General features: G+C 67.2%; 54 protein-coding genes, 2 tRNA genes and 2 riboswitches. Of the genes, 23 read left to right on the top strand and 33 right to left on the bottom strand.

Annotation, left to right across the window (positions count from 1 at the left end):
• Positions 1-117: 117 nt before the first annotated feature.
• Positions 118-549, top strand: a complete 432-nt coding sequence (locus AC0WR5_RS16925; RefSeq protein ID WP_475864888.1) for a thermonuclease family protein — start codon at positions 118-120, stop codon at positions 547-549.
• A 10-nt stretch (positions 550-559) separates the two neighbouring features.
• Here the strand turns inward: AC0WR5_RS16925 and AC0WR5_RS16920 are convergent, their stop codons facing one another.
• A complete protein-coding gene (locus AC0WR5_RS16920; protein ID WP_475864887.1) occupies positions 560-1,372 on the bottom strand; it encodes a DUF1295 domain-containing protein in 813 nt (270 codons plus the stop codon).
• A gap of 195 nt (positions 1,373-1,567) precedes the next feature.
• Here AC0WR5_RS16920 and AC0WR5_RS16915 point away from each other — a divergent pair, with 195 nt between their 5' ends.
• Together AC0WR5_RS16915 and AC0WR5_RS16910 are read left to right on the top strand one after the other, a co-directional pair.
• Complete coding sequence (locus tag AC0WR5_RS16915) at positions 1,568-2,146, top strand: nitroreductase family protein (protein ID WP_475864885.1); 579 nt, start codon at positions 1,568-1,570, stop codon at positions 2,144-2,146.
• Positions 2,131-2,844, top strand: coding sequence for an EI24 domain-containing protein (locus tag AC0WR5_RS16910; RefSeq protein WP_475864883.1), 714 nt, complete (start codon positions 2,131-2,133; stop codon positions 2,842-2,844). Before AC0WR5_RS16915 ends, AC0WR5_RS16910 begins: the two co-directional genes overlap by 16 nt.
• A gap of 57 nt (positions 2,845-2,901) precedes the next feature.
• On the opposite strand, the gene AC0WR5_RS16905 is transcribed toward AC0WR5_RS16910, so the two are convergent.
• Together AC0WR5_RS16905 and mce are read right to left on the bottom strand one after the other, a co-directional pair.
• Positions 2,902-3,180, bottom strand: a complete 279-nt coding sequence (locus AC0WR5_RS16905; protein WP_475864881.1) for a DUF1467 family protein — start codon at positions 3,178-3,180, stop codon at positions 2,902-2,904.
• Position 3,181: 1 nt separating this feature from the next.
• Positions 3,182-3,586: a methylmalonyl-CoA epimerase gene (mce, locus tag AC0WR5_RS16900; RefSeq protein ID WP_475864879.1), complete on the bottom strand. Its 405-nt coding sequence runs from the start codon at positions 3,584-3,586 to the stop codon at positions 3,182-3,184.
• Positions 3,587-3,775: 189 nt separating this feature from the next.
• Here mce and AC0WR5_RS16895 point away from each other — a divergent pair, with 189 nt between their 5' ends.
• On the top strand, positions 3,776-4,483 hold the full coding sequence (locus tag AC0WR5_RS16895) for a response regulator (RefSeq protein WP_475864877.1): 708 nt from the start codon (positions 3,776-3,778) through the stop codon (positions 4,481-4,483).
• Positions 4,484-4,858: 375 nt separating this feature from the next.
• Here the strand turns inward: AC0WR5_RS16895 and wrbA are convergent, their stop codons facing one another.
• From wrbA to AC0WR5_RS16875, 4 genes are all read right to left on the bottom strand, one after another.
• Positions 4,859-5,470 (bottom strand): NAD(P)H:quinone oxidoreductase, encoded by a 612-nt coding sequence (gene wrbA / locus AC0WR5_RS16890; RefSeq protein WP_475864876.1) that lies wholly within the window; start codon positions 5,468-5,470, stop codon positions 4,859-4,861.
• A 124-nt stretch (positions 5,471-5,594) separates the two neighbouring features.
• Complete coding sequence (locus AC0WR5_RS16885; protein ID WP_475864874.1) at positions 5,595-6,146, bottom strand: 2OG-Fe(II) oxygenase; 552 nt, start codon at positions 6,144-6,146, stop codon at positions 5,595-5,597.
• A 107-nt stretch (positions 6,147-6,253) separates the two neighbouring features.
• Positions 6,254-6,571 carry a ScoMcrA-related endonuclease gene (locus AC0WR5_RS16880; RefSeq protein ID WP_475864873.1) on the bottom strand — a complete coding sequence of 106 codons (318 nt, stop codon included), beginning with the start codon at positions 6,569-6,571 and terminating at the stop codon, positions 6,254-6,256.
• Between the two features lie 288 nt (positions 6,572-6,859).
• Positions 6,860-8,518 (bottom strand): NAD+ synthase, encoded by a 1,659-nt coding sequence (locus AC0WR5_RS16875; RefSeq protein ID WP_475864871.1) that lies wholly within the window; start codon positions 8,516-8,518, stop codon positions 6,860-6,862.
• A gap of 200 nt (positions 8,519-8,718) precedes the next feature.
• On the opposite strand from AC0WR5_RS16875, the gene AC0WR5_RS16870 reads away from it, so the two are divergent.
• Complete coding sequence (locus AC0WR5_RS16870) at positions 8,719-10,221, top strand: MORN repeat-containing protein (protein ID WP_475864869.1); 1,503 nt, start codon at positions 8,719-8,721, stop codon at positions 10,219-10,221.
• Between the two features lie 73 nt (positions 10,222-10,294).
• A complete protein-coding gene (locus AC0WR5_RS16865; protein WP_475864868.1) occupies positions 10,295-11,008 on the top strand; it encodes a dienelactone hydrolase family protein in 714 nt (237 codons plus the stop codon).
• 106 nt (positions 11,009-11,114) lie between these two features.
• On the opposite strand, the gene AC0WR5_RS16860 is transcribed toward AC0WR5_RS16865, so the two are convergent.
• Entirely contained in the window at positions 11,115-11,855 is a 741-nt protein-coding gene (locus AC0WR5_RS16860) for a YebC/PmpR family DNA-binding transcriptional regulator (protein WP_475869050.1), read from the bottom strand.
• A 229-nt stretch (positions 11,856-12,084) separates the two neighbouring features.
• Between AC0WR5_RS16860 and AC0WR5_RS16855 the strand changes: the two genes are divergently transcribed.
• The 3 genes from AC0WR5_RS16855 (at position 12,085) to AC0WR5_RS16845 (ending at position 14,567) form a co-directional block, all read left to right on the top strand.
• Positions 12,085-13,857 carry an SLC13 family permease gene (locus tag AC0WR5_RS16855; protein ID WP_475864866.1) on the top strand — a complete coding sequence of 591 codons (1,773 nt, stop codon included), beginning with the start codon at positions 12,085-12,087 and terminating at the stop codon, positions 13,855-13,857.
• Positions 13,858-13,982: 125 nt separating this feature from the next.
• Positions 13,983-14,240, top strand: a complete 258-nt coding sequence (locus AC0WR5_RS16850; RefSeq protein WP_475864864.1) for a DUF6455 family protein — start codon at positions 13,983-13,985, stop codon at positions 14,238-14,240.
• 72 nt (positions 14,241-14,312) lie between these two features.
• Entirely contained in the window at positions 14,313-14,567 is a 255-nt protein-coding gene (locus AC0WR5_RS16845) for a DUF6455 family protein (protein ID WP_475864862.1), read from the top strand.
• 214 nt (positions 14,568-14,781) lie between these two features.
• On the opposite strand, the gene rimO is transcribed toward AC0WR5_RS16845, so the two are convergent.
• The 7 genes from rimO to AC0WR5_RS16810 form a co-directional block, all read right to left on the bottom strand.
• Entirely contained in the window at positions 14,782-16,164 is a 1,383-nt protein-coding gene (gene rimO, locus AC0WR5_RS16840; RefSeq protein WP_475864860.1) for a 30S ribosomal protein S12 methylthiotransferase RimO, read from the bottom strand.
• A gap of 247 nt (positions 16,165-16,411) precedes the next feature.
• Positions 16,412-17,005 (bottom strand): GcrA family cell cycle regulator, encoded by a 594-nt coding sequence (locus tag AC0WR5_RS16835; protein ID WP_475864859.1) that lies wholly within the window; start codon positions 17,003-17,005, stop codon positions 16,412-16,414.
• A 174-nt stretch (positions 17,006-17,179) separates the two neighbouring features.
• Positions 17,180-17,836: an adenosylcobinamide amidohydrolase gene (locus tag AC0WR5_RS16830; protein WP_475869049.1), complete on the bottom strand. Its 657-nt coding sequence runs from the start codon at positions 17,834-17,836 to the stop codon at positions 17,180-17,182.
• A complete protein-coding gene (locus tag AC0WR5_RS16825; RefSeq protein ID WP_475864857.1) occupies positions 17,833-18,573 on the bottom strand; it encodes an ABC transporter ATP-binding protein in 741 nt (246 codons plus the stop codon). Before AC0WR5_RS16825 ends, AC0WR5_RS16830 begins: the two co-directional genes overlap by 4 nt.
• Positions 18,573-19,571 carry a FecCD family ABC transporter permease gene (locus AC0WR5_RS16820; RefSeq protein ID WP_475869048.1) on the bottom strand — a complete coding sequence of 333 codons (999 nt, stop codon included), beginning with the start codon at positions 19,569-19,571 and terminating at the stop codon, positions 18,573-18,575. Before AC0WR5_RS16820 ends, AC0WR5_RS16825 begins: the two co-directional genes overlap by 1 nt.
• A 32-nt stretch (positions 19,572-19,603) precedes the next feature.
• Positions 19,604-20,470 carry an ABC transporter substrate-binding protein gene (locus tag AC0WR5_RS16815; protein WP_475864855.1) on the bottom strand — a complete coding sequence of 289 codons (867 nt, stop codon included), beginning with the start codon at positions 20,468-20,470 and terminating at the stop codon, positions 19,604-19,606.
• Complete coding sequence (locus tag AC0WR5_RS16810) at positions 20,464-22,356, bottom strand: TonB-dependent receptor plug domain-containing protein (RefSeq protein WP_475864853.1); 1,893 nt, start codon at positions 22,354-22,356, stop codon at positions 20,464-20,466. Before AC0WR5_RS16810 ends, AC0WR5_RS16815 begins: the two co-directional genes overlap by 7 nt.
• A 141-nt stretch (positions 22,357-22,497) precedes the next feature.
• A riboswitch (cobalamin riboswitch) is annotated at positions 22,498-22,700 on the bottom strand.
• 90 nt (positions 22,701-22,790) lie between these two features.
• Positions 22,791-22,977, top strand: a riboswitch (cobalamin riboswitch).
• Positions 22,978-23,019: 42 nt separating this feature from the next.
• On the opposite strand from AC0WR5_RS16810, the gene bluB reads away from it, so the two are divergent.
• Positions 23,020-23,757, top strand: a complete 738-nt coding sequence (gene bluB, locus AC0WR5_RS16805) for a 5,6-dimethylbenzimidazole synthase (protein WP_475864852.1) — start codon at positions 23,020-23,022, stop codon at positions 23,755-23,757.
• A 63-nt stretch (positions 23,758-23,820) separates the two neighbouring features.
• Here the strand turns inward: bluB and AC0WR5_RS16800 are convergent, their stop codons facing one another.
• The 9 genes from AC0WR5_RS16800 to add all read right to left on the bottom strand — a co-directional run bounded on the left by AC0WR5_RS16800 (position 23,821) and on the right by add (position 33,476).
• Positions 23,821-25,284, bottom strand: coding sequence for an MDR family MFS transporter (locus tag AC0WR5_RS16800; protein ID WP_475864851.1), 1,464 nt, complete (start codon positions 25,282-25,284; stop codon positions 23,821-23,823).
• 351 nt (positions 25,285-25,635) lie between these two features.
• The gene (locus AC0WR5_RS16795; protein ID WP_475864849.1) at positions 25,636-26,685 is read right to left on the bottom strand and encodes an extracellular solute-binding protein; all 1,050 of its coding nucleotides are present in this window, start codon (positions 26,683-26,685) and stop codon (positions 25,636-25,638) included.
• Between the two features lie 41 nt (positions 26,686-26,726).
• Complete coding sequence (locus AC0WR5_RS16790) at positions 26,727-27,518, bottom strand: ABC transporter permease (protein ID WP_475864847.1); 792 nt, start codon at positions 27,516-27,518, stop codon at positions 26,727-26,729.
• A complete protein-coding gene (locus tag AC0WR5_RS16785; RefSeq protein WP_475864845.1) occupies positions 27,515-28,387 on the bottom strand; it encodes an ABC transporter permease in 873 nt (290 codons plus the stop codon). Before AC0WR5_RS16785 ends, AC0WR5_RS16790 begins: the two co-directional genes overlap by 4 nt.
• A gap of 1 nt (position 28,388) precedes the next feature.
• Positions 28,389-29,375 carry an ABC transporter ATP-binding protein gene (locus tag AC0WR5_RS16780; protein ID WP_475864844.1) on the bottom strand — a complete coding sequence of 329 codons (987 nt, stop codon included), beginning with the start codon at positions 29,373-29,375 and terminating at the stop codon, positions 28,389-28,391.
• 97 nt (positions 29,376-29,472) lie between these two features.
• The gene (gene mgrA / locus AC0WR5_RS16775; RefSeq protein ID WP_475864841.1) at positions 29,473-30,504 is read right to left on the bottom strand and encodes an L-glyceraldehyde 3-phosphate reductase; all 1,032 of its coding nucleotides are present in this window, start codon (positions 30,502-30,504) and stop codon (positions 29,473-29,475) included.
• Positions 30,505-30,582: 78 nt separating this feature from the next.
• A complete protein-coding gene (locus AC0WR5_RS16770) occupies positions 30,583-31,098 on the bottom strand; it encodes a flavin reductase family protein (protein ID WP_475864839.1) in 516 nt (171 codons plus the stop codon).
• Positions 31,089-32,462, bottom strand: a complete 1,374-nt coding sequence (locus AC0WR5_RS16765) for an NtaA/DmoA family FMN-dependent monooxygenase (RefSeq protein WP_475864837.1) — start codon at positions 32,460-32,462, stop codon at positions 31,089-31,091. The genes AC0WR5_RS16770 and AC0WR5_RS16765 overlap by 10 nt, the downstream gene beginning before the upstream one ends.
• 12 nt (positions 32,463-32,474) lie before the next feature.
• Positions 32,475-33,476 (bottom strand): adenosine deaminase, encoded by a 1,002-nt coding sequence (gene add, locus AC0WR5_RS16760; protein WP_475864834.1) that lies wholly within the window; start codon positions 33,474-33,476, stop codon positions 32,475-32,477.
• Between the two features lie 148 nt (positions 33,477-33,624).
• Here add and AC0WR5_RS16755 point away from each other — a divergent pair, with 148 nt between their 5' ends.
• Positions 33,625-34,572, top strand: coding sequence for a LysR family transcriptional regulator (locus AC0WR5_RS16755; protein WP_475864832.1), 948 nt, complete (start codon positions 33,625-33,627; stop codon positions 34,570-34,572).
• On the opposite strand, the gene grxB is transcribed toward AC0WR5_RS16755, so the two are convergent.
• Together grxB and AC0WR5_RS16745 are read right to left on the bottom strand one after the other, a co-directional pair.
• The gene (gene grxB / locus AC0WR5_RS16750; RefSeq protein WP_475864830.1) at positions 34,569-35,207 is read right to left on the bottom strand and encodes a glutaredoxin 2; all 639 of its coding nucleotides are present in this window, start codon (positions 35,205-35,207) and stop codon (positions 34,569-34,571) included. The genes AC0WR5_RS16755 and grxB overlap by 4 nt on opposite strands.
• A gap of 263 nt (positions 35,208-35,470) precedes the next feature.
• Positions 35,471-36,562, bottom strand: a complete 1,092-nt coding sequence (locus AC0WR5_RS16745; RefSeq protein ID WP_475864828.1) for a hypothetical protein — start codon at positions 36,560-36,562, stop codon at positions 35,471-35,473.
• Positions 36,563-37,160: 598 nt separating this feature from the next.
• On the opposite strand from AC0WR5_RS16745, the gene AC0WR5_RS16740 reads away from it, so the two are divergent.
• The gene (locus AC0WR5_RS16740) at positions 37,161-38,606 is read left to right on the top strand and encodes an aldehyde dehydrogenase (RefSeq protein WP_475864826.1); all 1,446 of its coding nucleotides are present in this window, start codon (positions 37,161-37,163) and stop codon (positions 38,604-38,606) included.
• 234 nt (positions 38,607-38,840) lie between these two features.
• Here the strand turns inward: AC0WR5_RS16740 and AC0WR5_RS16735 are convergent.
• Together AC0WR5_RS16735 and AC0WR5_RS16730 are read right to left on the bottom strand one after the other, a co-directional pair.
• Positions 38,841-38,915, bottom strand: a tRNA-Gln gene (locus AC0WR5_RS16735).
• 222 nt (positions 38,916-39,137) lie between these two features.
• Entirely contained in the window at positions 39,138-39,686 is a 549-nt protein-coding gene (locus tag AC0WR5_RS16730) for an SH3 domain-containing protein (protein WP_475869047.1), read from the bottom strand.
• A 188-nt stretch (positions 39,687-39,874) separates the two neighbouring features.
• Between AC0WR5_RS16730 and AC0WR5_RS16725 the strand changes: the two genes are divergently transcribed.
• Together AC0WR5_RS16725 and AC0WR5_RS16720 are read left to right on the top strand one after the other, a co-directional pair.
• A complete protein-coding gene (locus AC0WR5_RS16725; protein ID WP_475864824.1) occupies positions 39,875-40,864 on the top strand; it encodes a 2-hydroxyacid dehydrogenase in 990 nt (329 codons plus the stop codon).
• Between the two features lie 24 nt (positions 40,865-40,888).
• Positions 40,889-41,683: a hypothetical protein gene (locus tag AC0WR5_RS16720; protein ID WP_475864822.1), complete on the top strand. Its 795-nt coding sequence runs from the start codon at positions 40,889-40,891 to the stop codon at positions 41,681-41,683.
• 9 nt (positions 41,684-41,692) lie between these two features.
• Here AC0WR5_RS16720 and AC0WR5_RS16715 read toward each other — a convergent pair whose 3' ends face one another.
• The 4 genes from AC0WR5_RS16715 to AC0WR5_RS16700 all read right to left on the bottom strand — a co-directional run bounded on the left by AC0WR5_RS16715 (position 41,693) and on the right by AC0WR5_RS16700 (position 44,130).
• Positions 41,693-42,265, bottom strand: a complete 573-nt coding sequence (locus tag AC0WR5_RS16715; RefSeq protein WP_475864820.1) for a cob(I)yrinic acid a,c-diamide adenosyltransferase — start codon at positions 42,263-42,265, stop codon at positions 41,693-41,695.
• A gap of 4 nt (positions 42,266-42,269) precedes the next feature.
• A complete protein-coding gene (locus AC0WR5_RS16710; protein WP_475864818.1) occupies positions 42,270-42,467 on the bottom strand; it encodes a twin transmembrane helix small protein in 198 nt (65 codons plus the stop codon).
• 88 nt (positions 42,468-42,555) lie between these two features.
• On the bottom strand, positions 42,556-43,395 hold the full coding sequence (locus tag AC0WR5_RS16705) for an SDR family NAD(P)-dependent oxidoreductase (RefSeq protein WP_475864816.1): 840 nt from the start codon (positions 43,393-43,395) through the stop codon (positions 42,556-42,558).
• A 57-nt stretch (positions 43,396-43,452) separates the two neighbouring features.
• Positions 43,453-44,130, bottom strand: a complete 678-nt coding sequence (locus tag AC0WR5_RS16700) for an SH3 domain-containing protein (protein WP_475864814.1) — start codon at positions 44,128-44,130, stop codon at positions 43,453-43,455.
• A gap of 205 nt (positions 44,131-44,335) precedes the next feature.
• Between AC0WR5_RS16700 and AC0WR5_RS16695 the strand changes: the two genes are divergently transcribed.
• Positions 44,336-46,663, top strand: a complete 2,328-nt coding sequence (locus AC0WR5_RS16695) for a DNA topoisomerase IV subunit A (RefSeq protein WP_475869046.1) — start codon at positions 44,336-44,338, stop codon at positions 46,661-46,663.
• 129 nt (positions 46,664-46,792) lie between these two features.
• Here AC0WR5_RS16695 and AC0WR5_RS16690 read toward each other — a convergent pair whose 3' ends face one another.
• Positions 46,793-48,178, bottom strand: a complete 1,386-nt coding sequence (locus AC0WR5_RS16690) for a cytochrome P450 (protein ID WP_475864812.1) — start codon at positions 48,176-48,178, stop codon at positions 46,793-46,795.
• A 112-nt stretch (positions 48,179-48,290) separates the two neighbouring features.
• Here AC0WR5_RS16690 and AC0WR5_RS16685 point away from each other — a divergent pair, with 112 nt between their 5' ends.
• The 8 genes from AC0WR5_RS16685 to rplA all read left to right on the top strand — a co-directional run bounded on the left by AC0WR5_RS16685 (position 48,291) and on the right by rplA (position 54,248).
• Positions 48,291-48,965, top strand: a complete 675-nt coding sequence (locus AC0WR5_RS16685; protein ID WP_475864810.1) for a hypothetical protein — start codon at positions 48,291-48,293, stop codon at positions 48,963-48,965.
• Positions 48,966-49,130: 165 nt separating this feature from the next.
• Positions 49,131-50,306, top strand: a complete 1,176-nt coding sequence (gene tuf / locus AC0WR5_RS16680; RefSeq protein WP_475864789.1) for an elongation factor Tu — start codon at positions 49,131-49,133, stop codon at positions 50,304-50,306.
• A 158-nt stretch (positions 50,307-50,464) separates the two neighbouring features.
• Positions 50,465-51,466, top strand: coding sequence for a zinc transporter ZntB (locus tag AC0WR5_RS16675; protein WP_475864809.1), 1,002 nt, complete (start codon positions 50,465-50,467; stop codon positions 51,464-51,466).
• A 117-nt stretch (positions 51,467-51,583) separates the two neighbouring features.
• A tRNA-Trp gene (locus AC0WR5_RS16670) sits at positions 51,584-51,659 on the top strand.
• Between the two features lie 385 nt (positions 51,660-52,044).
• Complete coding sequence (gene secE / locus AC0WR5_RS16665) at positions 52,045-52,236, top strand: preprotein translocase subunit SecE (RefSeq protein ID WP_475864807.1); 192 nt, start codon at positions 52,045-52,047, stop codon at positions 52,234-52,236.
• Between the two features lie 183 nt (positions 52,237-52,419).
• Positions 52,420-52,953 (top strand): transcription termination/antitermination protein NusG, encoded by a 534-nt coding sequence (gene nusG, locus AC0WR5_RS16660; RefSeq protein WP_475864805.1) that lies wholly within the window; start codon positions 52,420-52,422, stop codon positions 52,951-52,953.
• A gap of 171 nt (positions 52,954-53,124) precedes the next feature.
• Complete coding sequence (gene rplK / locus AC0WR5_RS16655; protein WP_475864803.1) at positions 53,125-53,550, top strand: 50S ribosomal protein L11; 426 nt, start codon at positions 53,125-53,127, stop codon at positions 53,548-53,550.
• Positions 53,550-54,248 carry a 50S ribosomal protein L1 gene (gene rplA / locus AC0WR5_RS16650; protein ID WP_475864801.1) on the top strand — a complete coding sequence of 233 codons (699 nt, stop codon included), beginning with the start codon at positions 53,550-53,552 and terminating at the stop codon, positions 54,246-54,248. Before rplK ends, rplA begins: the two co-directional genes overlap by 1 nt.
• Positions 54,249-54,313: the final 65 nt, after the last annotated feature.

The following is a 54,313-nucleotide window of genomic DNA, read 5'->3' as shown; positions in this document are numbered from 1 at the left end:
TGTTTTCCAATCGACGAACGGCCAATGCTACGGAAATTCCTGAAGAAACTCTTTAGCTGGGATCCACCGCCCCCGCGCAAGAGGCCCGTTCACGGGAGGCCCGTCCCGGTTCACCCGGTGCCGAAGAAGCAGGTCACCGAACCCGAAAAGCCGATCCGGCATCCGGCCCCGAAAGTTCTGAAGGGGAAGTGCTTTGTCATTGATGGCGATACGATCGTCATCAGCGGCACCCACATCCGGATCGCCGGGATCGATGCACCGGAGCTCGATCACCCCTGGGGCAAGAAATCGAAATACGCGATGATCGCCATGTGCAAGGGCAAGGTGGTGACCGCCGTCTGCAAGGACGAGGTGTCCTATGACCGGATCGTGGCGCAGTGCTATCTGCCGGACGGCACCGATCTGGCGGCAGCGCTGGTGGAGCAGGGGCTTGCGCTGGACTGGCCGAAGTATTCCGGCGGGGCCTACAGCCACCTCGAGCCCGCCGGGATCCGCAAGAAACTGTGGCGGGCCGCAGCCCGCCAGCAGGGGCGAATGAAGGTGGGTTAGGGCGCCCCCCTCACCCCAGGTACACCTTCAGCCGTTTCAGCGAATAGAGCGGCACCCAGGGGAAGAGCACGGGCACCTCGGTGATGTAGATGTGGTAGTCGGGGATGTTGCCGTAGCGCTCTTCCTGCTTCAGCTCCAGGCGACGGGCAGAGCCCAGCATGATCAGCCAGATGCAGACCAGGCCCACCAGAGCCAGCAGGAACGACAGCCAGCTGCCGTGCAGCAGCAGGGCGGCGAGGAAATTGCCGAACCAGAAGAGCATCTCGCCGAAGTAGTTCGGATAGCGGACGCGGGAATAGAGACCTTCGTGCACGAAATCGCCGGGGGCGGCGGATTTGGCGAGGGTCTTCTGCTGATCGGCCGTCATCTCGATGAAGAGGCCGAGGGCCATGACCACCAGGCCGAAGACCCCGAAGAGGCCCATGTCGCCCGAGGCGGCCGAGACCGCGCCGGGCCAGGCCATGGCGACGTAGAGCGCCGAGACGGAGAGCCAGATGGCGAATTTCACGCCCCCCTTGATGCGGGCGCTGCGGGCGCGCGAGGCCTGAAGCTCTGCCTGGTAGGAGGGGCGGCCCTCGCGCAGGATCAGGTGCGCCGAGAGGCGGATGCCATAGGCGCAGAGCAGGGCGAGCTGTATCCCCGCACCCCAGTGGAAACTGTCGTGGAACCAGAGTGCCGAGAGCAGGGCCAGCCCCGAGATCGAGAGGCCGTAGCCGATGGAGATGAACCAGTCGCTGCGCAGGAAGCCCAGGGCCGAGATCAGCAGGGCGAGGCCCCAGGCGACAAGAAGGAAGCTGAGGGGCAGGCCGAAGAGATGGGACATTGGGGGCTCCGTACGAGTGCGGAGCAAGCGTAGCAGGGCCGCGGGGCCGAGGGAAAGGGGCGCTTTTCGGCGTTTCGTCGCGGTGATGCCGCAGTGCGGCGGGAAAGCGCCTTGAAACCCGCGCGCCCATTGCCGACATGTGAAGCCGACAGGACCGGCCCGACGATACGGGCCCGAAAAGACCAGGGAGACACCATGCCCGAGAGAAACCAGGCGGCGCTCGATTTTCTGCAGGGCCGCCGGAGCCGCCCGGCCAAGACGCTGACCGCGCCGGGGCCGGACCACGAGGCGCTGATGCCGCTGCTGCAGGCCGCCGCGCGGACCCCCGATCACGGCAAGCTGGAACCCTGGCGGTTCATCGTGCTGGAAGGCGCGGCCTTTGCCCGGCTGGCCGGGATGGTGCAGGCCCGCGGCGAGGCGCTGGGCCTGGACGAGGGCGAGATCGCCAAGGGCCGGCAGCAATACGACCAGGGCGTGCTGGCCGTGGTGGTGGTGGAGAGCCCGGTGGAGAGCGCCAAGATCCCGGCCCTGGAACAGACCTATTCCGCCGGTGCGGTCTGCCTGGCGCTGCTGAATGCGGCGCTGGCGGCGGGCTGGGGGGCGAACTGGCTCTCTGGCTGGCCGGCCCATGACGCGGTCTTCCGGCAGGAGGCCCTGGGCCTGGCCCCGCAGGAGCGGGTGGCCGGCATCGTGCATATCGCCACCGAAACCCATGCGCCGTCCGAGCGGCCGCGCCCGGACCTGGAGGTAAAGACCACATGGATATCGGACTGATCGTCAGCTCCTTCCTCAAGGCGCTGGGGCAGTTTCACGACGCGCGGTTCCGCCGCGTGGTGATCATCGGCGTCAGCTGGGCCCTGGCGGCGCTGATCGCGCTGACCGCGCTGGTGGTCTGGGGCGCCGGGCACCTATGGGCCGACGGGGTGACGCTGCCCTGGATCGGCACGATCACCTGGGTCAACGACCTGCTGGGCGTCGGCGGTTTCCTGGGAATGATGGTGCTCTCGGTCTTCCTGATGGTGCCGATCGCCTCGGCGATCTCGGGGCTGTTCCTGGAAGACGTGGCCGAGGCGGTGGAGGACGAATATTACCCCGAGCTGGGACGGGCGCCGCGCATTCCCTTCCTGGAGGGGATCCTGGATGCCATCGGCTTCCTCGGCGTGATCATCATCGGCAACCTGATCGGGCTGATCTTCTACATCTTCCTGGCGCCGGTGGCGGCCTTCATCTTCTGGGCGCTGAACGGCTACCTGCTCGGCCGGGAATATTTCACCCTGGCGGCGATGCGCCGCGAGGGGCGCGAGGGCGCGACGCAGCTGCGCAAGAAACACGGGCTGACGGTCTTCGTGGGCGGTGTGCTGATGGCGGTGCCGCTGACGATCCCGATCGTCAACCTGCTGGTGCCGGTGCTCGGGGCGGCGACCTTCACCCATATCTACAACGGGCTGATGATGAAGCCGCAGGCGCGGTGACGAAAGAGGGCGGCCCCGGTGGCCGCCCTTTTCATGGGGACGCCGGTCTGCCTGCCGCTACTGCGGCTGCGGCCGCAGGCGGTGGAACATGTCGATGTCCTCGAGCGTGATCCAGCCGGACAGGATGACCGCGGCGATCACCACGAAGAGCAGGGTGCCGATCCCGGTGGTGATCAGCACCTTGGCCTTCAGGTGATGCACCTCGGGCGAGCCGGACTGGGTGCCCGGCGTGACCTCGCCCAGGTCCTGCTGGGTCTTCAGGCGCAGCGGCAGCACGATGAAGAAGGTCAGCCACCAGATCACCGCATAGAGGACGATGGCCGAGGTGATGCCCATCTCAGACCTGCTCCAGCTCGATCAGCGTGCCATTGAAATCCTTGGGGTGCAGGAAGAGCACCGGCTTGCCATGGGCGCCGATCTTCGGCTCTCCGGTGCCGAGCACCCGGGCGCCGGTGGATTGCAGGTGATCGCGGGCGGCCAGGATGTCGTCGACCTCGTAGCAGACATGGTGGATGCCGCCGGAGGGGTTCTTGTCGAGGAAGCCCTGGATCGGGCTGTTTTCGCCCAGCGGATAGAGCAGCTCGATCTTGGTATTGGGCAGCTCGATGAAGACGACCGTGACGCCGTGGTCGGGCTCGTCCTGCGGCGCGCCGACCTTGGCACCCAGGGCGGTCTCGTATTGCGCCGAGGCCGCGGCCAGGTCCGGCACGGCGATGGCAACGTGATTCAGGCGTCCGATCATTGGGTCCTCCGATTCCCTTCCTCTTCCCTCGGTTATCGCGCCCGGTTCCCCCCCGCGCAAGCCGCGCGAACGCCCGCAACGAGACGTAAACGCACCGATGGCCGCTTAACGTCTCGTTAGCCAAGGGGCCCTAGCTTCGATCCTGCAGACACCACCGAATCCCCCCTTGGACAGTCAGAAGGACATCCGATGGACCCGCTTGAAGCCATGATGGCCCCCACCGCCAGCCGCCCCATGCTGGGCATGACCGTTCTGGTCGTCGAAGATTCCCTCTTTGCCTCCGAGGCGTTGCGCCTGCTGTGCCTGCGCTCGGGCGCACGGATCCGCCGCGCGGATTGCCTGAAGTCGGCGCGACGCCACCTTCAGGTCTATCGTCCGACGGCCATCATCATCGACATGGGGCTGCCGGACGGATCCGGGCTGGAGCTGATCGAGCAGCTGTCGCGGGGCGTGCCCAAGGTGGGCGTGATCGTCGGCATGTCCGGCGACATCGGCATGGAGGAGGAGGCGCTGAGCGCCGGTGCGGATTGCTTCCTGTCGAAACCCCTCACCAGCTTGGGGGTGTTCCAGTCGACGATCCTGTCGCACATGCCGCCGGAATACCGCATTCCCGGCCCGCGGCCCGTCACTTCGGAGGATGTGGAACCGGACCAGGTGGCCTATCGCGACGACATGGCCCATGCGGCCGAGATGCTGCGCGAGATGCCCGATGATGCGGTGCTGAGCTATCTGACGCAATTCCTGCGCGGCGCGGCGAAATGCGCCGGCGACCGACCGATGCAGAAGGCCGTGGAACGGCTTGCCGCGGCCCGCGACGACGGCGCGGTGCCGGGGCCCGAGGTCTCGGCCCTGGCCGGACTGCTGCAGGAACGTATCGGCCAGCGCATGGCGATCTGAGCCGGCAGGGGCGCCTGCCAGGGCCCTGGGAAAGGCCCGGCGCGCTCTTTCATTTTCCCGAAATGCACGATGGCGCCTCGCGCGGAAGTCATCCCTCAGCACGCCGATGGGGCCTGCCCGCGGCAAGCGGCGGCTGGTCGCGGTGGGCGGCGGGACTGGCATCCCCGGGAAGACTGTCCTTCCCGGAAAAGGACGGAATGCTGGAAATGAAAAAGGTGCGCGCTCCGCGAGGAGACGCGCACCTTTTCGTAGGGGAGGCCGCGAGAGCGCGGGCCGCTTGCGGCCGCCGCCGCAGGGGAGCGCAGCAGCCGGGCCGTACCGTCGCGGGCCTGCCCCGGTGTCCGCCCGCCGGAAGCCGGCGGACCTGGGTCCGGATTAGGCGTTTTCGCTGACCGGGGCCGCGATCTTTGCGGTCACTTCGACCAGGCGCTTGGCCTGGTGGGCCACGGCGGCCTTGGAGGCGTCGCTGTATTCACCCTGGATGATGGAGGCACCGTAGGGGTTGCCGCCGGCCTCTGCGATCGAGGCGTCGGTGAAGCCCGGCGTCACCAGGATTGCACCCCAGTGCATGATCGAGGTGTAGAAGCTGAGCAGGGTGGATTCCATGCCGCCGTGACGGTTGCCGGCCGAGGTGGAGGCGGTCACGGTCTTGTTGGCCAGGCCGCCCTGGGCCCAGACACCGCCGAGGGTGTCGATGAAGGCGCGCATCTGCGAGGGGGCACCGCCGAAACGGGTGGGGAAGGAGAAGAAGTAGCCGTCTGCCCATGCCATGTCCTCGGGGGTGGCGACGGGGGTGTCGGCGGTCTTGTCCTGAACGGCCTTCCAGGGCGCCTGGGTGTCGATCACCTCTTGCGGGGCGGTCTCTGCCACTTTCAGCAGGCGCACTTCGGCGCCGGCTTCGCGGGCGGCCTTCGCGGCATCTTCGGCAACGGCCAGGTTGGTGCCGTAGGTGGAATAGTAGATGATTGCGATCTTGGGCGCGGTCATTCGATGATCTCCGTGCATGGGAATGGGTTGCAGTCAGGTTTGCTTGGCCCGAAAGCTATGCCTCTACGGGCCCTCTGGCGACTGGCGCAAACGCAAACCTTCTGTGCATTGCTGCACGGCAGCGTCAGCGGAAGGGCACGCCGTGCGCCCAAACGGTGAGCGAAATTCTCTCTCCGGTTGTAACCGGTGTGACCCGGTGCAGCGCAAAGGAGGGAAACAGCACCGCGGTGCCCTGTTTCAATGGTGCGCTGCGGGGAAAGGAATCGTACCAGACCTCGAGCGCGCCGCCCTGATAGGCCGCTTCGTCGGAGAGCTGGGCCACCAGGGTCAGCTTGCGCCGGGCAGCCAGGCGCCCCTCGCCGATGTCGGAATGCCAGCCGAAATGGCCCTCGCGCTCTGCGCCGTAGCGGGCGATCTGCGGGCTCTCGGAAAAATCCTGGAGGTCGAAGTCGAAGACCTCGCGGTTGGCGACCCGCACCAGGTCGATCAGGCGGTCCATCACCCAGTCGGTGCCCTCGACATCGTCGACCCAGACCAGGTCGGCGCGGCGCAGGTTGTGGTCGCGGGCCTGCCGGACAAGGCCGGCATCCTGCTTGGGCGCCTCGGCGGCGATCCGGCAGAGGGTCGCGCATTCGGCGGGGGTGAAGGCATCGGGAATGGTGTGGAAGGTGATCATCGGTGCAGTCGCAAGAGGAAAGACGGACGACCATATGCCCCGCGGCCCGGCGGCGCTGCGCGGTTTGCGACGCGGATGCGTCGTTTTCGGTGGGCGGTGGCCTGCCGTCAGGTCACGTCGAATCCGCAGCGGCAGAGCGCGCGCACCACCCGGTCGACCTTGACCGGGTTGCCGTCGATCCGGGGCAGGCCCGCCGCGACCTGGGCCGCGAGATAGCCGGTGGCCTTGAGCGGATAGCGGCGCTCGCCGAAGGTCAGGTAGCGGCTGCCGGGCATGCGGCGGCCGGTGCGCTCGCGCAGCCACTCCTCGCCATGGCGGTCGATCAGCCGGATGGCGGTGATCACCTGCGCCCGGGTCAGGTGGTCGAAGGCCTTTTGCAGCAGGTCCGGATGAAGCCGTTCGGGAGGGGTGTCTAGATCGCGCATGGGTAAAGGGGTGCCTAGCGTGGTTAATTTTGCGTTAATGCGCGCAGGTGCGGCAAAGCCCCTTCTGCGGTGCAGCGATGCGATTTATTATGTTTTTCATATATTTCTTTTGCCATATGCGATTTCGGCACAGGCGCCATTTCGCAGCCGCAAATGCCTCATTCCGGGGCGAAATGGCCATTGCGACATGCAGCGGGCAGAGAATGCGCGCGGTCACGGGGCCGCCGCGCCGCAAGGCGGGGCCTCGGGGCGCGGCAGGGATGCCGCGAAAGGACCGGGACCGGTGGCCTAGCCGTCGTCGCGCCAGCGGTTGGCGATGGGATAGCGCCGGTCGAGCCAGAAGGCGCGTTTCGTCAGCCGGGCGCCGGGCGCGGACTGGAAGCGCTTGTATTCGCTGATGTAGAGCAGCCGCTCGACCTGTTTCGCATCGGCGCGGGAATAGCCCGCGGCGACGCAATCGGCGATCGAGGCCTCCTGATCCACCAGCAGGTCGAGCAGGGCATCCAGCACCGGGTAATCGGGCAGCGAGTCGCTGTCCTTCTGGTCCGGGCGCAGCTCGGCCGAGGGCGGCTTGCTGATGATGCGCTCGGGCACCACCTCGGCCTCCGGCCCCATCATCCAGGGACGGTGGTTGGCATTGCGCCAGCGGCAGGTTTCGAACACCCGGGTCTTGTAGAGATCCTTGATCGGGTTGTAGCCGCCGGCCATGTCGCCGTAGATCGTGGCATAGCCCACGGCCACCTCGGACTTGTTGCCGGTGGTCAGCAGCATCTCTCCGAACTTGTTCGACATCGCCATGAGGAGCAGGCCGCGCAGGCGCGACTGGATGTTCTCCTCGGTCAGGTCGGCATCGCGGCCTGCAAAGAGCGGCGCGAGGGTGCGGGTGATGGCGTCGCGGCCCTCGGTGATGGGCACGTAATCATAGTGCACACCGAGCGCCTTTGCGGCGGCCTCGGCATCCTCCAGCGAGTGCTGCGAGGTGTACTCCGAAGGCAGCATGACGCAGCGCACGTTTTCGGGCCCCAGCGCATCGGTGGCGATGGCGGCGACGAGCGCGGAATCGATGCCGCCGGACATGCCCAGCAGCACCTTGCCGAAGCCGGTCTTGCGGCAATAGTCGCGCAGCGCCTCGACCATGACGCGGTAATCCTGTTCCCAGTCGTCGGGGATACGGGCCTTGGGCCCCTCGCTGATGCGCCAGCCTTCTGGCGTGCGGGTCAGGTCGACATGGGCGATCTCCTCGTCGAAGACCGGCATGTGGAAGGCCAGCGCCCCGCCGGGGTTCAGCCCGAAGGAACCGCCGTCGAAGACCTGGTCGTCCTGGCCGCCCACCATGTTCAGGTAGATCAGCGGCAGGTCGGTCTCGACCACGCGGGCGACCATGTGGTTGAAACGCACGTCCATCTTGCCGCGGTGATAGGGCGAGCCGTTGGGCACCAGCAGGAATTCCGCGCCGGTCTCGGCCAGGGTCTCGGCCACCTCGGGGTGCCAGGCATCCTCGCAGATCGGCATGCCGACGCGGGTATTGCCCACGGCGATCGGCCCGCCGAGGGGGCCGGTATCGTAGAGGCGCACCTCGTCGAAGACGTCGTTGTTGGGCAGGTTGTGCTTGAGCACCCGCGAGACGACGCGACCGCCGGTGCAGATGTGATAGGCGTTGTAGAGGCCGGTGCCCTCGACCCAGGGGCCACCGATGGCGAGCGTCGGGCCATCGGCACATTCCGTGGCCAGGGCCTCGATCGCGGCAATGGCGGCCTGGTGAAAGGCGGGCTTCTCGATCAGGTCCTGGGTCTGGTAGCCGGTGATGAACATCTCGGGCAGGGCCACCAGGTCGGCGCCGGCGTCGCGCCCGGCCTGCCAGGCGGCGCGCGCCTTGGCGGCATTGCCGGCGATGTCGCCGACGGTCGGGTTGTACTGGGCCAGCGTGATGCGGAAGCTGTCGGCCATGGGAGCCCTCATTTTCGCGTGATCTGTCACGGTATCCGTCTTGCCCCCGGGGGGCTTTCCGCCTGATTACCGGCATGGCGGCGCAGAGGAAAGGCGATTTGCCGAAAGGCGTTGTATCACCCAGCGCCGTCGCTTAGGTTTTTGCCAATCCGCGAGCTAGGACCGATCCCAGCCAGGGATGGCGGGTTCAGGGAGAGACGATGGCATACAGGCTGAAGACCCTCATCGCCGCCGGCGCCGCCGGCCTTGTGATGGCCGCTGCGCCCGGTTTCGCGCAGGACAGCAATGTTCAGACAAAGCAGTACGACGACGGTGGCGTCTACGAGGGCACGTTCAAGAACGGGCTGCAGGACGGTATCGGCACCTACCGGCTGCCCAATGGCTATGAATATTCCGGCCAGTGGGTGCAGGGCGAGATCCGCGGCCAGGGCCGCGCGCGCTTCCCCAACGGCTCGGTCTATGACGGCGAGTTTGCCAAGGGCAAGCCCGAGGGCACCGGTCGAATCGTCTTCTCGGACGGTGGCACCTACGAGGGCGAGTGGGTCGACGGCAAGATCACCGGCGAAGGGATCGCCGAATATGCCAACGGCGTGCGCTACGAGGGCAGCTTCCGCAACGCGCTGCACGACGGCAAGGGCCGGATGGAGAACCCCGACGGCTATGTCTACGAGGGCGACTGGGTCAATGGCGTCAAGGAGGGCAAGGGCAAGATCACCTATCCCGACGGCGCCACCTATGAAGGCGATATCGTCAACGGCGTGCGCGACGGCCAGGGCACGCTGATCATGGCCGACGGGCTGTCCTATACCGGCGCCTGGAAGGACGGGCAGATCAGCGGCGAGGGCAAGCTGACCCAGCCCAACGGCGACATCTACGAAGGCACGCTTGTCGACGGCAAGCGCCAGGGGCAGGGCCGCGTGACCTATGCCAACGGCGACATCTACGAGGGCAGCTTCGTCGATGACCGCCGCGAGGGGCCGGGCACCTTTACCGGCGCCGACGGCTATCGCTACGAGGGCACCTGGGTTGCCGACAAGATTTCCGGCGATGGCTCCGTGACGTTCCCCGACGGCTCTGTCTATGTCGGCCAGTTCAAGGACGACCTGGCCAATGGCAAGGGCAAGATCACCTATCCCGATGGTGCGACCTACGAGGGCGACTGGGTGAACGGGGTGATCGACGGCGAGGGCGTGGCCACCTTCCCCTCGGGCGTGCGCTACGAGGGCGGTTTCAAGAACGCCAGGAACAACGGCTACGGCGTGATGACCCATGCCGACGGCTATCGCTACGAGGGCAACTGGGTCGATGGCCAGCGCCAGGGCAAGGGCAAGGCGACCTTCCCGGGCGGCATGGTCTACGAGGGCGATTTCGTCGACGGCAAACGCGACGGCATCGGCACGATCACCATGGCCGACGGCTTCTCCTACGAGGGAGAGTGGAAGGACGGCGAGATGACCGGCCGGGGCCGCGCGACCTATGTCAACGGCGACGTTTACGAGGGCATGTTCGACCAGGGCCGCCGCCAGGGCGAGGGCACGCTGACCTATGCCTCGGGCGAGGTGCTGACCGGCATTTGGGTCGATGGCGCGCTGGAGCAGGACGAGACCCCGCAGGCCACCCCGAACGAAGGTGACCCGGTACCGGAAACCGCCCCCGAGGAGCCTTCTCCGGAGGAAACGCCGGACGAGGCGCCAGCCGAGTGACAAGATTTTCAGGGCCCTGCCGCAAAGGCAGGGCCCTTTTCACGTCTGAAGAGAAGATGAAGGACACGAAGACATGACTGCCCCGATCACCACACAGACGCTGACGTACCGGGCCGGCGATGCCGAATGCATCGGCTACCTGGCCTGCCCCGGCACGCCCGGGCCGCATCCCGGCGTGCTGGTCACCCCCGCCTTCTCGGGCCTGTCAGACCTCGAGCGCGGCTTTGCTGAGCGGCTGGCCGAGATGGGCTATGCCGCGCTGGGCGTCGATTACTATGGCGGCGGCACCCGCGCCACGACGCGCGAGGAGGCGGGCGCACTGATGCAGGCGCTGAACGGCGACCGGGTGCTGCTGGCCGCGCGCATGGAGGGGGCGCTGGCAGCGCTCAAGGCGCAATGCGGCGTCGACGCGACGCGCACCGCGGCCATCGGCTTCTGCTTCGGCGGCAAGGCGGTGCTGGACCTGGCGCGGGCAGGCGCCGATTTTCGCGCCGGGGCGAGCTTTCACGGCATCTTCGATGCACCGCCCGCGGGATCGCAGCAGATGAAGGCGGCGCTGCTGGTGCTGCATGGCTGGGACGATCCGCTTGCCCCTCCCGAGGCCGTCACGGCCCTGGCGGCCGAGCTGACGGCGCATTGCCCCGACTGGCAGATCCAGGCCTTCGGGCACACCGGCCATGCCTTTACCAACCCGGGTGCCAATGCCCCCGGCATGGGCTACTCCGAGCAGGCCAGCACCCGCGCCTGGCAGGCGCTCTACCGGTTCCTGGAAGAGAAGCTGGCCTGAGGGGCGCGCTCTGTTCGGGAGCCCCGTTCCGGTATCCGGTGCAGAATGAAAAACCGCCCCGAAGCGAGCTTCGGGGCGGTTTGTGTTTTTGCCGATCGCCCTGCGATCAGAGCTGTTCCATGACCTCGTCGGCGGCCTCGAAATTGGCCGTGACGCGCTGGACGTCGTCGTCGTCCTCTAGCGCATCGATCAGCTTCATCAGCTTCTGCATGCCTTCCAGGTCCATCTCGGTGGTGGTGGTCGGCTTCCAGATCAGCTTGGTCGAGTCACTTTCGCCCAGCTCGGCTTCCAGCGCGGTGGCAACCTCGTTGAGGTCGGTATCCGCGCAGTAGATCACGTGGCCGTCCTCGGAGCTTTCCACGTCCTCGGCGCCGGCCTCGATCGCGGCCATCATCACCGTGTCCGCATCGCCGACGGAGGCGGGGTAGGTCACCTCGCCCTTGCGTTCGAACATGAAGCCAACCGAGCCGGTTTCGCCCAGGTTGCCGCCGTTCTTGGAGAAGGTCGAGCGCACGTTGGAGGCGGTCCGGTTCAGGTTGTCGGTCATCGCCTCGACGATGATCGCCACGCCGTTCGGGCCATAGCCCTCATAGCGGATTTCCTTGTAGTCGTCGCCTTCGCCCGCCTGCGATTTCTTGATCGCGCGGTCGATCACGTCCTTGGGGACGGAGTTCGACTTGGCTTCCTTCACCGCCAGCCGCAGCCGGGGGTTCTTGTCGGGATCGGGGTCGCCCATCTTGGCGGCGACGGTGATCTCCTTGGAGAGTTTCGAAAACAGCTTGGACCGCGCGGCGTCCTGACGACCCTTGCGGTGCTGAATGTTTGCCCATTTAGAGTGGCCGGCCATCGGTGCCTCCATGCTCCTGAATTCCTGCGTCGCGTCTCTATATTGCAGGCCCCCCATGGGCTGCAAGGCGTCTTGCGGGCGCTTGACCCCCGTGGGGGGCGAAAAACCGGGGGTTTTGGCCCTTTTCCGGCGGGGTGGCCGCCCGGACCCGCCCCGGCCGGAGGCAAATTCGCGCCGGGGCGCATGAATTTCCTGTGCCGAGTGGCAGGGCGCGCGCTAGATCTTGAGGATGACCAGTGACCAGATGATCCTCTTCGCCCTCTTCTTTGCCGTCTTCGTCCTGCTGATCTGGGGGCGCTGGCGCTATGACCTCGTGGCCTTTGCGGCGCTGATGGCGGGGGTGGCGCTCGGCGTGGTGCCCTACGAGGACGCCTTTGCCGGCTTCGGGCACGAGGCCACGCTGGTGGTGGCGCTGGTGCTGATCATCTCGGCCGGGCTGGTGCGCTCGGGGGCGGTCTACATGATCACCCGCACGCTGGTCGACAGCGGCCGCAGGCTGGGCCTGCACATCGCGCTGATGGGGGGCATCGGGGGCGTGCTCTCTGCCTTCATGAACAATGTCGCGGCGCTCGCGCTGCTGATGCCGGTGGACATCCAGACGGCCAAGAAGGCCGGCCGCGCGCCGGGCCTGTCGCTGATGCCGCTCAGCTTTGCCACCATCCTGGGCGGCATGGCCACGCTGATCGGCACGCCGCCCAACATCATCATCGCCACCATCCGGGCCGAGAACCTGGGCGAGCCCTTCTCGATGTTCGATTTCGCCCCGGTGGGCGGGCTGACGGCGCTGGTGGGCCTGGTCTTCGTGGCCTTCATCGGCTGGCGCCTGATCCCCAAGCCGGAAACCGCCAGCCTGAGCGACAAGGAAATCGCGCAATACGTGGCCGAACTGACGGTACCCGAGGACAGCAAGCAGATCGGCAAGCGGGTCTTCGAGCTGAGCGAGGCGGCAGAGAAGACCGACGTGGCGATCCTGGGCCTGATCCGCGACGGCAAGCGCCTCTATGGCCGGGCGCGCAACACCCGCATCCAGGCCGGCGATGCGCTGGTGCTCGAGGCGGTGCCCGAGGCGCTGGACGAGTTCCGCGCCGCGCTGAACCTGGGCCTGGCCGAGAAGGCGCGCGAGGAGGCCCTGCGCGCGGATGGCGAGGGGCTCGACATCCTCGAGGTGGTGGTGCCCACCGATGCGATGATCTCCGGCAAGACGGCGATGTCCGTGGGCCTGTCCTGGCGCCACCGGGCGGTGCTGCTGGGCATCTCGCGGCAGGGCAAGCGCATCACCCAGGAGGTCCGCAAGACCCAGATCCGCCCCGGCGACCTGCTTCTGCTGCTGGTGCCCAAGGACCAGGGCGCCGAGATCTCGGAGTGGCTGGGCACGATGACCCTGGCCGACCGCGGCCTGGCCGTGACCGAATACACCAAGATGACCGGTGCCATCGGCATCTTTGCCGCCGCCATCGCCGCCGCCAGCTTCGGCCTCGTGCACCTGCCCATTGCCCTGGGCTTCGTGGTGATCGCCTACCTCCTGCTGCGCATCGTGCCGGTGCAGGAGGTCTATGATCACGTGGAATGGCCCGTGGTGGTGCTGCTCGGCTCGATGATCCCGCTCGGCACCGCGCTGGAAACCTCCGGCGGCACCGAGCTGATCGCCAACGGCCTTGTCTCGCTCACCACCGGCTGGCCCGCCTGGGCGATCCTGACGGCGCTGATGGTGGTCACGATGACGCTGTCGGACGTGCTGAACAACACCGCCACCGCCATCGTCGCCGCGCCCATCGGCATCTCCATGGCGGCCTCGCTCGGGGTCTCGCCCGATCCCTTCCTGATGGCGGTCGCCGTGGCGGCCAGCTCGGCCTTTCTCACCCCCATCGGGCACAAGAACAACACGCTGATCCTCGGCCCCGGCGGCTATCGCTTTGGCGATTACTGGCGCATGGGCCTGCCGCTGGAGATCCTCGTGGTGGTGGTCTCGATCCCGCTGATCCTGTTGTTCTGGCCGCTCTGACGCGAAGATACGGTCAAATTCACCGATTTGATCAGGATCAAAGTGCGACTCGATTCGACTCTCTAGACATGGTCCCACGCCGCCCGTTCAGGGCGCGACAGGCTGAAGTTCGAAGGGAGGTCCATATGAAACCGCTCGGAGATGCGACCGAACACTACTGGCTGGTGCAACGCATGGCCAAGGTGCTGGACCGCGATCTGCCTGCCGCGATGAGTGACGGACGGCTTGAAACGGAAGAATGGGCGGCCATGGTCGAGCGCTGCCGCGGATGCCAGGTGACATGCGCCTGCCGCGACTGGCTGGACCGCGCCGAGATCGAGGGCGAGGCCCGCGCCAAGGCGATCCGGGGCTGTGAAAACGCCCTGGTGTTCGACCGGATCTGACGGATCCGGCGAGAGAAACAGACAAGGGCCCACGGGCCCGGCAATGAAACTCAGGTACGGGAGTGATCAGAGATGGGATTTTTCACGAAACTCGACCAGCACGCCGACCTGATGGGTGGCATGGCAGACCGCGTCGGCGTCGACCTGGCGGACTACATGAGCAACCACCCCTACGAGGCTGGCAGCTATCGCTCGGCCCTGTTCAGCTGCACCGCCTGTGAAAAGGGCGAGCAATGCAGGATGTGGCAGGAGACCCACGATCATGCTGCCAAGGCGCCCGGCTATTGCCGGAACGCCGACTGGTTCAGGACCCTGGCCGCCGAGTAAGGCCCGGGATCCGAAGGGACCGCCGCTTGGTCCCGGCATCGTCAGGTATCGTCCAGGGGAGCGGATCGATACCAAGGCAGTGATGATGTGTGGCGACGCGGCGTATCTTGCCGGCGCGGAGGGTTTTACCCCCGCGCCGGTTTTTCCTTGTCCGGTGCGAAGAGGCGGCGGCGGCCTGCAGGCCCGCGCGCCAGCCTGTCCGGGTCAGGCCGGTTCAGCCGGTGATCCGGCCCCAGAGGTCGTATTCGCTGGCCTCGTCCACCTCGACGGTGACGATGTCGCCGGGCTTCAGATGTTCGAAATTCTCGTCGATGAAGAGGTTGCCGTCGATCTCGGGCGCATCGGCCCAGGTGCGGCAGGTGGCGGCCTCGTCATCGACCTCGTCGACGATCACCTGCAGTGTCTTGCCGACCTTGGCCGCCAGCTTGGCCTCGGAAATCGCCTGGGCCTTCTCCATGAAACGGTCCCAGCGCTCCTGCTTGACCTCGTCGGGCACGTGGTCGGGCAGGTCGTTCGACCGCGCTCCGGCGACGTTCTCGTACTGGAAGCAGCCGACCCGGTCGAGCTGCGCCTCGTCGAGCCAGTCGAGCAGGTAGTCGAACTCGGCCTCGGTCTCGCCCGGATAGCCCACGATGAAGGTCGAGCGCAGGGTGATGTCGGGGCAGTCGGCGCGCCAGGCGGCGATCTCGTCGAGCGTCTTCGCGCTGGCCGCGGGCCGGGCCATGCGCTTCAGCACGTCGGGGTGGCCATGCTGGAAGGGGATGTCGAGGTAGGGCAGGATGCCGTTCGACGGATCCGCCATCAGCGGGATCAGTTGCCGGACATGGGGGTAGGGATAGACGTAGTGCAGCCGCACCCAGGCGCCCAGGCTGCCCAGATCACGCGCAAGGTCGGTGATATGGGCGCGGTGGCCGCGCTCCTCGGCGTGCTTGATGTCCACGCCATAGGCCGAGGTGTCCTGGCTGATCACCAGCAGCTCCTTCACGCCCGCATCAACCAGGCGCTCGGCCTCGCGCACCACCGCATGGGCCGGACGCGACACCAGCCGCCCGCGCATGTCGGGGATGATGCAGAACTTGCACTTGTGATTGCAGCCCTCGGAAATCTTCAGATAGCTGTAGTGCCGGGGTGTCAGGCTGACGCCCGAGGCCGGCAGCAGGTCGACGAAGGGGTCGGGGGCCGGGGGCACGGCCTTGTGCACAGCATCGAGGACCTGCTCGTACTGATGCGGCCCGGTGACGGCCAGCACCTTGGGGTGGGTGCCGGTGATGTACTCGGGCTCGGCGCCCAGGCAGCCGGTCACGATCACCCGGCCATTCTCGGCCAGGGCCTCGCCGATGGCCTCCAGGCTCTCGGCCTTGGCGCTGTCGAGGAACCCGCAGGTGTTCACGATCACCGCATCCGCGCCCTCGTAGCCCGGGCTGATGGCATAGCCCTCGGCGCGCAGGCGGGTCAGGATCCGCTCGCTGTCGACAAGGGCCTTGGGGCAACCGAGGCTGACCATGCCGAGCGACGGCTGACCCTCACGGGCGGGCGCATCCCCCAGCCGGGCGGCGGGGGCGAGATCGGGGCGGAGGTTTGGCGGGTTCTGCGACATGGCGGGGCCTATACAGCAAGTCCTGGCTCAGGGGAAACGGGATGATGGCCGGGCCTTGCCCGTCCAGCCTCCGGCGGGGATATTTATGGCCAGATGATGGAGCATCCCGGCTCCCCTGTCATCTGGCCGGAAATATCCCGGGGATGAATTGCGCCCGCAGGGGGCAAGAAGGGGCAGCGCCCCTTTGGCCCGGAAAGCAAAATGCGCCCCGGTCGGGACGCATTCGCTGTCAGGGGAGGGAGGCGGCTCAGCGCTTGCGGTCGCGGCGCGAGGACATCGGTTGGAAGGCCACGCCCACATGGGCCTCGCAATAGGGCTTGCCCGCCTGCACCGGCAGGCCGCAGAACCAGAAGTCCTCGGTGGCCGGGTCGCCCACGGGCCATTTGCAGGTGCGCTCGGTCAGCTCCATCAGCGTCAGGCGCTTGGCCTTCTTCTCGATCTCGCTGACCTTGGCCAGGGCCTCGGGGCTGATCTCGTTGGCCGAGGGCTGTGGCGGCAGCGGCTGGCCGGCGGGAATGATCGCCTTGCGCGCCGGAGAGGGCGAGGGCGCGGCAGAGGCCGCGGGCGCCGGCTGCGGTGCGGGCTTCGGCTCTTCGGTCTTGGCCTCGGGCGCCTCGCGCTTGGGCGCCGCGGGCTTGGCCTTGGCCTCGGGCTTGGCGGCGGGCTGGGCGGCCGGGGCGCTGCCGCCGCCGCCGGAGCGGTTCGACAGGCCGAGACGATGCACCTTGCCGATCACCGCGTTGCGGGTGACACCGCCCAGCTCCTTGGCGATCTGGCTGGCCGACTGGCCTTCACTCCACATCTTCTTCAGAAGCTCAACGCGTTCATCGGTCCAGGACATACGGGCCCTCCAGGGTTCTCGGCGACCGCGGGGGCGGTCATGAATGATGTTCCAACGGCAACGGGGGCCGCATCGTGGATGCCGCCCGGATCGTCGTCAGATCCCCTATTTTAATCACCCCTGCGGCGGATACAAGGTGACTCCGGCCGTGGGTGCGGAAAACTGGGCCAGGTGTCACCGCAGCCCCATCTCGCCCAGCCAGTCCCTGCCGGCCCGGGTGACGGCCTCGCGCACTGCCCGGCCGATCGCCTCGCCCGGGGCGGTGTGCAGCCCGGCATAAGGCAGGGGGGCGGTGCCCCTTGGCGCGGCAAGGCACAGGCAGTCGGTGCCGGTGCCCGTGGCCTGGCCGCTGGGCAGGCTCACCTGCAGGTCCATCACCGCGGCGGTGCGGGCCTCGGCGGCGATGCTCAGCGCCTCGATCAGCGCCGGCTGCGTCAGCGGATGCGACAAACGCACCGCGATGTTGATGGTGCCCCAGTGGTTGCGGGCATCGCCGGCAAGCCGCGTGCCCACGGCCTCGGCGTTCGACAGCCCCACGGTGGCCAGCACCTCGGCCGTCACGCCCTCGGCCCCGGCCGTTTCGGTGACGTACTGGCCGACATCGCGCGAGGTCAGCATGGTGACCGCATCGCCGGCATCCCGGGCGGCGAGCGCGCCTGAGAGCCAGTCGCTCACGTCGAAATCGGCTGTCAGGTCTTCGTCGCGCACAGCGCGCCAGAGGATCCGCCGGGCGGTGACGAAACCGGGGCGGTGCACGGCCCAGGAGAGCACGTCATGATCGCCGCCCAGGTCCGCCTCCAGCCAGGGCGCATCGAGCGTGACGCGCATCAGAGCCGCCCCACCGGCTGCACGATCAGCCCGTCCGGCCCCTCGGCCATGTGCAGGCGGATGCCGAAGGCGCGGGAGAGTTCCGGGGCGCGGAGCACATCCTGCGGGGCACCGTCGAGGCGCAGCTGCCCGCCCTCCAGCAGCACAAGCCGGGTGCAATGCTGCGCGGCCAGCCCGAGGTCGTGCATGGTGACCAGCACCGCTCCGCCCGCGCGCGCATGGGCGGCAAAGGTCTCCATCGCCACGATCTGCGCCTCAGGGTCGAGGCCTGCCGCGGGCTCGTCGGCCACGATCAGCGGGGTTTCCTGCGCCAGCACGCGGGCCAGCATCACCCGCGCCTGTTCCCCGCCCGACAGGCTGGTGACCGCGCGGTGGCGAAAGCTCTCGAGCCCCATCTGCGCGATGGCGGCATTCACCGCCTGCCGGTCGGCCGTGGCGCCGGCGCCGGGATGGGCGTTGCGCGCCAGCGCCACCACGTCCTCCACCGGCAGGGGCCAGGCGACCTCGCGCGTCTGGGGCAGGTAGGCGGCGGCCCTTGCCCGGGCAGCAGCGCCGAGCGCGTCGAGCGAGGAGCGGCCGGAATGCGCCTGCAGGCCGAGGGCCGCGCGCATCAGGGTGGTCTTGCCGGCGCCGTTCGGCCCGATCAGCCCGACGACCTCGCCGGGGGTGATCTTCAGGTCGATGCGGTCGAGCACCGCCTTGCCGCCACGGGTCACGCCGAGGGAGGTTAGCTCCAGCATCACAGGGCCCTCGCGCGGGATTTCAGGATCAGGGCGAGGAAGAAGGGCGCGCCCACCAGCGCCGTCAGCACCCCGAGCTTCAGGTCGCGGTCGGGCGCGATCAGGCGCACGGCGATATCGGCGGCAAGGACCATGGCCGCGCCGCCGAGGGCCGAGGCCACCAGCAGCCGCGAGGGCCGCCCCCCCACCAGGGGCCGGAGCAGGTGCGGCACCACGAGGCCGACGAAGCCGATGGTGCCGGCCACCGCCGTGGCGGCCCCCACCATCATCGCCGTGCCGCAGACCAGCGCCAGCCGCAGCGGCGCCAGGCGGATGCCCATGGTGGCCGCCGCATCCTCGCCGAGGCTGAGCGCATCGAGACCGCGCCCCTGAGCCAGGATCAGCGCGCCGCCCAGTGCGATGAAGGGCAGGGCGATCCAGACATCGGTCATCGAGCGGTCGGCGAGCGAGCCCATCATCCAGAAGACGATCTCGCTGGCGGCAAAGGGATTGGGAGAGAGGTTCAGCACCAGCGCCGTGCCCGCGCCCGCGAGCGCCGAAATGGCGATGCCGGCAAGGATCAGCGTTACCGAATTGCCGCCCGGCCCCGCCAGCGCCAGCAGCGCCAGCACCGACAGGAAGGCCATGGCCAGCGCCGCCAGCGGCAGCGCCAGGGCAAAGGCCGCCGCCGCGCCCGTCTGCAGCGCGATCACCGCGCCGAGCGCCGCCGAGGCCGAGGTGCCGATCAGCCCCGGCTCGGCCAGCGGGTTGCGCAGCAGCCCCTGAAGGCCCGCGCCGCCGAGGCCGAGCGCCGCGCCCACCAGCACGCCCAGCAGGGCACGCGGCAGGCGGATCTCGCGCATCACCAGCGTCGCGGCATGGCCCTCGCCCGCCAGCAGCGCGCGCAGGCTGTCGCCGAGGCCGATGGCCGCAGGCCCGACCATCAGAGAGATGACGAAGAGCACCGCCACCAGCAGTGCCAGCGCGGCCAGCACCATGGGATAGCGCCGGGGCGCCATCGGCAGGCGGTGCGGGGTGTCTGCAGCGGTGGTCATGGCGTCATCCCGTCGCGCAGATCGCGCAGTTTTTCAACGGCTTTCAGCACCTGCGGTGTGCCACAGACCCAGTCGCTGTCGGCCAGCGGCGCGGCGGGGCGCTCGGAGAGCATGGCCTTCAGTGCCGGATGGCTCAGGATCTCCTCGCTGCGGGAATGGCCCGGATAGGCGCCGCCGCGGATCACCGCATCGGGCTCTGCCATGACGAGGCTCTCCAGCGGCATGACGCCGCTCGTCTCGTTGATGTTGTCAAAGCCCGCGGCCTGCAGGATCTGCCCGGCCAGCGAATGATCGCCAGAGGAATAGCCGTTGGCATAGTAGAGCGCGGCGCTGGGCCGGGTGGCCAGTTCCTCCTGCAGGGCGGCAAGCCGTGCCTCGAAATCCGCGGCCATGGTCTCTGCCTCGGCCTCGCGCCCGAGCGCTTCGCCCATGGCGCGCAGGTTGGCGCTGACATCGGCCATGGAACTGGCGGGGGCAAAGGTGATCACCGGGATGCCCAGCCGCTTCAGCAGCTCGACCGAGGCGCGGCGGGTATAGGTGCCGGCCAGCACGAGGTCGGGCTTCATCAGAAAGATTTCCTCGGCCTGGCCATAGTTTATCGGATAGTGCCTCGCCTCCTCGACCATCGCCGAGGTGCGCGGATCGAGCGCGATGTCGGAGACCGAGATCAGCTGCCCCGGCGCGGCCAGCATCATGGCGAGCTGATCGGTGCAGAGGTTCATCGACACCACCCGGCGGGGGGCAGCGGGCGCGGCGGGGGCATCGGCGGCCGCACTGAGGGGGGGGCCGAACAGTCCTCCGAACAGCCCCCCGATCAGCCCCGCGATCAGCGCGGGCGCCCCCATGCCCCGCAGGCTCACCACTGGGCGGCCAGCCCCACATAGGCGGTGCGGCCGCGCGCGGCATAGCCCCAGACGTCGTAGTAATCCTCGTCAAAGAGGTTCACCACGCGCGCGTTCAGCGTCACCACCTCGCTCAGCCGGTATTGCGCCGCCACGTTCACCACCGTGTAATCGGGCAGTTTCACCGTCTCGTAGGCGCCCCAGTACTGGGCGTCGTAATTGCCGGCCACGTGGCGGATGCTGGTGCTGAGCGTGGCGCGCCCGCCAAGGATCTCCTGTGCCACGTCGAGACCGAATTCGTGCTCGGGACGGCGCACCTCGACGGCGCCGTCGGGGCCCTCGGCATCGGTGTAGGTATAGGCCAGCTTCACCGTCAGCCCGTCCAGCGGCTTAACCGTGCCCGAGAGCTCGAGGCCCTGGCGCGGGCTGTCGCCCTCGACGTTCTCGTACATCGCCCGGCCATCGCCGGCGGCGCCGCTGACATAGGTGATCTCGTCGCTCAGCGTCTCGTTGAAATAGGTCAGGTCGACCACGCCGTTCAGCGCCGGGATCTGCGCCTCGATCCCGAGGTCCCAGCCGCGGTTGATCTCGGGGCTCAGGTCGGGGTTGCCCACGGTCCAGCTGTCATTCGCATAGAGCTCGTAGAACGAGGGGTTCACCACCGCCTTGCCGCCCGAGGCATGCAGCCGCAGCCCGCCCGAGAGCTGGTAGCTCGCGCCGATGTTCCAGCTGGTGTCATCGGCAAAGGCATTGTTCACGTCGTGCCGCACCCCGGCCTGCAGCTCCAGCCCCTCCATCAGCTCGCCCCGGTATTCCGCGGCATAGGAGGTGGTGCGCCGGGTCTCGCCCTCGGCGGTCGAGGAGGTATCCTCGCGGCCCTCCACCATCACGGTCAGCGACTGCGCGGCGTATTCCAGCGGCTGGCCGTCGAGCGAGATGCCCATGCGGTACTTCAGCCGGTCGGTCTCGCCGCGGGTGCGGTCGCTGTTGTAGGGCGTGCTCTCGATCACGCTGCCCTGGTATTCCAGGTGCTGCGTCACCCGTCCGTCGAGCATCTCGTAATCCGCCCAGAGCGCGCCGGTGGTCTCGGTCTGATCGGTATGGGGCGCGGTGTCGTCCACCACGTAGCTCGCCGCATCGGTCGCGGAATAGCTCTCGCTGTCCCAGTCGTAGTGGCTCTCGACCCGGCGCAGCGTGGCCCCGAACGAAAGGTCCGCCGTGGCCTGCCAGTCGCCCTTGAGGGTAAAGCCCTTGCGGCGGATCGCATCCTTTTCGCCTCCGCTGCCAGAGACGTCATAGCCGTGGTCGTTGCTGTCAAAGAGCGTCAGGGCCAGCCCGCCGTTCTCGGTCCGCTGGCTGACGTTGGCGCTGGCGCTGGTGCCGTCGCCGATCTCCACCGCGCCGCCGTAGTGCAGGCCGGGTTTCGCCTCGCGGGTGATGATGTTGATCACCCCGGTCGAGGCGTTCGAGCCGTAGAAGGCCGATTGCGGCCCGCGCAGCACCTCGATGCGCTCGATGTCGGCGGTGTTCAGCCCGGTCAGCACGTATTCGCCCGACCCGCCCTCGGCCTGCACCCCGTCGATCAGGATCAGCGTGTGGCTGGCCTCGCCGCCGCGGATGCGCACCTGGGTATTGGCGGCGCCGGCCGAGCTGACGGAAACGCCGGGCAGGGCGCGCAGGGCCTCCTGAACCGTGGTGATGCCGCGCTCCTCGATCTCCTCTGCCGTCACCACGCTCACCGCGCGGCCATAGGCGCTGGCCGCGAGCGGCGTCAGACCGGCCGAGATGATGATCGGGTCGAGGGTGATGATCTCGCTCTCTTCGGCCCGCAGGGCAGGAGCGGTGATCATCGACAGGCCAAGGGCCGTGGCCGAAGCGCTGGCCAGGAGCGAAGTTTTGCGTGTCATGTCGTGCCTTTCCGGAGCTGTCCGGTCGGTCGGGCCATGGGGCCCGGGATCAGGGAATGCGGGAAAGGCTGGGGGCGCTTTCCGCAGGGGGTGAATGTCACCGCTGCGGAGGCTCCGCTTCCCGGGCACGCCCCGCGCCGGAAATGGGTGATCGCCCTGGCAGGTCTCCTGGCTCGCGGGTCGGGGCTCGGGCCTGCCTTCCCGGCCCTCTCGGGGCCAGTGGCGCATCGGCCGTCGCTCGCCGCTTACAGTTGCGGGGGCAGCCGCGGCATGGGCCGGAAATGGCCGTACCGCGTTCCCTTTTCATCCGGAGAGGCTCCGGAACCAAAGCGCGGCCCTTGTGCCGCAGGGCCGGGGGCCGAGTCAATTGCCGACGCGGCGGCCGGCCCTGCGGCCCGGTTCGCGATCGCCGCTTGATCCGGCCCGCCGCAACCGGCACTCTGGCCCGGTCAGGTGCCGCCGGGGCGATCCGGTGGAGAATCGGGAAGCCGGTGCAAATCCGGCGCGGGCCCGCCGCTGTAAGGGGGACCGGACGGACAGATGTCACTGGGCCATGGCCCGGGAAGACGTCCCGACGGGGTGATCCCAAGCCAGAAGACCGGCCTGATGACATCCGTTGCGCGGCTGGACCCCGCGCATCATTGTCCGATGCGGAGGCCATGCATGCCCCTTTCCTCTCTCGCGCCCGCGGGCGCGCCCTTTTCCGATGCCGAAACCGAAGGCCGCGATCCCGCTCGGCAAGGGCCGACACCGGCGCGGCAGTTCTCCGATCCCGAGCGGCAGGCGCTCTACGACATCATCGGCGCGCGCCGCGACGTGCGCAACGAGTTCACCGATGATCCCATCGACCCGGCCGTGCTGCGCCGGGTGCTGCAGGCCGCCCATGCAGCGCCCTCGGTGGGCTTCATGCAGCCCTGGAACTTCATCCTGATCCGCGATGCCGCCCGGCGGCGCGCCGTGCAGGCGGCCTTTGCCGCCGCCAACGAGGAGGCCGCGGCGATGTTCGAGGGCGAGCGCGCCGCGACCTACCGCGCGCTCAAGCTCGAGGGGATCACCCGCGCGCCGCTCAACATCGCCGTCACCTGCGACCGCACCCGTGGCGGCCGGGTCGTGCTGGGTCGCACCCACAACCGCGACATGGATCTCTATTCCACCGTCTGCGCGGTGCAGAACCTCTGGCTTGCCGCCCGGGCCGAGGGGATCGGCGTCGGCTGGGTCTCGATCTTCCGTCCGGAGGACCTGCGCGGCCTGCTGGGGGTGCCGGAACACGTGGAAATCGTGGCCTATCTCTGCCTCGGCCATGTCTCCGAGCTCTGGTCCGAGCCCGAGCTGGCCGCGAAAGGCTGGCGCCAGCGGCTCGACCTCGACAGCCTGATCATGGAGGAGGGCTGGGCCGGCTGAGGGCCCCTCTCGCGAAAAAAAGAAGGCCCCGCCGGTTGGGCGGGGCCGTGGTCTCTTGCGGTGTCACCCGGCGTTCTGCATGTCCGGCGGGCGACGCACGAAGAAGGAGGCCGCGATCATGAAGAGCGCGATGGCCCCCCCGGTCATGAAGCCCGCCTGCACGCCGGCGGCGGTGGCATTCACCAGGTCTGCGCCTGTAGCCATCTCGGTGCCGATGCGGATCGACATGATCGAGACGAAGAGCGCGATGCCCGCCGCGCCTGCCACCTGCTGCACCGTGCCGATCACGGCGGAGCCGTAGGAATAGAGCTCCTTGGGCAGCGAGCCGAGCGAGGAGGTGAAGAGCGGCGTGAACAGCAGCGCCAGGCCGATGCTCAGGATCACGTGACAGCCCAGCACCTGCCACATGCCCGAGCTGACGCCCAGCATCGACATCAGCCACAGCCCCGCACAGACGAAGATCGAACCCGGGATCACCAGCTTGCGCGCGCCCACCTTGTCGAACCAGCGGCCCACGAAGGGCGCCATCAGCCCCATCAGCAGCCCGCCCGGCAGCAGAACGAGGCCCGCGGTCAGCGGCTCCATGCCGAGGACGTTCTGCATGTAGATCGGCAGCAGGATGATCATCCCGAAGAGCGACATCATGCAGAAGCCCATCATGATGACGGAGACGCTGAACACCTTTACCCGGAAGGTACGCAGGTCGAGCAGCGCCCGCCCCTGCGGCGCAAGCCGGATCTGCCGCAGCACGAAGATCACCAGCACAACGGCGCCCACCAGCAGCGGCACCCAGACCGGCATCGCGCCGCCCTCGCCATGGCCCTCGCCGATGGTCGACAGCCCATAGACCAGCCCGCCGAAACCCACCGCCGACAGCGGCACCGACAGCACGTCGAGCGGCACCTTGCGCGGGGTGGTGACGTTCTGCAGCTTGGCATAGCCCAGCGCCATTGCGCCGAGGCCGATGGGCAGCACCAGCCAGAACATCCAGCGCCAGTCGAGCAGGTTCAGGATGATGCCCGAGATCGTCGGCCCGATGGCCGGCGCCACCGAGATCACGATCGAGATGTTGCCCATGGTCTTGCCGCGGCTTGCCGGCGGCACCAGGTTCATCGTCGTGGTCATCAGCAGCGGCATCATGATTGCCGTGCCGCAGGCCTGCACCACCCGCCCCGCGATCAGCGGGCCCAGGCTCGGCGACAGCGCACAGATCAGCGTGCCGGTGCTGAACAGCCCCATCGCCATCAGGAAGACGGTCCGGGTCGTCAGCACCTGAAGCAGGAACCCGGTGATCGGGATCACCACCGCCATGGTCAGCAGGAAGGCCGTGGTCAGCCATTGCGCCGCGTTGGCGGTCACGCCCAGGTCGTGCATCAGCCGGGGCAGGGCCACCGACATGATCGTCTCGTTCAGGATCACCGTGAAGGCCGAGACCAGCAGCAGCGCGATCACGAGGCGGTTGCGGGCCGCCGTTTCCGGGTCGATGGGGGGCTCCGCGCCACCGGCGGACAAGGGCTCACTATGCATGTTCGTATCTCGTCAGTCGTATGAAGGGCGCCCCTCGGACCGGCAGACCGGTGCGGCACGAACGCGGGTATGAAAGGGGCTGCGCGCCCGCAACGGGGGCGCCAGCCGGCGGTGCCTCGCCCATCACTGCGGCCAAGTCAAGCCGGGCGGCGGCGCGATGGGCGCAAGGGCGCGGTCCACATGACATCGAACTATGCCGTTTTCATGTCAGGTTTCCAGCCCGCGTTCACTTTTTTCCCTTCTCTGCTGACTCAGGCTGCCGTTCCCCGGCGCCAGGGGGCCGCCAAGGCCCTGTGCGGCAACGAAAAAGGGGCCCCAAGGGGCCCCTTCCGAAACATGCCTGTCAGGCGCTCAGCCGCGCACGCGCGACCAGATCCGGTCATAGGCGCGGGTGGCCTCTTCGGAGCAGAGCTTGCCGAAGTGGATCACCGTGCCCTCCGGCGGGGTGAACTCGGGTGCCGTGGCAATCGCCTGATCGAGATGGTCGAGGCTGCCGGGCATGCCGTTCGGGCTGCCGGTATAGGCCGAGAGGATCGCCGCGTTCTCGGGATCCATCAGGAAGTTGATGAAGGCCTTGGCATTCTCGGGGTGCGCCGCGGTGGCGGGGATCACCACGTTGTCGGCCCAGCCATAGACGCCTTCTTTCGGATAGACGTATTCCAGCGAGGGGCGTTCCTGACGCGCCTGATAGGCCGCGCCGCTCCAGGCCTGCGAGGCCGCCAGCTCGCCCGCGCCCAGCCGCTCGGCCACGCCCGAGGCGTCATAGACCTTCACGGAGGGCTTCTGCGCCATCAGCAGGTCCGACAGTTCCTTAAGGCTCTCCGGATCGTCGCTGCACTGATCCTTGCCGAGGTAGACCCAGGCCAGGTTCACCACTTCGCTGGTCGAGCCGGACATGCCGATCTCGCCCTGCAGCTCCGCCGGCGGGTTGAAGATCACCGAGAGGCTGTCGAGCGGGCCATCGTATTTCGCGGTATCGACCATGGCGCTGGTGGTGCCCCAGTTCCAGACCACGGAATACTTGTTGCCCGGGTCCCAGTCGGTGTTCTTCCAGTCATCGCCCAGGTTGGCATAGTTCGGCATCTCGGTGGCGCCGATGGGCTGGATCAGCTTTTCCTCGATCATGATCGGCAGGAAGTCGGCCGAGGCCACGGCGATGTCATAGCCTTCGCTGCCGGCGGTCAGCTTGGCCAGCAGCGTTTCGTTGCTGTCATAGGTGTCCAGCGTCACGTCGATGCCGGTCTCGGCCTCGAACTTGTCGACCAGCTCGGGCGCGATATAGCCGGCCCAGTTGTAGATCGTCAGTTCCTTGTCCTCGTCGGCCTGCGCGGCACTGCCCAGCGCCAGGGCCGAGGTCATAAGGGTCGCGGCAAGCGCGAGTTGGGTAAGCGGGCGTTTCATCTTGGGGAGGATCTCCTGTTGAAATTGGGTCTTGGCCTTGTTCATTCGTCCGCGCCTTCTTTGCGGGGGCGGTTCAGCCACTGGCCCAGCCCTGCAAGCAGCAGCGACAGGACCAGCAGAATGGTAGAGACGGCATTGACCTCGGGCGTGATGCCCCGGCGGATCATGCCGTAGACATAGACGGGCAGGGTGGTGGTGCCGGCATCGCCGATCATCTGCGACAGCACGAAGTCATCCAGCGAGACGACGAAAGACAGGATCGCGCCGCTGATCACCGCCGGGGCCAGCATCGGAAGGGTGACGCGGGCAAATATCTTTAGCGGCGGGGCATAGAGGTCGCGCGCCGCGTTCTCCCAGGTGTCGCCCAGGCCGCGCAGCCGCGCCCGGATCGGCATCATCGCGAAGGGAATGCAGAAGACCGTGTGCGCGATTACCAGGTTCATCAGCCCCAGCCGCAGGTTCACGCTGGAAAAGAAGGCCAGCGTCGTGACCGCGGTGACGATTTCGGGCACCAGCAGCGGCAGCGAGATCAGGCCACCGGCCGCGGTGCCGCCGCGGCGCCCCATCCGTTCAAGGCCGAGCGCCGCCAGCACGGCCACCGTGGTGGCGATCACCGTGGCAATGCTGGCCACGAACAGGCTGTTCTCGGCGGCGGCGCGGATGTCGTCGTTCTGCGCCACGGTGACGAACCACTTCACGCTGAAGCCGTCCCAGACGGTCACCAGGTTGCCGCCGTTGAAACTGTAGACCACCAGCACCAGCAGCGGCGCATAGAGGAAGAGGATCATCAGCCCGGCATAGGCGCTCAGGGTGGGATCGCGGCGGGCGCTCATGCCTTTGCTCCCTTCTTCTTCGGGCGGATCACGCCGGCCAGCATCACCGCCAGCACGCCTGCGGTGATCAGCGTCGAGAGTGCGGCGCCCATGGGCCAGTTGCGAGCCGAGGTGAACTGCTGCTGGATCAGGTTGCCCACCATCAGGTGCTGCCCGCCGCCGAGCAGGTCTGGGACCAGGTAGAAGCCGATCGCGGGCGCCAGGACCATCAGCGTGCCGCCCCGGATTCCCGGCATGGCCAGCGGCAGGATGATCCGGCGATAGATCTGCGGGCGATAGGCATAGAGATCCTCGCTCGCCTCGATCACCCGGGGGTCCACCCGCTCCAGCGCGGCATAGATCGGCAGCACCATGAAAGGCAGGAAGTTATAGACGAGGCCGGTCAGGATGGCGCCGTTGTTGTACATCAGGCCCAGCGGATGATCGGTGATCCCCATGCCCATCAGGGCCTGGTTGATCAGCCCCTGGTCACGCAGGAGCAGCACCCAGCAATAGGTGCGGATCAGGCTGTTGACCCAGAAGGGCAGGGTGATCAGGAACAGCAGCCGCGTGCGCCATTCCCGCGGCCGCGTGGCGATGAACCAGGCCAGCGGCACGCCCAGCACCGCGCAGATCGCGGATGTGGCGATGGCCAGGCCCAGCGAGCGCGCGATGATGATCAGGTAGGTGGGCGAGAAATACAGGCTGTCGTCCCAGTCGCGCTGGAAGATCACGCCGATATAGGCATCCAGCGTCGCGGGCGGTTTCACGCCCCCGTAGGTGCCCGCCGTCATGAAGGAATAGACCAGGCCATAGCCCAGCGGCACCAGCATGAAGATCGCAAGGATCACCACCGCCGGCAGGATCATCAGTGTGCCACCGCGTCGCATCTCAGCGCTCCAGCAGGCGCTGGGCACTTTCGTCCCAGTCCACCCATGTGCTCTCGCCGGGCGCGGGCATCGGCCCGTCCGGCAGCGTCAGGCGCAGGTCCGGCCCCGCCTCGCAGGCCACCGTCAGCTCCACCGCCCGGCCCAGGAAACGGCGCTCTGTCACGGTGCCCTGCAGCCGCCCGGTGGCGCCGATCCGCAGGCTCTCGGGGCGCACCATCACGATGCCCTGCTGGCCCAGCAGCGCGCCGGGGATCAGGTTGGCCTCGCCGATGAAATCGGCCACGAAACTGTCGGCGGGCTGCTTGTACAATTCTTCCGGGCTGGCGATCTGGCGCACCCGGCCGCCCTGCATCACCGCGATCCGGTCCGAGAGCGACAGCGCCTCCTCCTGGTCGTGGGTCACCATCACAAAGGTGATCCCCGCCTCGCGGTGCAGCCGTTTCAGCTCGCCCTGCATCTCCTTGCGCAGCTTCAGGTCCAGCGCCGACATCGGCTCGTCCAGCAGCAGCACCCGTGGTTCCGGCGCCAGCCCGCGCGCCAGCGCCACCCGCTGCTGCTGCCCGCCCGAGAGCGCCTCGGGCCGCCGGTCGGCGAAATCGCTCAGGCCCACCAGCTTCAGCACCTCGGCCACCCGGGCGCTGCGCTTCGCCTTGCTCCAGCGCAGCATCTCGAGGCCGAAGCCCACGTTCTCGGCCACGGACATATGCGGAAACAGCGCGAAATTCTGGAAGACGGTGTTGATCGGCCGCTTTTGCGGCGGCACCCGCGTCACGTCGCGGCCGTCCACGTGCACATAGCCCTGCGTCGGGTCCTGAAAGCCGCCGATCAGCCGCAGCAGGCTGGTCTTGCCGCATCCGGAGGGGCCCAGCAGGGTAAAGAACTCCCCGGCGCGGATCGCGAAATGCACGTCGTCCAACGCCGTTACGTCCCCGTATCTCAGGGTGATCCGGCTCAGGCTGACGATGTGATCGGAGGAGGTATCGGTCATGGTCTCTCGGGGGAACGCGAAGGAAATTCGGCTGAAGCGGGGCGGCCGCAGGCAAAACGGCCGCCCCGTCACGGGTTATACGGCTCTCATTCGGCGCTCATTCGGCGCTCGAACGGGCCCAGAGGTTGATCCCCCGGTCCTCGGCATGGGTGTCGATCTTGGCAAGTTCCTCTTCGGAAAACTCAAGGTTTTCCAGTGCCTTGAGGTTCTCTTCCAGCTGCGCGACACTCGATGCGCCGATCAGGGCAGAGGTCACCACCGGGTTGCGCAGCACCCAGGCCAGCGCCATCTGCGCCAGCGTCTGGCCGCGCGTCTCGGCAATGGCCGTCAGCGCGCGGATGCGCTCGAAGGTGCCCTCGTTCAGGTGCTCGGGGCGCAGCGATCCGTCCTTGGCGCCGCGGCTGCCCTCGGGAATGCCGTTCAGGTAGCGCGTCGTCAGCAGCCCCTGCGCCAGCGGCGAGAAGGCGATGATGCCAAGGCCCAGCTCTTCGCAGGCCTCGGTCAGCCCGCCCTCGATCCAGCGGTTGAACATCGAGTAGCTCGGCTGATGGATCAGCATCGGCGTGCCCATCTCCTTCAGGATCGCCACCGCCTCGCGGGTCTTCTCCGGCGAATAGCTCGAGATCCCGGCATAGAGCGCCTTGCCCGATTTCACCGCCGTGTCCAGCGCGCCCATGGTCTCTTCCAGCGGCGTCTCGGGATCGAAGCGGTGGGAATAGAAGATGTCGACGTAATCGACGCCCATCCGTTTCAGCGACTGGTCGAGGCTCGCCAGCACGTACTTGCGCGAACCCCATTCGCCGTAGGGGCCGGGCCACATGTCATAGCCCGCCTTGGTCGAGATCACCATTTCGTCGCGGTAGGCGGCGAAATCCTCGTTCAGGATCCGGCCGAAATTCACCTCGGCACTGCCGTAGGGCGGGCCATAGTTGTTGGCCAGGTCGAAATGGGTGATGCCGGCGTCGAAGGCGCGGCGCAGGATGGCGCGCTGCACCTCCACCGGCTTGTCGTCGCCAAAGTTCTGCCACAGGCCCAGCGAGATCAGCGGCAGCTTCAGCCCGCTGCGCCCGGTGCGGCGATAGATGTCCTTGTCGTACCGGCCGGCGGCCGCAAGATACTCGGATGTCATGGGAAATTTCCGTTCAGTTCTGTTGCGTACGGCCCCCGCGCGGGGGGCGATGTGTCGGTCGGGTGGTCCGGACGCCCCTCAGGGCACGTGCAGCTTTCGTGCCGCCGAACCGTAGAAGATCAGCGGATGCACATCGTCCTCGGCCCCGGCCGCCTCGACCTTCAGCAGGGCGATGTCATGATCGCCCGCGGCGACTTCGTCAAACAGGGTGCATTCGAACCAGATCGGCGATCCGGCCAGGAACCGCGCGCTGCTGCGGATATGGCGCAGCTCCAGCCCCTCGAAGCGCTCTTCGGCGGGCCGGCTGGCCAGCTGACGCATCTCCGCCTCCTGGTCCTCGGCAAGGACCGTCACGCCGATGCGCTCGGCCGTGCGCAGCTTGACCCAGGTGCGCGATTCGCGCCGGATCGCACAGCTGACCAGCGGCGGCTCGAGCGAGACGCCGACGGTAAAGCTGCTGGCCACCATGCCCAGCGGTCCCTCGCCCGCGTCGGCCATCAGCGCCACCACCCCGGTGGGGTAGCGGCCCATGATGCGGCGCAGGGCGGCGGTGTCATTTTCATAGACCGGCAGGCTGGATTCGCTCAGGCGCATTCCTCGGTCTTCCTTTCATGCTCTGCCAGCGCGCGGATACGGCCCGCGGGATGGCTCTCGGGCAGCCGTGCGCCCGCACCGAACAGCCGCTCGCGGAAGGTATTGCCGCTGCGGTCGCCCATCAGCCCCATGCGGCGCAGCTCGGGCAGGACATTGTCGATCAGGTCCTCGTAGCTGCCGGGGCTGACAAAGGGAGTATAGTTGAAACCATCGAGGTCCGTCTCCTGCACGATTGCGGCGATCTGCTCGGCCACCTCCGCGCCGGTGCCCGTCAGGATCAGCTCGCGCATGCCGCGGCGCAGGAAATCCTTTACCGCATCGGCCACCGCCACGCCCTTGTAGCGCTCCACCTGGGTCTGGCTGCCGTCCGTCTTGACGTCCGAGAAGCTGCCCTCGGGGTCCAGCTTCGACAGGTCGATGCCCGTCATCATCGAGTAATAGGCCACCGCCGCCTCGGGGTTCACCCAGCTCAGGTATTCCTCCAGCTTCTCCTCGGCGGCCGCACGGCTCGGGCCGGTGATCACCGACAGCCCGCTGATCGCCTTGATGGCATCGCGGCCGCGCCCGTTGGCCTCGGCCTGGGCGCGCAGGTCGGCCACCTGCTCGGCCAGCATCTCGGTGTTGCGGCCCTGGACAAAGATCACCTCGGCATTGCCCGAGCTGAACATGCGGCCCCGTTTGGAGGCGCCGGCCTGCACGATCACCGGGGTGCGCTGGGGCGAGGGCTCGCAGTTGAAATAGCCGTGGCTGCGGAAATGCGTGCCCTCGTGGGCGACCGGGTGCACCCGGTCGGCATGGGCATAAAGGCGCGCGGCCTTGTCCACCACGACGGCGCCGTCTTCCCAGGAGGTCTCGAACAGCTTGTAGCTCAGCTCCATGAATTCCTGCGCCATGTCATAGCGCGCGTCATGGGGCACCTGGGTGGTGCCGAACAGCTTGGAGACCACCGCGCTCGAGGTCGTCACCACGTTCCAGGCGATGCGCCCCCTGGTCAGGTGGTCGAGCGTCGCGAAACGCCGTGCGTTGGCGTATGGATGCTCGCAGCTGGTCGAGGAGGTCACGACGAAGTTCAGCCGCTCGGTGGCCGCGGCCAGCGCCGGGATCAGCAGCATCGGGTCGTTCTTGGGGACCTCGACGGCCTGTTCAAAGACCACGTCGGGCGCGTCGCCCTCAAGCTCGGGGTATCCGTAACTGTCTGCCAGGAAGAGGAAATCGAACCCGCCGCTTTCCAGCAGTCGCGCCAGCTCGGTCCAGTAGGACAGCTCCTTGTAGCGCCAGGTGTTCTGCTCGGGATGGGCCCAGAGCCCCTGCGAGGTCAGGTTGACCTGGTTGATTTCGAAAGCGCCGAAGATGATCTGTTTCACGGGTCGTCGTCCTTATTCCAGCCACGCGGCGATGTCGCGCAGCAGTCGTTCTCTCGTGGCAATGCTCATGCCGGTGGCCAGCGCGCCGGATCGGGCAAAGCCCGCGATCTCGGCGTCACCCATGCCCCAGATGTGGCGGGCCACCTCGAATTGATCGGTCACCGTCTTGCCGAACCACAGGCTGTCGTCGGCGTTCAGCGTGACGGGTACGCCCGCGGCCAGCAGCTTCGGGGCCGGGTGCAGGCGGATGTCGGGCGCCACGCCCAGCCGCAGGTTCGAGATCGGGCAGACGTCGCAGCAGATCTGGTCATCGGCCAGCCGCTTGACCATGTCCTCGCTCTCGATGGCGCGGAACCCGTGCGAGATCCGCGTCGCGCCCAGGTCGTCCAGCGCCTCGGCCACGCAATCCGGTCCGCCGGTCTGGCCGGCGTGGCTCACCACCGGCAGACCCGCGGCGCGCGCCGCCTCGGCGGCGGGGCGATAGCGGATCAGCCCGCCCGGCTCGTTGAAGCCTGCGGTGCCCAGGCCGTTGATGCCGCGCCCGGCGTATGTCGCCGCGATCCGCGCCAGCTCGCCGGCAATCTCGAAATTCTCGTCGGTATTGATGGTCAGCAGCGCGCCGACCTCCACGCCCGTGTCCCGCGCCGCCTCGTCGAAGGCCGCGATCATCGTGCGCGTCACCTGCTCCAGGCTGCCCAGGCGCGGCGCATAGAGCTGCGGCTCGATCGCGGGCTCGAGGTACAGAACCCCTTCGCCCGCCTCCTGGTGCACCAGCGCGCGGCACAATCCGGCCAGCTCCTCGCGGCTCTCCACCATCTTCGGCACCTCGCCGTAGGCGTCGAAAAACGTCCAGACGTCCGGAAAGGCCTCCGGCACGTGGAACACCCGGCCGCGCCGTGCCGCCAGCTCCCGCACCGCGGCCAGCGGATAGGACCCGTCGAGATGGCAATGCAGGTGAGTCTTCGGCAGCGCCTTCAGCGCCCGGCCATGCCCAGCCTTGTCCTGCTCACACATCCGAATTCCTGCTTCACTGCCCGGGAAACAGGCCAAACCGGCATTTCCCGTATTGATTTATCGCCGATACTAGATTGCCGCATGGCCTCGCGTAAGCACTCTCTGCTAAACAGCTCATAAGCAACCCTTATGAGCTCGCCGTCCCGCCATGCCCATGCCCGACCTGGATCTGCGCCTGCTGCGCTATTTCGTGACCCTCGCCGAACACGGCTCCTTCACCGGGGCCGCCGCGGCGCAGGGCCTGTCGCAACCCGCGCTCTCGCAGGGCATCCGCCGCCTCGAGGATCTGGTGGGCACCCCGCTGCTCACCCGCGCGCCGCAGGGCTCGTCGCGGCCGTCACAGCTCACCCCGGCGGGGCAGGCCCTCCTGCCCGAGGCCCGCGACCTGCTTGCCCATGCCTCCCGGGTGATGAAACGCGCCCGTGACGATGCCGCCCGCCTGACGCTCCGGGTGGGCTTCGGCACCTCGACGCCCAATGACCTCGTACGCGCCCTGCTCGAGGTCGCCGGCACCGAACAGGGCGCGCGGCTGGAAATCCGCATGGTCTTTCTCGCCTGGGGAGAGGAATTCGATGCGCTGCGCCGGGGCGATGTCGACGTGGCCTTTGCCCACCTGCAGCAATCGGGGGCCGATGACACCCTCCTGACCACGCCGCTCTGCACCACCGAGCGCATCGCGATTTTTGCCGCCGATCACCCGCTGGCGGGGGCCGGGGCGGTGCGGATCGCCGATCTCTCCGAGGAACCCATCGTCGACGCGGAATCCGACCGCGACTACTGGATCGTCAATCCCCGCCCCGATGGCAGCAGCCCGCGCACCGTCGGCCCGCGCGCCCGCACCGTCGACGAGATGCTCACCCTGGTCTCCACCGGCATCGGCATGGGCATCACCTGTTCCAGCGTCGCGGAAAAGCACCGCTGGCCCAACCTCGCCTTCGTGCCCATCGCCGACCTGGCGCCGGCGCGCATCAGCCTGGCGCGGCTCAGCGCGGAAAACCGGCCGCCGGTGCTGCGTCTGCTCGACAGCTTCATCGCCGCCGAGGCCGCCCGGGGCCGGCGCTATCCGGCCCCTTCGCCCGCCTCTTCGACGAGCTAGGCCGCATCGGCCTTCAGCTCGCTCACCAGCGGCACGCCGCTGGCCTCCGACATCCGCGCCACGTAGTCCGCCACCGGCGCCGGCATCTCGAGGCCCGGCACGATGGTCAGGCTGCGCAGCTGCGGGAACAGCAGGATATCGTTGATCGAGGGCGCCACGCCCGGCAGCGCCGGCACCAGCTCGGCCAGCCCGGTGTGCATCTGCGCCAGCGCCTCGTCGGTGCGTGCGATCAGCCCCGGGAAATCGCCGAATGTCGCTTCCTTCTTGGCGGTGAAATAGGCCCGCGCGCTCTCGGTGCGAAACTCCGGGAACACCGGGTCGGGCGTGCGCGGGATCACCAGCGTGTTCACCACGCCGCCCCATTGGCCAAGCCAGTTGGCCAGCACCGGATCGGCCTCGCCGTCAAAGATCTTCTCGCCCTTCAGCGCGTCCAGCTTGGCCACGATGTCCAGGCTCTCGCCCATGTGGCCGTCGCCGTCCTCCAGGATCGGCAGCATCTTCTGGCCGATCATCCGGATCGGCGTTTCCTCGTCGTCGTTGTCGACAAAGGCCAGCTCGAAGGGAATGTCCTTCAGGCCAAAGGGCATGCGGGCCCGCACGCAATAGGGGCAATGGTCATAGACGTAGAGTTTCATTGGCTTTCCGTATTCTGTCCTGTGGCCGTCGGGCGCTGACGCCGGCGCGAGAGGTGCGCGCACCCCCTGTGGGGCGCGCCGGCCCTCCGCTCGGGCCCTGCCTCGCCCATCGGCGCGCGCGGGGCCAGCCGGCAGGGCGCCGTCGGGCCTGAATTTTCTGGCGATGCGCCGGGTCTGCCCGTTTCGGGGCATCTGGCGCCTTCCCGGTCACACCGGTATCCCCCTAGAGATGGGGCAGGGGGGGCGAACGTCCAGTCGCGGCCTCAGGGCCCCGGCTCCTGCTCGGGGTGAAACCCGCTCTCGCCGTCCGGCGCATCAACCGGGTTGCGGTCCGGCCCGTCCATCAGCAGGTCGATGATCTGCCGCACCATCATCATGTCCTCCAGCGCGCCGCGACAGGCCACGGCGAATCCGGCCTCGTCCACCTTGTAGGCATCCAGCTCCAGGAAGGGGCGGTTGAACCGCATCAGCAGGGTAAACCGGTCGCCGTGGAAAAATCCGCTCACCGGCCGGTTGGCGCGGCCGTGGCGCTTGGCGATCGAGGACAGCGTGCTGGCAAAGGCCGGGCCGATCTCGGCCTCCGCCGCTGCCGGGTCGGCGGCATAGACGGCATAGCCCCCCGGCAGGTCATAGCCGCCGAACCGCATCCGTTGCAGCACCGTGCCGCCGCTGTGAGAGGTCGCATGGCTGTCCGCGGGGGCCTCCTGCGTCTGCGGCTGGAAGAGGATCCAGGGCATCGGGTGCGGCGTCTCCACCTCCATCACGATGCCCTCGAAACTCACCCGGCGCCGGTCGCCCGGCCCGTCGTCGCTGCCGCCCCCGGGCGAGGTCAGCTTTGCCTCGACCCAGCGAAATCCCATGCCACGCCAGCTACCGGTCAGCCCGTCCTCGAGGTCGACACGGGTGAAATGGGCCAGCATCCTCTGCCCGGCCACCGCTCTCAGGTCCAGGAAATCGGCCGCGGGTCTGTGGTCGTGGCGCATGCCCATGCATTCCGCCAGCAGGGGCAGGATCCTGCCTTTCAGCCGGCTGTTGAAACCGCGCCGGTTTTCCTGTGCCACCAACGCCGCGAAAAAGGCGCAGAGGCCGAAGCCGACGAGCGGCGGGATCCACAGGCTCGTGTCGGGAAAGGGCGGCCAGATCCGCAGGGCTGCGGCCCCGATCAGGCCCAGGGCAAACAGGCCGATGCCGCTGATCCTGCTCATCCGCTGGCGGCGTCGCGCCTCGGACCGGCCGGCCCGGAACAGTGGCAGCAGGTCGGCCTCCCAGATCTCGGCAAGGGCCGCATCTGGGCGCGGGTCGCCCGGCAGGCTCAGCCCGGCCTCCGCCGTCTCCGCGAGCGGTCCCGTCGCCATGCGCAATCCTCCAATGGTGGTCTCCAATGGTGGCACCGGTTCCCGACCCGCGCCGCCACTGGTGCCAATGATCCGCTGCCAGTGGTTTGCGCCCGTCAGATGCCGGCGCGATGTTGCCACAGCTTCTGCAAGATTACCCGTCAGACAGTATCGCTGCAATGCAGGGTTGCGGAGTTCCGCTTGCGGCTCTTCCATTCCCTGTCCGCACCCCCGATTCCAGTCCCGAGTCCAGTCCCTGTATCGGCCCCTCCCCGCGCGATTTCGCACCGACGCGATACCGACGCGATACCGACGTAATACCGACGTTGGAATCCGGCCTTTTCAGCACCTTAAAAACATTCATTTTCTTGAATACCGACGTCCCCGAGAGGCCCTTTCGGCGGGCCTTTTCGGCGGCATTTCAGCCCCCTCCGGGAACCGGCAAGGGCGGACCTCCGCACCATGGATCGGTCCCGGCGCCCGGCGGAAATCGTGCCGGTGGTTGCCTTTCCGCTCCCGGAGGGGTCTGTCTGGCTGCGAGGCGTGAACAACGCCTGCGACGGAGGAATGCGGCCCGTATCAATGCCATGGGCAATGGGCTGAACTGAGGAGTATTCGCATGACTTTGGATCTTTTGATCGGCGGCACGGACGTGGCTGCCGAAAAGGCGCGCAGCTACGACCGCACTGATCCCGTAACCGGCGAGGTGGCCACCCGCGCCGCCGCCGCCAGCACCGGCGACGCCCTGAAGGCCGTGGCCGCGGCCCAGGCGGCCTTTGCCGAATGGGCCGCGACGGGCCCCGAGGCGCGCCGCGCCGTGCTGGTCAGGGCCGGCGACATCATGGAGGAACGCACCGCCGATTTCGTCAACGCCATGGTCGAGGAGACCGGCGCGACCGAGGTCTGGGCGGGGTTCAACGTGCATCTCGCGGCCGGCATGCTGCGTGAGGCCGGCGCCATGACCAGCCAGATCGGCGGCGAGGTGATCCCCTCGAACAAGCCCGGCACCCTGGCCATGGCCGTGGCCAAGCCGCGCGGGGTCTGCCTCGGTATCGCGCCCTGGAACGCGCCGGTGATTCTCGGCACCCGGGCCGTCGCCATGGCGCTTGCCTGCGGCAATACCGTGGTTCTGAAGTCCTCCGAGCTCTGCCCGCGGACCCATCGCCTGATCGGCGAATGCCTGACCGCCGCCGGCCTGCCGGCCGGTGCGATCAACGTCATCTCCAATGCGCCCGAGGATGCCGCCGAGGTGGTGAAGGCCCTGATCGAGGCGCCCGAAGTGCGGCATGTGAACTTCACCGGGGCGACGGGTGTCGGGCGCATCATCGGCCGCCTGGCCGGTGAAAACCTCAAGCCGGCCCTGCTGGAACTCGGTGGCAAGGCGCCCTTCGTGGTGCTCGAGGACGCCGACCTCGACGGCGCTGTGAACGCGGCGATCTTCGGCTCGTTCATGAACCAGGGACAGATCTGCATGTCGACCGAGCGCATCATCGTGGTGGACGCGGTGGCAGATGCCTTCGTCGCCAAGCTGGCCGAACGCGCGGCCGGACTGCCCTACGGCAATCCCCGCGACAAGGTCGTGCTGGGCGCGCTGGTGACCGAGGCCGCGGCCGAGAAGATGGATGCGCTGATCGCCGATGCCACCGCCAAGGGCGCAAGGATGGTGGCGGGGGGCACCCGAGACGGGGCGATGCACGCCGCGACCCTGCTCGACGGCGTGACCCCGGAGATGCGGATCTATGCCGAGGAGAGCTTTGGACCGGTCAAGTCGATCATACGCGTGGCCGATACCCAAGAGGCCATCCGCGTCGCGAACGACACCGAGTACGGGCTTTCCTCCGCGGTCTTCTGTCAGGACATCACCCGCGCGCTGGAGGTGGCCAACCGGATCCAGACCGGGATCTGCCACATCAACGGTCCGACCGTCTCGGACGAACCTCAGATGCCTTTCGGTGGGGTCAAGGCTTCGGGCTACGGTCGTTTCGGCGGCAAGGCCGGCATCGCCGAGTTCACCGATCTGCGCTGGATCACCATCGAGAACCCGGGTCAGGCCTATCCCTTCTGACCGGTGGCTGTCTTCCGGCCCGGGCCCGATGGCCCGGGTCATCCCGGCGCAGCCATGCCTGTCCGGTGCCGTCACGGGCGCAAGGAGCGCGTGATGCCCCGTTGTCGGGGAGCCGAAACCGACCTCCCGCTCGCGCAGCGAAACGGGGCGCCACGGGCGCAATCCCGGACGCTCGGCACGACCCCGCAGGGCTGATTGTTCCCGCGCGTCGTAAGGTATCTTTTCAGAGAGAAGTGGCTGGGGTGGTAGGATTCGAACCTACGGTACACGGTACCAAAAACCGCTGCCTTACCGCTTGGCTACACCCCAACGTGGGGCGCTGATTACTCTGGACCTTGGCGGGGTTCAACCCCTTTTTGACGGAAATGTTGCGGTAATTTTCCGGGCATCGAAAAAGGCCCTTGCGGCATTGGGATGCGCCAGGAAATCCCCGTGCGCCAAACGGCGCGTAACGGCGGGCTGCCGCCACGTGGCAGGGCGTGGTGGGTCAGGGGCCGCGGGCGGCCTGGCTTCAGCAGGGGGTGTTTCGGCTCAGTTCCGAATCTCGTCGGGGTCCACGCCCCAGACCGCGGTCTTGGGGGCCCAGCCCTTGTAGCCGGAGACCGAGAGCTCGCACCAGTCATGGTTGCAGTCGCCCAGGTCGGCGATGACCCCGGCTTCCAGCTTGGCCGTGACGCGGGCATCGGGATCGGGACGATAGCGCAGTTGCAGCATGTCCTGTTCGACCAGCACCGTGCGGTTGCCTGAGATCAGCGCATAATGCACCCAGCCGCCCATGCCATCGTGGTCGCGGATGCGGCGCCAGTGGCCATATTCCGCCAATACTTCCACCGGCATGCCCCGGCGCAGGAACTCCCAGTCGATCCGGTGGGTCTTCGAGGGGCCGCGGCGCACGTTGGCGCGGTCCGATTTCATCGAGACGAATCGCGGAATCGGCAGGCCGGATTCGGGGCCGATGGACGCTTCGGCCGGGATGGGCAGCGGTTCGGCGGGCACCGCCGCGGGCGCCGAAGGCACCTGCTGGACCGAGGCCAGCACCGGGGGATCGCTCGGAATATCGCTGCTTTCCTTGCCCGGCATCTCTTCCGCGACAAGGACACCTGCTGTCGAGAATAGGGAAATCACCAGCGCGAGCGCGCCTGTTCGCCTGTGGCTCATGGTCTCAGCCTGTTTCTGCCTCAATCCGGGGTCGGGGTTCTTGTGCCCCGTACCTCTTTCGGCCACTTTGCCTTCGAAGCGCCCGTTTGGGAAGCCGAAGGAGGATCGGAATGCCAATGCGACGTCTGAGTGTTGTCGTTACGCGACGTTTGCCCGCGCCCGTCGAGGCCCGGATGGCCGAGTTGTTCGATGTCACCACCGGCCCCGAGGAGCGCCCGATGAGCCGCGAGGAACTCGTCGAGGCGGTGCGCACCGCCGATGTCCTGGTGCCCAACCTGCGCGATACCATCGACCAGTCGCTGCTCAGCCAGGCAGGCGAGCAGCTGAAGCTGATCGCGAACTTCGGGGCGGGCTTCGACCATATCGATGTCGAGACCGCGCGACGCCGCGGGATCCTGGTGTCGAACACCCCCGACGTGGTCACCGAGGACACCGCCGACATGACCATTGCCCTGATCCTGGCGCTCTTGCGGCGGATTCCCGAAGGGCTTGCCCTCATGCGCTCTCAGGAGCGCTGGGAGGGATGGAGCCCCAATGCCCTGCTGGGCGCACGGGTGGCGGGCAAGCGCATCGGCATCCTCGGCATGGGCCGCATCGGTCAGGCCCTGGCCCGTCGCGCAAATGCCTTCGGGATGCAGGTGCATTATCACAACCGCCGCCGCCTGAGAGAGGAGATCGAGACCGACCTCGGTGCCCGCTACTGGGAGAGCCTCGACCAGATGGTCGCGCGGATGGACGTGCTCTCGATCAACTGCCCGCATACCCCCTCCACCTTTCACCTGATGAACGCCCGGCGGCTGAAGCTGATGAAGCCCGAAGCGGTGATCGTGAACACCTCGCGCGGCGAGGTCATCGACGAAAACGCCCTGACACGGATGTTGCGCGCGGGCGAGATCGCCGGCGCCGGCCTGGATGTCTTCGGCTATGGCCGCGACGGCAATCCCCGCCTGCGCCAGCTCGAGAATGTCGTGCTTCTGCCGCACATGGCCTCGGCCACCCGCGAGGGGCGCATCGAGATGGGCGAAAAAGTCATCATCAACATCAAGACCTTCGCCGATGGTCACCGCCCGCCGGATCTCGTCCTGCCGGCGATGACCTGAGCCGCCAGACCGGACCAAAGCCAAATGAACAGATCTGCGCGCACGCCCTTGCTGGCCATCGTCCTTGCGGTGGCCTGCCTCTTCCTCGCGGCCTTCCCGAGGCAGAACCCGGTGGTGACGGCCGCCCGCGCCTATCAGGGCGACATCGCCGTCGCCTCCGGTGCAACCTACATCTCGCTGCGTTCGATCAACGCCGCGCTCTCCTTTGCGCAGGAGGTGCAGGTGGGCGGCTCCTTCTTCGTCGAGGGCAACATCCAGCCGCTGAAATGGCTCGAACCGGTCGACGACACCGTCGAACGTGTCTCGGGGGTGATCTTCGCGCTGGCCCTGCTGGCGGGGCTCTTGTCGATGTCGCTGGCGCCCGTGGCATCCGTCGGCTTCGTCCTGCTGGCGGTGGCACTCCTGACCCGCGGCGGCTGCGAGATGTCGACCGGCTGGCACGGCGCCCCGCCGGTGCTGCAACGGCTGGGCGGGGTCTGTGGCGGCCTCGGCTTTGCCCTGGCAATCGGTCTGCCGCTGGCCTTCGTCATCGGCGTCTGGGGCGGTGATCTGCTCACCGCGACGGCGGCCGAACAGGCCAACGCCACGCTCGACGGCATCGCCGGTCAGGCGCGCCGGCTGGTCGACGTCAACGACCAGTCCTGGCGCGAGAGCTGGGAGGCCTACCGCGGTGCGGCGGCCTTCTTCTGGCAGCAGGCGGACGACCTGTTGCAGAGCACCCTGACGCTCGTCGGGATCTTCCTGCTGCGGATGGTCGTCCTGCCCATGGTGCTGCTGCTGGCGATCTGGGCCATTGCCCGTCGCGTGGTGCTTGCCTGAACGCGGGCCCTAGCGGGTCTTGCCCGGCTCCCACAGCACGTCCCCCGCGCCGCCGTTGTTGGCCAGGCGCGAGGCCACAAAGAACCAGTCGCTCAGCCTGTTCAGGTATTTCACCGCCACCGGGTTACAGCCTTCGCCGGACATCAGCGCCACCGACATGCGTTCCGCCCGGCGGCTGACCGTTCGGCACAGGTGCAGATGGGCGGCGAGCGGGCTGCCGCCGGGCAGCACGAAGCTGCGCAGCGGCTGCAGGTTGGCGTTCATCGCGTCGATCTCGGCTTCCAGCCGGTCGACCTGGCTCTGGATCATGCGCAGGGGCGTGTATTCCGCCTCGCCGTCCTTCTCCATTGCCGGGCGGCAAAGGTCCGCGCCCAGGTCGAAGAGGTCGTTCTGGATGCGCGCCAGGGCCGCATCGGTGTCGCCCTCGGCATGCAGCCGCGCCAGGCCCACCGTGGCATTGGTTTCGTCCACCGTGCCATAGGCTTCGACCCGCACGGATGGCTTGGGCACCCGGCTTCCGTCACCCAGTGCGGTATCGCCGGCATCTCCGCCGCGGGTATAGATTTTCGACAGCACGACCATTGTGTCATCCCCCTCTGCGCAGCAGCACGAAGAGCACGATCAGGATGATCGCGCCCAGCTGTGCTCCCACGCGCCATTGCATCAACTTGTTGGATTTCTTGGGGTCACCCCCCTTGGCGAAATTGCCCACGCCCAGCAGCAGCACTCCGACCACGAGCAGCAAGGCAAGGCCGACAAGCAGGAAAAGCGGGTCGATGGGCATGAGACAATCCTTTCGCCTTTGCCCCCATGTAGCCCGGCAACCGGCGATTGCGAAAGGTGATTTCTGCGGTCTGCCTCAGGGCTGCCGTTCAGGCATCCCGGACCAGCCTGTCGATCAGCCGCGCGGGCAGCAGTCTCCGGATTGCCGCGGCCATGTAGGTGGGCGTGGTCACGAAATAGCGCGCCTTGGGCCTCGGATCTTCCAGCGCGCGGATCAGCTTGGCCGTCACCGCCTCGGGGCCCAGCTCGAACCGATCGGGCTTCGGCGGTCCGGGCTGGCGCTTGTAGAGCTTGTCGAGAAGACCGTTGCGGTATTCCTCCTCCCGCTCCGAGCGTTCCCAGTCGACCCATGTTTCAAAGGCCGCGATGGCGTTCTTGCGGAAATCCGTCCGGATCGGGCCAGGCTCGATCAGGATCACTTCGATCCCGGTGCCGGCCATCTCGACCCTCAGCGTGTCGCTCAGACCTTCGAGGGCGAATTTCGTCGCGTTGTAGGGGCCGCGCCAGGGCGCAGCGACCAGCCCGAGCACCGATGAGCAGTTCACCACCCGCCCGTGCCCCTGGCGCCGCATGATCGGCAGGATGGCCCGCGTCAGCCCATGAGGCCCGAGGAAATTGGTCTCGAACTGGGCCCGCATGGCCTCCCGGCTGATGTCTTCCACCGGGCCGGGAATGGCAAAGGCCCCGTTGTTGAAGAGCGCGTCCAGCGTGCCTCCTGTGGCAGAGACAACCTCTGCGACAGCCGCCTCGATACTTGTCTGGTCGGCATAGTCCAGGTGCAGTGCGGTCAGGCCCTCGGCCTCCAGCGCGGCGATGTCGTCGGGGTTGCGGACCGAGGCAAAGACGCGCCAGCCGCGCCTGTGAAGGGTCAGTGCGGCGTTGCGACCGATGCCCGAAGAACACCCGGTGATCAGGATGGATCTGCTCATGGCCCAGCTATGCAGATCCGGCCCCGCCCGGGCAAGCCCGGTCAGGGATGCCGGGCCTCAGCCACGGGTTCCTGTGACAAGCCAGTCCGCCATCCAGCCGATCCGCCCGCCGTCGGAGACCTTCAGCTTCAGCCAGCTTCCCGTGCCGCCGATCACCTCGACCTCGTCGCCGCGGTTCAGCTTGCCGATGACGTTGTACCGCGTGCCCGGCCCCAGGCGCAGGTTGACCGTGGTGCCGGTCACCCGGCGCATGTCCCGGGCTGGTGTCGCCGCTTGCGCGGGGACCTGCGCCGCCGCCTGCTGCGGTTTCAAGACCTCCGCCGTTGCGCGGGGCGCCTCCCCGGGGGCCTCGCCCAGGGCCTGACCCGCCTTCACCATCTCGTTCAGCCCCAGAACCGGTGTCTCGTCCCGGCTCCCTGGGGCCGCACTCACCCGCGCCAGTGGCAGGGCCGTAACCGAAGAGGGCAGGGACGAGGACGCGTCACTTGCCGAGGCCGAGGCGAGCACCACGCCTGCGGGCTGGCTTCTCGCCGGCAGGCGCGTGGCCGAACGCGCCATGGCCTCGGGCTTGCTGGCCGCGGGTGCGGTGGCAGCCGCGACCTCCGTGGTGGCCTGTGCCGCTCCGGCGGCCTCCGCAGCCCGGCGCTCCGTGAGCGGAACGAAATCGGAACCGCCGCTCAGTTCATAGAAAACGAAGAACAATAATAGGCAGGTGACGGTAATGAACTTGAACATTGGCAGACTCCCGTTGGCTGCAAATCCAACGGTGCCACACCTCAAAGGTTCCTCCCGATTGGCAAATTTTCGCCGCAGGCGACATTTCCGTCCCCTGCCGGCCTTGAATGCGCCTCCTGCGCGCCCTCTCCCCAGTTGTCGATGACCGGCCGTGATGCAAACTGCCCGCTTTACCGTGACACGGGCTGCGGCTATCACCGATCCCATGAACGATACCCCTGACGACTCCGATATCGGCGCCCCCGCAGAGCCGGCCGCCCTGGCCGAACCGCTTCGCCGTGCGATCGGCGAACGCTACCTGACATATGCGCTTTCGACGATCATGCACCGCGCGCTGCCCGACGCACGCGACGGGCTGAAACCGGTGCACCGCCGGATCCTCTATGCCATGCGAGAGCTGAAGCTCGGGCCGAACTCGCGCTTCCGCAAGAGCTCGAAGATTTCCGGCGACGTGATGGGCAACTATCACCCCCATGGCGACACCGCGATCTACGATGCGATGGCGCGCCTGGCGCAGGATTTCAACGTCCGCTATCCGCTGGTCGACGGCCAGGGGAACTTCGGCAACATCGACGGCGACAACCCGGCGGCCTCGCGTTACACCGAGGCGCGGCTGACCATCGTGGCAGAGGCCATGATGGAGGGGCTCACCGAGAACGCGGTGGATTTCCGCGACAACTACGACGGCACGCTGACCGAGCCCGTCGTGCTGCCGGCGGCCTTCCCGAACCTGCTGGCGAATGGCTCCTCCGGCATTGCCGTGGGCATGGCCACCAACATCCCGCCGCACAACATCGCCGAGCTCTGCAATGCCTGCCTGCATCTGATCAAGACGCCGGACGCCCGTGACGACACGCTTCTGCAATATGTGCCGGGGCCCGACTTCCCCACCGGCGGTACCCTGGTCGAGAGCCCCGAGAACATCGCCCATGCCTATCGCACCGGGCGCGGCTCGTTCCGCCTGCGCGCCCGCTGGGAGAAGGAGGACCTCGGCCGCGGCCAGTGGCAGATCGTCGTCACCGAGATCCCCTACCAGGTGCAGAAGTCGAAACTGGTCGAACGGATCGCCGACCTGATCCAGACCAAGAAGGTGCCGATCCTCGCCGATATCCGCGATGAGAGCGCCGACGACATCCGCATGGTTCTCGAACCGCGCTCAAAGACCGTCGATCCCGACGTGCTGATGTCGATGCTGTTCCGCAACTCGGATCTCGAGGTGCGCTTCTCGCTGAACATGAACGTGCTGATCGACGGGCTGACGCCCAAGGTCTGCTCGATGAAGGAGGTGCTGCGCGCCTTCCTAGATCACCGTCGCGAGGTGCTGCAACGCCGCTCGCAGCACCGGCTGGAGAAGATCGACCACCGGCTGGAGGTGCTCGAAGGCCTGATCACCGCCTTCCTCAACCTCGACCGGGTGATCGATATCATCCGCTACGACAACGATCCCAAGGCCGCGCTGATGGCCGAGGAATGGGCCAAGAAGCGGGCCCGGGTGATGGACGAGAAGGATTACGTCTCGCCCATCGGCCAGGATGACGAAGGCGAGCTGACCGAGGTCCAGGCCGAGGCGATCCTGAACATGCGCCTGCGCTCCCTGCGCCGTCTCGAGGAGATGGAGCTGAATGCCGAGCGTGATGCGCTGATGGAGGAACGCGCGGGGCTCGAGGATCTGCTCGCCACGCCGGACCTGCAGTGGAACCGGATCGCCGACGAGCTGCGCGAAACCCGCAAGGCCTTCGGCAAGGATTTCGAGGGTGGCGCCCGTCGCACCCTGATCGAGGCCGCCGCCGAGGCCGAGGAGGTGCCGCTTGAAGCGATGATCGAGCGCGAGCCGATTACCGTCGTCTGTTCCAAGATGGGCTGGATACGCGCGATGAAGGGGCATATCGACCTCGCGGCCCAGGACAAGCTCAAGTTCAAGGACGGTGACGAGGGCCGCTTTGCCTTCCACGCCGAGACGACGGACAAGCTGCTTGTCTTCGGCACGAACGGACGCTTCTACACGCTCCAGGCTGTGAACCTGCCTGGCGGACGCGGCATGGGCGAACCGCTGCGCCTGATGGTCGACCTGCCCAACGAGGCCGAGATCGTCGACATGCGCATCTACCGTCCGGGCGAACGTCTGATCGTGGCCTCGACGGCCGGTGACGGCTTCATCGTGCCCGAGGATGACGTCGTGGCCCAGACCCGCTCCGGCAAGCAGGTGCTCAACGTCAAGGAGGGCGTGCGCGCGCTGCTGGTCAAGCCGGTCACCGGCGATCACGTCGCCGTTGTGGGCGAGAACCGCAAGGTGCTGGTCTTCCCGCTGGAAGAATTGCCCGAGATGGGCCGTGGCAAGGGCGTCCGGCTTCAGAAGTACAAGGACGGCGGTCTCTCGGACCTCACCACGATCATCCTTGAGGCGGGGCTTTCATGGCGCGATCCGGCGGGCCGTACACGGACCGAAACCGACCTGTCGGAATGGACGGCCAAGCGCGCCTCGACGGGGCGCATGGCGCCGCGCGGCTTCCCGAGGGACAACCGGTTCACTTGATCCGGCCCCTTCCGTTTCCCTGTTTGAAATATCCTCCGCGAAGCGACGCCCCGGACAATGTCCGGGGCGTTTTCGGTCCTGCGGACCGAGCCTCCGGCGGGGATATTTTCAACAGGGAAACGGGGCAGGTCAGTCCAGCGGATCGGCTTCGAGCCAGATGCCACCCTCGGCGCGCAGGGTCAGTATCAGGACAGGTCTTGGCGTCTTGCCCGGCACGGCACGAAAGCGGAACCGCGACAGCAGCGTTGCCAGGATGATGATCGCCTCCTGGAGGGCAAAGCTGGCGCCGATGCAGATTCGCGGCCCGTCTCCGAAGGGCAGGTAGCTGTAGCGCGGGATGGCCTTGCGGTCGGCAAAACGGTCCGGCCGGAAGGAATCGGGGTCGTCCCAGAGCAGCCGGTTCCGGTGCAGCGCATAGATCGGCAGCATCACCGTGTCACCCGGGCGTATTTCGCGGTCGCAAAGCCTGTCGGCCACCTGCGCCGTGCGCGAGACAAAGCCCGCCGGCGGGTAGAGACGCAGGGCCTCGTCGATGATCCGGCGTGTCAGCGGCAGGTCCTGAAGGTCATCCGCCGTCGCCGCGCGGCCCTTAAGCGCATTGCGGGCCTCCGCGCTGGCGCGGGCCTGCTCCTCGGGGGCGAAGGCGCAGAGGTAGAGGGCCCAGCCGAGCGCCAGCGCCGTTGTCTCGTGCCCGGCGACGATGAAGGCCAGCAGGTTGTCGGCAAGCTCGCGGTCGCTCATGGTACGGCCGCTGTCGGGATCTTCGGCGCCCAGGAGCAGGTCGAGAAGATCCGGCGCCAGGGCGCTCGGGGCGCGGTCACGCCGGGTGGCTATCGCGTCGTCCGCGATGGCCTTCATCTTGCGCACGACGCGGCCGGAGTTCAGCCGGGATGGCCGGGGCACCCAGCCGGGCAGCCCCAGGATATCGAAGAGAGAGACCCGCGCCACATCGGCGATATAGGCGTCGATGGCGCCATGCACCGCCTCGCGGTCGAAACTCCGGCCGCCGGAAAAGGTGACGTCGGAGATCACCTCGAAGGTGGCCCGAACCATCTCGTCGGCCATGTCGATCGCGCGGGGGCCCGCCGTGGCGATCCGCCCGCTGGCGCGTTCCGCGGCGGCGGTCATCACCGGGCTCAGCCCCGTGACGTTGCGATGCGAGAAAACGGGGGCCGCAGCGCGCCGCTGCCAACGCCAGTGCGCGCCTTCGGCGATGAAGAGGCTGTCACCGATTGCCGGGCCCAGCAGGCTCTTGGTGACGGCGGATTTCGGGTAATCCTCGGGGCGTTCCAGCAGGATGTGCCGGAGCGCCTCCGGATCCATCACCATGTGCCAGCGGATCCCCATCCTGCCCGATACGATAGGCTGTTTCACCGCCAGTTCCGGCACGATCTCGAGCACGTTGCGCCGCGCGGTGCGCAGCGAACCGAGCAGCCCGAGCGGCTCGGTTACCAGCGGCACCCGTACGGGCAGCCGGGCGGGCGGGGTGTCTCCGGGCCGCGCTGTATCAGGCATGGCGGGTCTCCGTGGCAAGGGGTCGGCGGTGCTGTCTGATATAGGTCGCAGGTGCCATTCGAAAAAGCCCGACCCGCGCCCTCGTGAATTGAAAACCACGGGGGGATGGGCTATGCCCGCGGGACTTTTCCACTTCGGGGGTTACATGTTCCGCATCCGCTCTGCCTACCGCCTGCCGGCCCTCTGCGCTGCGGCGGCCCTGCTTCTCAGCGCCTGCACCAATTCAAACGACCTCGACGAAACTCCCCCTGACCTCGGGGATTTCGCGCTCGGCCACAACATCGTCGTGGCCAGCAAGATGAAGCAGGGGCCGCTCTCGCGGGAAGCCACGGAAGAGGAAATGGTCACCGCGATGCAGGCCGCGATCGACGAACGCTTTGGGCGCTACGACGGCGACAGGCTCTATGATTTCGGTATTTCGGTCGAAGGCTACATGCTGGCGCAGCCCGGCATTCCCCTTATCCTGTCGCCGAAATCCGCGCTGATCATCAAGGTGACGCTCTGGGACGATGCCGCCGGCAAGAAGCTGAACGACGAGCCCGAGACCATCACCATCCTCGAGAGCCTCTCGGCCGATACGGTGGTTGGCTCCGGCCTTACGCAATCCAAGGAAGAGCAGCTTCAGAACCTCACGCGCAATGCCGCCAAGGAGGTGGAACGCTGGATGCTGATGCATCCCGAATGGTTCGACCTGGCGCCGAAGGGGAGCGGTGAAAGCACCGGCAGCACCTTCACCTCGGCCGCCTCCGTGGCCAGCCAGGTGGCCGGCGGCACGGCCGCAGATTGACCGTTCCGGCGGGGCGGGTCATCTCCCGCTCTGCCAGGCCGCGCGGGAACGGCGCAACAGCGCCGGTTTCCCTCCAAGTCCCGCTTGATTTTCCCCTTCAGACCCAATAAATCGCGCCCGGAGTGAAATCGGCCCCTTGGGCCCCAAACACAGAGGCGCCTGACCATGGGTAAGGAAAAGTTTGAGCGCGGCAAACCGCACTGCAACATCGGTACGATCGGTCACGTTGACCACGGCAAGACGACGCTGACGGCTGCGATCACGAAATACTTCGGTGATTTCAAGGCCTACGACCAGATCGACGGCGCGCCGGAAGAAAAGGCCCGCGGGATCACGATCTCGACCGCGCACGTTGAATACGAGACGGAAGCCCGTCACTACGCGCACGTCGACTGCCCTGGCCACGCCGACTACGTGAAGAACATGATCACCGGTGCTGCGCAGATGGACGGCGCGATCCTGGTTGTGAACGCAGCTGACGGCCCGATGCCGCAGACGCGCGAGCACATCCTGCTGGGCCGCCAGGTGGGTATTCCCGCCATGGTCGTGTTCATGAACAAGGTTGACCAGGTCGACGACGAAGAGCTGCTCGAGCTCGTCGAGATGGAAATCCGCGAACTGCTGTCGGCTTACGACTTCCCCGGCGACGACATCCCCGTCATCGCAGGTTCGGCCCTGGCCGCACTGGAAGGCCGTGACCCGGAAATCGGCGAAGAGAAGATCAAGGAACTGATGGCCGCCGTGGATGCCTACATCCCGCAGCCTGCACGTGCCGTTGACCAGCCCTTCCTGATGCCGATCGAAGACGTGTTCTCGATCTCGGGCCGTGGTACGGTTGTGACCGGCCGCGTGGAACGTGGTGTCGTGAACGTCGGCGACGAACTTGAAATCGTCGGCATCAAGGACACCAAGAAGACGACCTGCACGGGCGTTGAAATGTTCCGCAAGCTGCTGGACCGCGGTGAAGCCGGCGACAACATCGGCGCCCTGCTGCGCGGTATCGACCGTGAAGGCGTCGAGCGTGGCCAGGTTCTCTGCAAGCCGGGTTCGGTCAAGCCGCACACCAAGTTCGAAGCCGAAGCCTACATCCTGACCAAGGAAGAAGGTGGCCGTCACACGCCGTTCTTCGCGAACTACCGCCCGCAGTTCTACTTCCGTACGACGGACGTGACCGGCACGGTTCAGCTGCCCGACGGCACCGAGATGGTGATGCCCGGCGACAACCTGAAGTTCACCGTCGAGCTGATCGCTCCGATCGCCATGGAAGAGAAGCTGCGCTTCGCTATCCGTGAAGGCGGCCGGACCGTTGGTTCGGGCGTTGTCTCCAAGATCATCGAGTGATGATCGCGCAGGCTGAGGGACACCCCCGCAGCTGACGCAATCGATAGGAAACGGCGGGGGAAACCCCGCCGTTTTTGTTTTGCGGTCCCGCCAGGAAAGCTGCCGCGATGACTCTGGCGGGGCTGGATTTTTGCCTGTCAGCATTTATCATTTTCGCCATGAGTGACCTGATCCATTTCGCCCTGACCCTCGAGCCCGCTGCCGAGGCGGACCATGCCGCCGGCAGTGCCGCGGCTTGGACGCCGCTGCCGGCCGAGGACGTGGCGCGCCGCCTTGCCGGTGGGCCGCTGACCTGGGTGCATCTCGATGCGGCGCATCCCGATGCCCTGGCCTGGCTGGAGGCCAATGTGCCCGACATGGACGAGACCGTTCTCGATGCCCTGACCCAGACCGAGACGCGCCCGTGGGCCGGGCGGGTGGGGGATGATCTGCTGGTGGTCTTCCGCGCCGTGAACCTCAACGAGGGCAAGGACAAGGAGGACATGCTCGGCGTACGTGTCTGGGCGGAGAGCGGGCGAATCATCACGCTCTCCCGGGCACCCATCCGCGCGCTCAAGGAAATCCGGGCAGAGGCGCTCCGGGGTGACGGGCCGGTGACCCCGGGTGGCTTCCTCGCGCTGCTGGGCGAGCGCCTCACGGACCACCTGGAACCTTTCATCCGCGATCTCGATCTGGAGGTCGACGAGCTCGAAGCGGAGGTCATCGACGAGCCGCACCGGGACCTGCGCCGACAAATCGTCCGCCTGCGCCTGGCTCTTGTCGAGCTGCGCCGCCACCTGCCGCCACAGCGCGATGCGCTCGGCACGCTGCAGATCTGCAACAGTCCGCTGCTGACCCGGCGCGACCTGAGGGAGATCCTGCGCAGCCACGACCGCCTGACCCGGCTGACGGAGAACGTCGACGAACTTCGCGATAACCTCGTTGTCCTGCGCGACGAACTGGCCGGGCAGCTGAGCGACCGCATCAATCAGCACATGTATGTGCTCTCGATCATCTCGGTGGTCTTCCTGCCGCTGACCTTCCTGACCGGGCTCTTCGGGATAAACGTGGGCGGCATACCAGGGTCGGATGATCGCGTGGCCTTTGCCGTTTTTGCCGGAATCATGCTGGTGCTGGTCGCGGTGCAGATCTGGTTGCTGCGGCGGATCGGCTGGATCTGATCCGGGGCAGGGCGGAGCCTGCCGCAAAGATCCGGGCCAGGTGGAAAGAATTTCATTTTCCCGCCGCGGGGGGCCTTGATCTTCACTGCGCGCTGCCTTATCCGACTGCGACGGACTAGGGGTTTAGCTCAGTTGGTAGAGCATCGGTCTCCAAAACCGAGGGTCGTGGGTTCGAGTCCCTCAGCCCCTGCCAGTCCGAAATCTCCCGCACATGAAATGCTCTGCGCTGCCCGATACTTTCTGCATCGGGTGGGTGGTCCTTTGGGCGCGTCTTCCGCCGTCCTGTCCGCCCGGATATTCGGGGCGGCACGGTCGCTACCCGCCGCGGTGCGCGGTCACGCAGTGGCGGGGATTGCTCCACCGGGTCAATGACATGCGCGGCAGCCGGTAGGCTTGGCCGCTGCGCACAGGGGCGCATCAGGCGTCGGCAGGGTACATGCCGCAGGGGCCTCCGCGAGAACGACCCTTGAAACCACCGGCCGCTTTCCGTATGTCCTCGCCATTCTCCCGTGTTGGGATTCCGCACCGTCGCGATACCGACATGATACCGACGTGATACCGACGTAAGGATTCAGCCCATGGCGAACCCGTTGCAATTCATCCAGCAGACCCGTGCCGAGATCGGCAAGGTGTCCTGGCCGACCCGCCGCGAGGTGGTGCTGACCACGATCATGGTGCTGGTCATGGCAACGCTGACGGCCATCTTCTTCGCGTTGGTCGACATGGTGATCCGGTTCGGTCTCGAGCAGATCCTGCGCTTCTTCGGCTGAGGCTTGCGCTTTCCGGCGCATCTTTGTATCTGACAGCCCAATCCCTCAGTCTGGCGCGCGGCGATTCGAGCCCCGCGCCGATTTTCTATTGGGGAGACCGCTTCGGCCCGTCGGGCCTGGATGGCGGAAATGACAAGGAATTCGGTCAGTTGGCCGAGAGGTAATACGAAGGGTCGTTGCGACATGGCAAAGCGTTGGTACTCGGTTTCGGTCCTCTCGAACTTCGAGAAGAAGATCGCCGAGCAGATCCGGCAGAGCGTTGCCGAGAAAGGTCTTGAAGACCAGATCGACGAAGTGCTGGTGCCGACCGAAGAGGTGATCGAGGTTCGTCGTGGCAAGAAGGTGACCGCCGAGCGGCGCTTCATGCCGGGCTACGTGCTGGTCCACATGGAAATGTCGGACACCGGCTATCACCTGATAAACTCGATCAACCGCGTCACCGGTTTCCTGGGCCCGCAAGGTCGCCCGATGCCGATGCGCGACGCCGAGGTGAACCAGATCCTCAACCGTGTCCAGGAAGGCGAAGAAGCCCCGCGGACGCTGATCCACTTCGAAGTGGGCGAGAGGGTCAAGGTCAACGACGGCCCGTTCGAGGACTTCGACGGCATGATCGAGGAAGTGGACGACGACAACCAACGCCTCAAGGTGTCGGTGTCGATCTTTGGCCGGGAAACTCCGGTCGAGCTGGAATTCACGCAGGTCACCAAGCAAGGCTGATCCGCGTGCCACGATGCGTGATTGCGCGCATCCCGCCGGGGCAGTGCCGGTTGCATCCGTGGGAGGCGAGGGCACGCGAGCCCGGACCAGACCACGCGCAGAGTAGGGCACGACGCGTCGTGTCCGTGTAGGGTGCGTGATCCGACGCACCGATGACAAAGGAGAAGGCCAATGGCCAAGAAACTCGTTGGCAGCATGAAGCTGCAAGTGAAGGCCGGGCAAGCCAACCCGAGCCCGCCCGTGGGCCCGGCGCTGGGTCAGCGCGGCATCAACATCATGGAATTCTGCAAGGCGTTCAACGCCAAAACGCAGGACATGGAGCCCGGTGCGCCGTGCCCGACCGTGATCCACTACTACCAGGACAAGTCCTTCACGATGGAAATCAAGACGCCCCCCGCGTCTTATTACCTGAAGAAGGCTGCCAAGCTGAAGTCGGGCGCCAACAACCCCGGCAAGGAAACCGTTGGTACGGTGACCGTTGCTCAGGTCAAGGAAATCGCTGAAGCGAAGATGAAGGACCTGAACGCCACCGATATCGAAGCGGCGATGCAGATCATCCTGGGCTCCGCCCGCTCCATGGGCATCGAGGTGAAGTAATGGCAAAGCTCGGTAAACGTACCCGCTCCGCTCGTGAAGCATTCGCCGGCAAGGAAGACATCTCCGTCGAGGAAGCCGTCGCGCTGATCAAGGCAAACGCCTCCGCCAAGTTCGACGAGACCCTCGAGATCTCGATGAACCTCGGCGTCGACCCCCGTCACGCAGACCAGATGGTTCGTGGTGTTGTCGGCCTGCCCAACGGCACCGGCAAGACCGTTCGCGTGGCCGTCTTCGCCCGTGGCCCCAAGGCCGAAGAAGCCCAAGCTGCCGGTGCGGACATCGTCGGTGCAGAGGACCTGATGGAAACCATTCAGGGTGGCACGATCGAATTCGATCGCTGCATCGCAACCCCGGACATGATGCCGATCGTCGGCCGTCTGGGCAAGATCCTCGGCCCGCGCAACCTGATGCCGAACCCCAAGGTCGGCACCGTGACCATGGATGTTGCCGACGCCGTGAAAGCGGCCAAGGGCGGTGAAGTCCAGTTCCGTGCCGAAAAGGCCGGCGTCGTGCACGCAGGCATCGGCAAGGTTTCCTTCGACGAAGCCAAGCTGGTCGAAAACGTGCGCGCCTTCGTGGACGCCGTTTCCAAGGCCAAGCCGGCCGGTGCCAAGGGCACCTACATGAAAAAGGTTTCGCTCAGCTCCACCATGGGCCCGGGCGTGTCTGTCGACGTGGAAAACGCGACCGGCAACTGATCTTTTCAGGGACAGTGAAGAGACAGAGAAGGGCGGCCTGCGGGTCGCCCTTTTTCTTTTCGGCC

It is taken from the genome of Pseudooceanicola sp. DL12 (genome assembly GCF_056270665.1).
Note: the sequence above shows the minus strand (reverse complement) of the source record. Positions and strands in the feature narration are given on the sequence as shown.

Coding starts and splice junctions, on each gene's coding strand:
- AC0WR5_RS16920 (WP_475864887.1), bottom strand. CDS start 1,372: ATGTCCCATCTCTTCGGCCTGCCCCTCAGCTTCCTTCTTGTCGCCTGG.
- AC0WR5_RS16915 (WP_475864885.1), top strand. CDS start 1,568: ATGCCCGAGAGAAACCAGGCGGCGCTCGATTTTCTGCAGGGCCGCCGG.
- AC0WR5_RS16910 (WP_475864883.1), top strand. CDS start 2,131: ATGGATATCGGACTGATCGTCAGCTCCTTCCTCAAGGCGCTGGGGCAG.
- AC0WR5_RS16905 (WP_475864881.1), bottom strand. CDS start 3,180: ATGGGCATCACCTCGGCCATCGTCCTCTATGCGGTGATCTGGTGGCTG.
- mce (WP_475864879.1), bottom strand. CDS start 3,586: ATGATCGGACGCCTGAATCACGTTGCCATCGCCGTGCCGGACCTGGCC.
- AC0WR5_RS16895 (WP_475864877.1), top strand. CDS start 3,776: ATGGACCCGCTTGAAGCCATGATGGCCCCCACCGCCAGCCGCCCCATG.
- wrbA (WP_475864876.1), bottom strand. CDS start 5,470: ATGACCGCGCCCAAGATCGCAATCATCTACTATTCCACCTACGGCACC.
- AC0WR5_RS16885 (WP_475864874.1), bottom strand. CDS start 6,146: ATGATCACCTTCCACACCATTCCCGATGCCTTCACCCCCGCCGAATGC.
- AC0WR5_RS16880 (WP_475864873.1), bottom strand. CDS start 6,571: ATGCGCGATCTAGACACCCCTCCCGAACGGCTTCATCCGGACCTGCTG.
- AC0WR5_RS16875 (WP_475864871.1), bottom strand. CDS start 8,518: ATGGCCGACAGCTTCCGCATCACGCTGGCCCAGTACAACCCGACCGTC.
- AC0WR5_RS16870 (WP_475864869.1), top strand. CDS start 8,719: ATGGCATACAGGCTGAAGACCCTCATCGCCGCCGGCGCCGCCGGCCTT.
- AC0WR5_RS16865 (WP_475864868.1), top strand. CDS start 10,295: ATGACTGCCCCGATCACCACACAGACGCTGACGTACCGGGCCGGCGAT.
- AC0WR5_RS16860 (WP_475869050.1), bottom strand. CDS start 11,855: ATGGCCGGCCACTCTAAATGGGCAAACATTCAGCACCGCAAGGGTCGT.
- AC0WR5_RS16855 (WP_475864866.1), top strand. CDS start 12,085: ATGACCAGTGACCAGATGATCCTCTTCGCCCTCTTCTTTGCCGTCTTC.
- AC0WR5_RS16850 (WP_475864864.1), top strand. CDS start 13,983: ATGAAACCGCTCGGAGATGCGACCGAACACTACTGGCTGGTGCAACGC.
- AC0WR5_RS16845 (WP_475864862.1), top strand. CDS start 14,313: ATGGGATTTTTCACGAAACTCGACCAGCACGCCGACCTGATGGGTGGC.
- rimO (WP_475864860.1), bottom strand. CDS start 16,164: ATGTCGCAGAACCCGCCAAACCTCCGCCCCGATCTCGCCCCCGCCGCC.
- AC0WR5_RS16835 (WP_475864859.1), bottom strand. CDS start 17,005: ATGTCCTGGACCGATGAACGCGTTGAGCTTCTGAAGAAGATGTGGAGT.
- AC0WR5_RS16825 (WP_475864857.1), bottom strand. CDS start 18,573: ATGCTGGAGCTAACCTCCCTCGGCGTGACCCGTGGCGGCAAGGCGGTG.
- AC0WR5_RS16820 (WP_475869048.1), bottom strand. CDS start 19,571: ATGGCGCCCCGGCGCTATCCCATGGTGCTGGCCGCGCTGGCACTGCTG.
- AC0WR5_RS16810 (WP_475864853.1), bottom strand. CDS start 22,356: ATGACACGCAAAACTTCGCTCCTGGCCAGCGCTTCGGCCACGGCCCTT.
- bluB (WP_475864852.1), top strand. CDS start 23,020: ATGCCCCTTTCCTCTCTCGCGCCCGCGGGCGCGCCCTTTTCCGATGCC.
- AC0WR5_RS16800 (WP_475864851.1), bottom strand. CDS start 25,284: ATGCATAGTGAGCCCTTGTCCGCCGGTGGCGCGGAGCCCCCCATCGAC.
- AC0WR5_RS16795 (WP_475864849.1), bottom strand. CDS start 26,685: ATGAAACGCCCGCTTACCCAACTCGCGCTTGCCGCGACCCTTATGACC.
- AC0WR5_RS16790 (WP_475864847.1), bottom strand. CDS start 27,518: ATGAGCGCCCGCCGCGATCCCACCCTGAGCGCCTATGCCGGGCTGATG.
- AC0WR5_RS16785 (WP_475864845.1), bottom strand. CDS start 28,387: ATGCGACGCGGTGGCACACTGATGATCCTGCCGGCGGTGGTGATCCTT.
- AC0WR5_RS16780 (WP_475864844.1), bottom strand. CDS start 29,375: ATGACCGATACCTCCTCCGATCACATCGTCAGCCTGAGCCGGATCACC.
- mgrA (WP_475864841.1), bottom strand. CDS start 30,504: ATGACATCCGAGTATCTTGCGGCCGCCGGCCGGTACGACAAGGACATC.
- AC0WR5_RS16770 (WP_475864839.1), bottom strand. CDS start 31,098: ATGCGCCTGAGCGAATCCAGCCTGCCGGTCTATGAAAATGACACCGCC.
- add (WP_475864834.1), bottom strand. CDS start 33,476: ATGTGTGAGCAGGACAAGGCTGGGCATGGCCGGGCGCTGAAGGCGCTG.
- AC0WR5_RS16755 (WP_475864832.1), top strand. CDS start 33,625: ATGCCCATGCCCGACCTGGATCTGCGCCTGCTGCGCTATTTCGTGACC.
- grxB (WP_475864830.1), bottom strand. CDS start 35,207: ATGAAACTCTACGTCTATGACCATTGCCCCTATTGCGTGCGGGCCCGC.
- AC0WR5_RS16745 (WP_475864828.1), bottom strand. CDS start 36,562: ATGGCGACGGGACCGCTCGCGGAGACGGCGGAGGCCGGGCTGAGCCTG.
- AC0WR5_RS16740 (WP_475864826.1), top strand. CDS start 37,161: ATGACTTTGGATCTTTTGATCGGCGGCACGGACGTGGCTGCCGAAAAG.
- AC0WR5_RS16730 (WP_475869047.1), bottom strand. CDS start 39,686: ATGCCGGGCAAGGAAAGCAGCGATATTCCGAGCGATCCCCCGGTGCTG.
- AC0WR5_RS16725 (WP_475864824.1), top strand. CDS start 39,875: ATGCCAATGCGACGTCTGAGTGTTGTCGTTACGCGACGTTTGCCCGCG.
- AC0WR5_RS16720 (WP_475864822.1), top strand. CDS start 40,889: ATGAACAGATCTGCGCGCACGCCCTTGCTGGCCATCGTCCTTGCGGTG.
- AC0WR5_RS16715 (WP_475864820.1), bottom strand. CDS start 42,265: ATGGTCGTGCTGTCGAAAATCTATACCCGCGGCGGAGATGCCGGCGAT.
- AC0WR5_RS16710 (WP_475864818.1), bottom strand. CDS start 42,467: ATGCCCATCGACCCGCTTTTCCTGCTTGTCGGCCTTGCCTTGCTGCTC.
- AC0WR5_RS16705 (WP_475864816.1), bottom strand. CDS start 43,395: ATGAGCAGATCCATCCTGATCACCGGGTGTTCTTCGGGCATCGGTCGC.
- AC0WR5_RS16700 (WP_475864814.1), bottom strand. CDS start 44,130: ATGTTCAAGTTCATTACCGTCACCTGCCTATTATTGTTCTTCGTTTTC.
- AC0WR5_RS16695 (WP_475869046.1), top strand. CDS start 44,336: ATGAACGATACCCCTGACGACTCCGATATCGGCGCCCCCGCAGAGCCG.
- AC0WR5_RS16690 (WP_475864812.1), bottom strand. CDS start 48,178: ATGCCTGATACAGCGCGGCCCGGAGACACCCCGCCCGCCCGGCTGCCC.
- AC0WR5_RS16685 (WP_475864810.1), top strand. CDS start 48,291: ATGCCCGCGGGACTTTTCCACTTCGGGGGTTACATGTTCCGCATCCGC.
- tuf (WP_475864789.1), top strand. CDS start 49,131: ATGGGTAAGGAAAAGTTTGAGCGCGGCAAACCGCACTGCAACATCGGT.
- AC0WR5_RS16675 (WP_475864809.1), top strand. CDS start 50,465: ATGAGTGACCTGATCCATTTCGCCCTGACCCTCGAGCCCGCTGCCGAG.
- secE (WP_475864807.1), top strand. CDS start 52,045: ATGGCGAACCCGTTGCAATTCATCCAGCAGACCCGTGCCGAGATCGGC.
- nusG (WP_475864805.1), top strand. CDS start 52,420: ATGGCAAAGCGTTGGTACTCGGTTTCGGTCCTCTCGAACTTCGAGAAG.
- rplK (WP_475864803.1), top strand. CDS start 53,125: ATGGCCAAGAAACTCGTTGGCAGCATGAAGCTGCAAGTGAAGGCCGGG.
- rplA (WP_475864801.1), top strand. CDS start 53,550: ATGGCAAAGCTCGGTAAACGTACCCGCTCCGCTCGTGAAGCATTCGCC.